This window comes from Roseburia zhanii (assembly GCF_014287635.1).
In the GTDB taxonomy this organism is placed as follows: domain Bacteria; phylum Bacillota; class Clostridia; order Lachnospirales; family Lachnospiraceae; genus Roseburia_B; species Roseburia_B zhanii.
Genome location: NZ_JACOPH010000009.1, coordinates 57,672 through 110,413, shown reverse-complemented (window position 1 = coordinate 110,413; position 52,742 = coordinate 57,672). Strand labels below are relative to the sequence as shown.

The following is a 52,742-nucleotide window of genomic DNA, read 5'->3' as shown; positions in this document are numbered from 1 at the left end:
CTTGTCAGTTGCTGTTACCAACAACATCCCAAGACTCGCTATTATCTGGCTGGCTAGACCTTGGATAAATCGGATTCCCACCGACTTGGTTACACACCCTTAGCTGGGCGCACAACTGGAATTTGTCAAAGAGGATTATTCCAATATTCCACAGTATTTCTATTTACATCATAAAAAGTAATATTACCCGCATTTATAGGCAAGACAATCGCAAAAGGTTTATTGCGGTCAATATCAACCACTTGAATTGTGTTGCCATCATCTATTTCAAGTTGTTGCACCTGCTGTTGATTCATAGAAATAAATGCTCGTTCATTATATCCCTCTACAGTAAACTCCACAATTCCTCTTTGAATCCCCGAAAGAGTTCCACCTCCACGGAAAAAATATCCGAAGGAAAGTCCTGGACGATTGACATAGACGGAAAAAGAATGGTCACTCAAATCCTGAGGGTAAGAAATATATGCAGCCATCGTGCTGGAAACGCTTCCATCGACCGTCCAATCATCCTTAATCTTCTGCGACGAACGAATATCTGCCTCCAGCTTAGATGAAGTCACGCCGATCTCATTGTTCGTATAAAGAAAACAAACAAATAAAATACAAGCAAGAACAACCCCTATCACAATTTTAAGAAATATTTTTTTCCTTTATTATTTTTCATTTTTTTAAACTATTTAATACTAATGTCTTTTATAATAGCTTTTCATATATTATATAATCAATCTTTATAAGTCCTTTTATAAATTTCTTTTCTACCATTTTCGATAAATTCCTGTTTAATATTTTTAATTCCATAAACAATAGTTTCAATAGGATAATATTCTTCAACTATATCTTGATATTCTTTTGCTTTCTCAATATCTATATTTCCATACATTCTTAATATATCTTCTCCAAAATTTGTTCCTATTTCTTCTTCACTATCTTCAAGTAAGTATATAAAATCACAATATTCATCTATAATTCCAGAATCTCCAAAATCAATTATTCCAGTTAATCTATTATTGCCATCTAACAATAGATGATTACAACTAAAATCATTATGGCATAAACACTTTTTACCCTCAAAAACTGTTGTTGCATTTAGTCTTTCCATAAAACTTTCTATATAATCTTTTTCTATATCAGTTAAATCATTATAAATAGTTTCACGCAACAATATATACTCTTCTAATACATTTTGTTTATTATCAATAGTACATTCACTAATATCTGTATAATCTAAACCGTGCATTTGTCTTAAAAAACTGGCAATATCTCGTTTTAACAAATTTTGTTCTTCTTCTGACATAGTAGAATAAATTTCTGGTGTTAAAAAAGTTCCTTTAATTTCTTTATAACCTAGTATAGATAATTCATCACTAATATACGAATATTCAATATTAGGAATTTTTACATTAGTTTCTAAATTTGTATTTAAAAAATTATATATTGCTTTTTCTTTTGCATAACCTTTTTTCTTATTAGTACTAAATTTTGTTTTAAAAATGTATTCATTATTAACTAAATATGCCACACTATCATAACCACTACCGATTATTTCAATACTATCTACTTTGAAATTATCAAAGTAATGCTCAATTAAATATTTCATTGCCTTAACATTTGTGGCATTATCATCATATCTATATTCCATTAAATAACAATCTTCTTTTTTGCCCTCGTGTAATTCATGTTCTGGCAAATCTTCAATAATTCTAAAACCAGATTTTTGGTATGCCCTTATTGCTCTTGGATTATTTTTATGAGGGTCTAAAATAACTGCATTAGCATTTCTTTCTTTTTTCAAAAATTCAAAAATCAATTTAATATATCTTGTACCAATTCCTTTACTCCAATAATTTGGCTCTCCTATAAATTGATCCATACCATAGACTATCTCATCAGTTTTTGGATAATGATAATCAGTATATAACTCATCATACATTTTATATATTTGTCCATATCCAATAGGAACATTGTTATATTCAATAATTACTCTAAAAACTTCATCTTCCCAAGGCTCTGTATAATGTTTTTTTAATGATTCTAATGTATATTTTTTATCTCTACCACCATAAAATTCTAATACTCTTTCATCAGTTAACCATTTTAACATCAAAGGAAAATCATCATCTATTAAAGTTCTTATACATATTTCATTTTCAACTATATTCATTTATTTATCACCTTTTTCATAATCATATACATATACTATTTCATCTTTATAATCATTTTTACCACCTAATTTTTCATATACATGGCAAGCTCTAGGATTACCTTTATCAGTTATTAAAAACATTTCAGAACAACCAATCTCTTTAGAATATTCCTTAATAAAAGATAATAATTTTGAACCATAACCTTTGTCTTGATAGTTAGGTAACATTCCTATTGAGTGTAAATAAAACATTGTTTTTCCATCAGGTCTTAAAAGTGTATAGCAATATGCAAATCCTATAATTTTATTATTTTCTTTAGCTATAAACCCAAATGAACTGGTATCATTAAGAAATCCTTTTAAATTATCAATATCAAAAACCATATTATCATCAATTAAAACTTCTTCCATAAACTTTTTTTCACGCTATCAAAACTCCTTGTCAACTTTCGATTTGTCATAATCATTCTACCATACCGTTATGAATAAATCATCTCTTGCAAAATAATTTCTTCTGCCCGGTTGTGAATGTTATTGCAACGCTGCACCCATTCCATTTGATGGGTACGCTTCAATTCCTCGGTCACACCATCGGCAGCCTTCATCTGCTCCATGATGGTGTCTAACCGTTCCTGTGCCTGTTCGTTCAGGTCTGCAAGATATGTCCATAACTCCCCGGTCAGTGTCAATGTGTTCAATCTGGCTGGGTGGGCTTCTCTTAAATATTCCCGGTGCATCCGTCCGTACTTTCCGATAGGGCGGTGTTCCTCCGGCAGCTTCAAATCTGGGATATAGTAATCTCCGACAAGGATATAATCAATTCCGTTTTCCGTTATTCTTGGTTTCAATTCGCTCATGTTCCTTACCTCCTGTGGAAGCAGGCTCGTCTGGTACTAACTCAATCACATCGGTAATCTCACAATTCAGCGTTTCGCAGATACGGGCCAATGTATCCATGCTGATGTGCTTTCCCTCTTTGCTCATGTTGGCAATCATATTCGTTGTCATACCGGCGGCAAGCCTTAAATCTTCTTTTCTCATATCACGCTCTAACAGTGTATGCCAGAGTGGTTTATAGCTGATGTGCATATTGTTTTCCTGCCTTTTTATCCATACCACCGGGGCGGCTGCCCCGGCAGGAACTTTTCTCTTATTATAACACCAATCTTGTGTAATCACAATTTATTCTTGTATCCTGCCGCTGATACCGTCTGGATTGTGCTTTTCCTTTCTTTTTGTTCCCTTTAATTAGCCATAAACTGCTTGATGCCCTGTGATTTTGCACCCGGATTATCGTTACCATACCCTTCCAGAAGGTTGATAACGCCCCATACGCCGACACCTGCGCCGATAGCGGTTACTACTGTTTTAAGTCCTGTTACTGATGTTGTAAAAAAGCTCATGATTCGTCTCCTTTTTCAAAAAAATAAAAGGAAGCCTTGTGTATATATTTTTTTCTACATCAAAGCTCCCTGTGTACTGGTTCCATATTCAGTTGTTCCACTTCTGGACGTTGTGACCAGAAGTTACTCGGCAATTTCTCCGACATCGCATACCTCATCCACCACATCATTCCTCTTAAAGCGGAGTCTGTTGCGGTTCTTGACGTATTTTTCAATGTCAAATTCATTCTTTTTGTCATAATCGGATAACAGCGGGTACTGCTTATGCTTCGTTATATCAAACTTATCTGAGAAAAAAGGTCTCACGCCCCTAAGCTGCATGATACACTTGCTGCCATCCATGACTGCAATCTCGTCCTGGCTCATCAGTTCCTTTCCGGTCTTTTGGTAATTCAGACCGTAAGACTGGCTCGTCCCCCTTGTATCCGAGGTATTGTAAAGGTCAATCGTTTCTTTCCCAAGAATTTCTGCCAGATCTTTCAGAGTATCTTTCTCTTTTCCTCCCAAAAACAGGGTTGTGTCGCAGTTTCCTTCGATGGTCGATGCGTTGTCCTTATACAGAGCCTTTAGCTGTGACTTTGATTGTAAAATAATAGAAGCTGATATTTCCCTCGACCTTATGGTCGCTATCAGCTTCTCAAACTGTGGAATCTGTCCGATGTTCGCAAACTCGTCCAGTAAGCACCGGACGTGGATCGGCAGTCTCCCGTTATATACATCATCTGCCTTGTCACAGAGCAGATTGAATAACTGCGAATACATGATACTCACGATGAAATTGAATGTCGCATCGGTATCGGAGATAATGACAAACAATGCTGTCTTTTTCTCCCCCAGTGTATCTAGCTCCAGTTCATCATAAGAAGTCAGGTCACGCAGTTCCTTGATGTCAAATGGTGCCAACCTCGCACCACAGCTAATCAGAATAGATTTTGCTGTCTTTCCTGCGGCAAGTTTATACTTTTTATACTGTCTTACCGCAAAGTGGTTCGGGTTCTTCTGCTCCAGCTCCTCAAACAGCAGGTCAACCGCATTTTTGAAGTCCTCATCATCTTCCCTTGCTTCACTGGCATCCACCAGATCAATCAGCATGGAAAAATTCTGTTCTTCCTCCGGTGCTTCGTACCAGATATATGCGATCAGTGCCGTGTAATAGAGCTTTTCGGCTTTCACCCAGAAATCCTCAGAGGCTTGCTGTCCTTCCCCTTTGGTATTTACAATGATTGTGTTTACGAGTTTCAGAATATCCTTTTCGCTCCGGATGTAAGCAAAAGGGTTGTAATGCATTGATTTTGCAAAGTTAATGGTATTAAGCACCTTAATCCGGTAATCATTCTTAGACAGCATCCTGCCGCATTCGACCAGCACAGTACCCTTCGGATCAGTGACCACATAAGAGGAATGCATCTGCATCAGGTTCGGCTTCACAAAGAAACGGGTTTTACCGGAACCGGAGCCACCGATCACAAGAATGTTTTTATTCCTTGCATACTTCGGCTGCTTCGGTCTGCCGGACATCATAAGACGCTCCGTTGCCGTTAAAAGCACGTTGTTTTCAAATACCGGATCGACATAAGGCTCTATGTCTTTGGCAGTTCCCCACCTTGCCGAACCGTATTCTACTCCCTGCCGGAATTTCTTTGCATTTTTCGCTTTATAATATACTACCATACGAAATCCTATCCCGCATCCTACGCCAACGAGTAAATCCCTCGGCATAAAACTGGGAAACGGGTTTACAAACGCACCTCCCATCCCATTGATCGTGTCCAACACCTTCTGTAACGTGTTATCTCCTGCCTGCTGTCCATACAGCCATGAAACCTTATTCAAGACATATCCAAATATCACATAGGGAGCGCATTTGAGGGCAAGCTGTTTCCCATTTACCCCTCTGCACTTTTCTTTGACAGTTTTCGGGATTGACTGCAAATCCTTTACAATCCCGTCAATGACTTTGCTTATAGGCTCTGTCCCCTGTCCTTGTTTTTCTCTCTGCTCCGCTCCCGGTTCTTGTTCTGTGCGATCATCTTCTGAAGTCCTTTCAGTTTCTGCCGTAATGACGGACGCTGTTGCTTTTTCTCATTAACTTTTACAAATTCCTTGAACGCCTGTGCAATCACATCGGCATCCTTACCCTTAAAAAATACAAGGTATTTTTGCGGTTCCGTGGTCTTATCCCGCTTTACAGCGAAATCTACATTGTACTTTCTTGCAACACGCTCAAAAGCCTTAATGTTATCATCCGTGACCTCTATGGACTTCGCACCCGCTCCCTGACCGACCAGCTTTTTCACCGGTATTTTCCCGTGGGAAGGCTCTTTATGCTTCTGATGCTCCAGATACATCTTCATCGCCTTCTGGAGAACACTTGCGGTCAGTTTGGATGTCTTGATTGCAAGGGCAATCGTTTTTTGTGTTGTTTCCTCCTGCACAGTGTACCTCCTTCCTGATCTGTCCCTCTCCTGTCAGGGTGGAACCAACAGCCTGTGGAGCTGTATTTTCATTCCCATATCTACAATTTCTCTCCTTCCTCATGTTCCCTTTCCCACCAGTTCAGTTCTTCCTCATAAAAATCATCCAAAGCAGACCTGAGTTCTTCTTCCTGCTTTTTTGCCTTTATGCCATCCCTCACTGCCTTTACGACAACTGCCCCTACTGCAATCGCAATCAATAACTTCTTTCCATTTTTTCTACTCATTTTTGTTCCTTTCCACTTCTGGACGTTATGACCAGAAGTTGTTGCAATAAAAAAAGGCAGATACAAAATCTTTCGATCTCATACCTGCCTTAACGCTGTTATTTAATTTTATAATCATGTTACTATTTTTATCCGTTAAACAATATGTGCTGTCCAAATATGCACCCTTGTTTTTTGATTATTTCTATTCAAAATAATTTGTGCGTGTTTTAATTCCGCATATCCAGTAGGCACATCTTCTAAGTCTGTAACTCTATTATATGGATAACCATATCCTTGAAAATAATCCAAAATCTTTTGATATCCAGAATCAAAATTTTTTACAGTTGTATAAATAAGTAAAAAAGCATATGGGCATCCATTAGGATCATATTTCGTAAGAACTTTATTGATATGAGTATCTAAAGCATCCTTTTCTAATGAAGCAATCTTTACACCTTCTATCATAACAACGGGTAATCCATCAGCGCATATTTGTATATCAACTTCTCCAGCACCTTCACCAGCCTCAGATTCTCCCTGTCTTGTCTGATCTTTTACAATATAACTTTCATCTAAAAGATCTCGAATATAATCATTCATTGTATCTTCACTACTTTCTATATTGTAGTTATGATTTCGTTGAAGCTTTGACATTGACCGGAGCACCTTATCGCAAATCTCTTTTTCCGGAATTCTACTATCATCTTCTATTTGTGTTTCACTACAATTATCGCTATATTCTTCTAAGTGATCTCTTAATACATTCAGTTTTGATTCCAGTTTCTCAAACCTACCCTCATCACCCAAACCACTAAAATTAGTCAATAACTTCATTATTTCATCAATGTAATTATCTCCCTCTATCTTATTTAGTTCAAAGCATAATTGATCTTTCCATTTCAAAAATTCTGGTTGTTTATATATTGTTTGAAACTCAAAACTAGATTTTTTACGTTGTCCTGTAGCACGATCACATGGGGCAAACATCTGAAAATTTTGGGGTCTAAATAATGCTTTTATTTCAGGAATCTGGTCAATTAGTTTTTTCACACGATCTATGTTAATCATATCATTTTCACCTCGTAAATTTTATTTTCTCAAATTCTAAAAACATACTTGATTAGCAAAACCAATTATACCAAAAACTCTTTTGACATTCTACACTTAAACATGATTCACATAAATTACCATCTACACCATTATTTCAATATGAATATAGTATAAAGATTTGCAGAGACTTGTTTATGACTTAATATAACATCATCCAGCAACAGACAATGCGCCAATACCTCTACATCCTCCATGCCCATAAGCCGATTAACCACCTCATCCCCTTTGTCCGGTACTTTGGCTGAACATACAGCAAAATCCCGCCTAGCTTCCCTGCAATACTTATATAACCCCAAAATATACTTGTTTGACATAATAAATCCAAACGCTTCATTCTTCTGATATGTCATCTTGTGTGTATCCCATTCTTCCTCCGGCAAAGAAAAGTAACACCTTGCCGTCTCAACATAGCAATCCCCCTGATAAGTCGGCTGTAACTTTTTCTCCTGCCGCAGCATCTGATGATAGATTTTCTCCCTGTCAAAAACACTTCTTGCCCTTGTAAAATCCGGTGTTTTTCCTCTCATGAACGTATAGACATTATTGATTATGGTCTTGCTCGCCAATGCCTTATATTCCCCCACTCTATGGAGATACTGCAATACCTCTGTCAATTTCTCTTTTGATGCGATCTCCTGATAGCAACATGCATCCAGTTCGATCCTTTCAAATTGAAGCGGTGTACTGCCCTTCTTAATTTCCCGCTCCATAATCCGTTTCGTATCACGCATTGATTCCATTTTATTTCCTTTCCACTTCTGGACGTTGCGACTAGAAGTTATAAAGAGGGCAGATACAAAATCTACAATCTCATATCTGCCCTGCATTTCAGCAAATGAACTATCTCCTTGCATATTCCAGTATAATATTTATTATTTCTTTGATGATCGCAGCTATTTTTATGGCAAGGACAACCACACCTATGACTCCGCCTATAATGGCATCCAGTGCAAGCACACCTATGCTTCCGGCAGTCCCAAAGTTGCGTGGTATCAACAGCATAAGCATCTTCCGTATCCCAAATGGGAACCCACTCATAATCCAAAATTGAAACCAGTTTACCCCATTTCCATCTACACAAATCCAATAGCACATATTCATCCACACTGCAATTACAAGCAATGGCAGTATCACCTTAAACAATACCCTTTTCATGCCAGCCTCCCCCGTACATATCATGCTGCACTTCCTGTTGATAAAAATGATTTATCGTAGTGGGTGCATTATAAAGTGACGTAATCATATATGCCTTGATATTTGTGATTTTAGTGGTGGTATTCTGCATACAGCCAATCACATATTCCAAATGGCTGCTTTCCAGTTTCAAAAACCTTGATTTCACAAGCTCATACGGATATTCTTCTCCTGCTACCCTGATTGTTGGACGCTTCACGCAGACTACCTCACAGATTACCTGGAACAGTTCATCGTAAAGCTCTCTCTTTCCATAACCATCATACTGCATATGGTGATCGTAACTGATATTTTCTTTGATTAGCTCTATGTATGTCTGGACATCATCCATCACATCCATCGTATCCTTTTTCCCTGAATCAGATTGAATGATAGGATTGATATAACTCTCCTCAGTATAGTTTAAATCAGTCTGATTATAGTTAGTATAATTAGGGTTCGATTCTCCGACTTCTTGAGGTTCGATTTCCGGACTTCCAGAGGTCTGATTTTCCGACTTCCTGAAGTCCAATTTTCCGACTTCTTGAAGTTCGATTTCCGGACTTCTTGAAGTTCGATTTTCCGACTTCTTGAAGCCTGATTTTCCGACTTCTGTGATTTTATCAGTGTTTCCAGACTTTTTTTCATCTACATTTTCTGCCAGTGAAGCAAAGTTCTTCACATATATGATGTCCGGTTTGCCCAATCCTCTACGCACTTTCTCTACCAGACCAATTCCCTTAACAGAATCCAGCTCTGCAAGAACCTTAACCGCCTTTTCCTTTCCACACCCCAAATCTTCCATAATACTGTCTATGGTGTATATGATATATGCCCGATTGTCCTCATCAAACCACTCATTTTTTATAGATAAGGACATACGATCAAGCATCAGACCGTATAAAAGTTTTGCATCACTGGATAATTTCTTAAATCTTTCATCCTTGATCAGCAGGCGAGGAACACGATAGAATGAGAACTGTTCTGCTTCTATTCCATAATAATAATCCAGTTGTAATATTTCACTCATTCCCGGCTCCTCCTTTCTACTGCGTGCTCTTCCAATTCTCCAATAACTGATAAATAATATTCTCTATTTCTTCCCTGCTGTATGTCGCAGGAAAATAATTGTTAATGCGCTCTGTTTTTATGACAACCTTTCGCTCCACGGTTTTCTCTTTTTCCAACATCATGCGAACCATCGGAAAGGTAAGTTCCCCTTTTTTGTCACTTTCCTTGAGCATGGCACTCTGCTGAGTTGTGATAACAACATTTGTTTCCTGTATTGCAACCAAAACCCACTGCTGTGCATCCTCTGATAAAAACGATAAGTCAACTGCCTGCATGATACCGATTTTCTTTGCATCCACCATATCGAGCAGCGAATCCGACAGGCGTGAAATCCATATATATCTCTGAACCGTCTTTGCACTCTCTCCGGCAGTTTCCCCAACCTCATCCAAAGTATTCTTACCTGATTTCTTTCCCTGATGCTTCATGGCTTCGTATTTCATCTTATAGGCTTTTGCCTTTTCACTCGGTAAAATATCCTCTCTTTGGATATTAGAATCTACCATGATAATCGTAGCTTCATCATCAGAATAGTTTCGGACAATAACCGGCATTTCCAATTTTCCGGCTCTCTGTGAACCACGTTTTCTGCGATGTCCGGCAATCAGCTCATATCCTCCACCAGTTCTCGGTCTTGCAATTCCCGGTACAAGTACGCCATACTGACGGATACTTTCTGTGGTTTCCTCCATCTTTTCATCATCAACCACACGGAAGGGATGATTTTTGAAATCATGCAGTTCAGCTAACGGAGCATTGATAATCTGTTCAGCCCCTGCCGTCTGCATTTCACTACTGCCAAATAAATCATCAAAGCTGTTCAGCTTTACCTTTGCGGCACTCCCCTTCTTATTCATCTGCAAGCACCTCCTCCGTCAATGACTGGTAGGCACTTGCCACTTTTCCATTCGGATCGTGCTGATAAATGCTCACACCTTCCGCAGAAATCTCCGCAGCTCTTACCGACATTGGAATACTCTCTTTGAATATCTTCACACGGCTTCCATAGTTCTCAATCAGCAGGGTACTGATGTCCTTTGCATAATTGGTTCGGTTATCAACCATTGTTAGCAGAATACCCTCTATCTCCAGTTTCGGGTTGATCTGACGCTTTACCTTTCCAATCGTCTTAATAAGCTGTTCCAGACCTTTTACTGGCAGATATGCCGCCTGTACCGGAATCAAGATGCTGTCCGCACAGGCAAAGGCATTTATCGTAATCATGCCTAGGGATGGCATACAGTCAATCAGGATGTAATCGTAGCGGTCTTTCTGCTGTTCTATGTAGGTACGCAGCACCGTTTCCCTGCTCATAACATTTACAAGTGAGGTTTCCAAGCCGGAAAGTTCAATATTTCCCGGCATAAACTCCACCCCTTCCTCATGTCTTAAAATGCCGTACCCCGGTTTTATTTCCTCATCATTGATAATGTTTGCCATAATAGTTGCAAGTGTAATTTCCAGTCCGTCCGGCTCCTGAATGCCAAGACTTGCCGTAAGACTGCCCTGCGCGTCTGCATCTATCAGTAAAACTTTCTTTCCTTGTTTTGCTAGTCCAATTCCTAAATTGCTTGTTGTGGTGGTTTTGCCAACTCCACCCTTCTGATTTGCGATTGCAATAACTTTACACATGATAAATTCTCCTATTCTCTACTATTTTGCTTTTATTTGTTGCCCTTTACATTGCTTTTCTTCACTTCCGCATAAGCCCTGTAATATTTGTTTGTCCCCTTATTGGTATAGAGTTCCGAAAACTCCATAACCTCTATTTTCGGATGACGCTGTAAGATTTTCTGAAACCAAACAATATCATTCTTTGTTCCCATCACTCTGACTTTTAACACTAATCTGTTCCTCCAAATAAGGCATACAGTTCCTTGTTGTAGGTTGCGTATTCCGGATAACGGATCTGTATCGCCTGCCAAAAATATGGTGCATACGCACAGCAGAACAAATCCTCTACTGTATACTGCCTGCACTCGTTTAACTGTTTTTCTGTTTTCGTGTAATCATCTACACTCGGTGTGCCGTTGCAATACAGGTTAAATGCCATTCGCACCACTTTCATACTGCCACTGGTCTGCCAGCCTTCATGCAGACACTCTGTTTTTACACATCCCGTCTTAAAATCATAGATGCTATCAACATTTCTTCTGGTATCGTTGTTAATACCAAGGCAATAGCAAAGTGCTTTGTGGTACTCATCCTGATACCGCACCTCTTTTAATTTTTCATAGTAGAATTTTTCATGTGCTTCGCTGATAAAATTGATTGTCTGTTCCTTTTTGTTTTCTGCTCCTAACGCTGTGTTGTTCATAATGGACCTCCATTTCATTATTTCATGTGTTTGTTGCACCTAAAAACCATTCACAAATGCGCAAAAAAAGGACATTCCTAAGTAATTAGAAATGTCCTTTGGTTTCGATGTTACTGTCACGAGTAACAAATTGTTGCACTTACGGGTGAAAATGTAATATCAGGTATTATCACCTATTATTCCACAAAAAACTGTTGCACTTTTGTTGCACCTGTGCGGTTTTGTTGTACTCATTTTTCTATAACACGTTACAATATTTTATTGAAAATCCAACTATTCTTCTGAGAATAACTGCTGTTTGCGCTGTATCATTTCATCAATCCTTGCGATATACTGCGCTACATCCTTGACATTCTCGCATCTTTCGATCCGATGTGTGCCGTCCGGATTTGGTTCTGTCCAGACACGCTTCGTCGAAGCTCCGGCTCCGCACGCCACGATGGTCTGTTTCTCCTCCATTATCAGGATATTATAAACTCCCGCTTTTCCTTCTTTGGCATAACCAACATTCTCAAAATTTCCCGCCATATTCTTCTGACGGTACAGATAATATGGCTCTAAGCCCATGCGTTTTGCATAATCTGCCGCCAGTTCAACCGTTTCCCATGTATTTTCAAATGTCAGATCTTTATACTCATCCCGAAACATATTTAACCGTGCTGCACGCTTTAATGCTAATGAGTGGACGGTAAGGTTGTCCGGTGCTAATTCCATGACCTTTTGCAGCGTTTCTTCTACATCATGGATAGTTTCATTCGGAAGTCCTAAGATCAGATCCATATTGATATTGTCAAATCCTAATTCTCTTGCCATATGAAAACTTTGTACTGCCTGTTCTACCGTATGATGTCTGCCAATGATCTTTAAAGTTTCATCCTGCATCGTCTGTGGATTGATCGAAATTCTTGAAATTCCTTCTTTTTGCAGCACTTCTAATTTTTCTCTCGTAATACTGTCCGGTCTGCCGGCTTCTACCGTAAATTCTATGCAGTCCGAAAGATCAAAAGAGGATTTGATTTTTTGGATCAGTCTTTTTAACTGGTATGGCTCTAATGTTGTCGGTGTTCCGCCTCCGATATAAACTGCATTTAACTTCTTGTCTGAAAACTCCTCTGCCGTAAAATCGATTTCTTTTTCAAGTGCATCTAAATATGCATCCACCTTATCTTTCCATATCCCTAACGGATAAGAGGTAAAAGAGCAGTACAGACAGGTGCTCGGACAAAATGGAATCCCGATATACAGACTATAGCCGTTTTCATAATCAATCTTTTTTAGCAGCTCTAATTCCCGCTTTGCGATCTCAATGCTTAGATTAATCTTTTCCTCAGAAGCAAAATATGTCTGCTTCATATAATCCCTGATAAATGCATCACTTCGTCCTTCCTCTAAAAACGCCATTGGGATTTTTGTCGGACGGATACCTGTCAGATCTCCCCATGGAAGTGTCGTTCCCGTAAATTCACAAAGCATCTGGTAAAATGTCTGTTTTAGCTGGTTTTTGGTCTGTTTTCTATCTGTAAAATCAACTGCGATCTCTCTTTTTAGTACCGGATTTTTCGTTGTATCTTCAGATTCATAAAATGCTATCTGTATGGCTTTCTCTAAATATGTCGTAACCATATGAAATGATATTGGCTCTTTAGCTTCTTTTTGCTCTGCACTTACCTGTACATTTTCTGCAGGATAAAATGCTTTTACCAAAGAGTGAATATCGTATTCAAAGTCAGCCCTGTTTAATTGAACTGTTATCATGGTCTACCTCATAAAAACGGATTGTACTGTCTTTCCCAGCCAATCGTTGTTGTATCATTATGTCCCGGATATACTTTGATCTGCCCCGGTAACGGCATCAGTTTTTCCTCAACAGAGCGGAGTAATTCTGATGCACTTCCTGATGGGAAATCTGTCCTTCCGACGGACTCCCGGAACAGGGTATCTCCGGTAAAAACGGTCTGCTCTTTTTCGATATAATAACAGCAGCCGCCCTTGGTATGTCCGGGTGTTGAAAATACTTTTAATGAAAATCCTGCTAATTCTAATGTTTCTCCATCTTTGACATAAATATCTGCATGATAGACTTCCTGTTTTCCGATCATGCCAGACAGGTTCAACGTTGGATTTTCAAGCGTTGCCTGTTCATGTTCTTCTGCATATATCCTAATATCAAATGCGTCTGCAAGCATTTTTGCTGCTCCTGCATGGTCAAAATGTCCATGTGTCAAAAGAACTGCCTTTGGTATCAGATGTTTTTCTTTGATCTTATCGATCAGCATCGCTCCCTCATCTCCGGGATCGATCACTAACATTTCACTTGTATCTTCGTTGATCGCAAAGTAGCAGTTCGTCATCACCGGACCAACTACATACTGTTCTACCTTCATTCCTGCCATATTTCCTCTTTTCTGCTCTGCTGCATCAACCTGTTGTCCTCTCAATATCAATGACACTTTCTACCTGTCTGATCTTATCGATCAGGCTGGTCAGTTCTTCCCGTCCTTTGATACTAAATGACACTTCGATCGTTGCTATGCCCTGCTTGCTCGTCTTTGAATGAATACCATTGATGTCGATCTCCCGTTCCGTAAAGATCTTTGTGATATCCACTAAAAGTCCTGTCCGGTTATTTCCGAATATCTTGATCTCTGCTAAATACAGACCATTATTGCCTTCATCTGCGCCCTGCTGCCATTCTGCATCGATCAGACGCACTTTTTCCATCTCGGAAAGATTGATAATATTGATACAGTCTGTACGGTGGATCGACACACCACGCCCTCTTGTGACAAATCCGACGATCTCATCTCCGGGTACAGGGCTGCAGCATTTCGAAAAATGAACTGCAACATCATATAATCCCTTGACGATGATCCCGCTTTTTGATTTTGCAGGAAGGGCTTTCTCTTTATTATTTTCTGCAACAGAATCAAGTACATCCTGATCTGTCAGCTGTGTGACATGGTCTTTTTTGTATTCTTCATACATACGGTTGACGATCTGGCTCTCTTTTAATCCGCCATGTCCTACCGTTGCCAATGCCGAATTCCAGTCATGGAATCCGTATTTATTTAAAATCTTATGCTGATACTCCGGTTTATTGATATCGGAAAGGTTGATTCCTTTGGATTTACAGCACTGGGCGATCAGTTCCTTGCCTCTTAGGATATTTTCTTCCTTTAACTCGCTGCGGAACCACTGGTTGATCTTATTTTTTGCCTGTGTGCTCTTTACGATATTTAACCAGTCACGGCTTGGTCCTCTGGAATTTTGTGATGTGATGATCTCGATTCTGTCACCATTCTGGATCACATAATCGATCGGCACTAACTTACCGTTGACTTTCGCACCGATCATTTTATTTCCGACTGCGGAATGAATACTGTAAGCAAAATCGATCGGTGTGGAACCATTCGGCAGGTTCTTTACATCACCTGATGGTGTAAAACAGAATACTGCATCGGAAAACAGATCGAGATCGCTTTTCAACAGGCTCATAAATTCTTTATTATCAGACATATCCCTCTGCCATTCGAGGATCTGTCTAAGCCAGCTTAATTTTTCTTCTTCCTGATTGGCAACACTCATACCGGTATTGCCTTCTTTATATTTCCAGTGTGCCGCAATACCATATTCCGCTGTACGATGCATCTCAAATGTACGGATCTGGATCTCAAACGGCTGTCCGGTCGGCCCGATCAGTGTCGTATGTAACGACTGGTACATATTCGGTTTTGGCATAGCAATATAATCTTTGAAACGTCCGGGGATCGGCTTATACATCTCATGGATAACCCCGAGTGCTGCATAGCAGTCCTTGACGGAATCTACAATGATACGGATTGCAAACAGATCGTAGATCTGATCTAAGGTTTTATCCTGATTGACCATCTTCTTATAAATGCTAAAGAAATGCTTTGCACGTCCGTCGATCTCCGCCTTGATACCGGCTTTGTCGATGTGCTGTTTGACTTCCTCGACCAGATGATGTACATATTCATCCCGTACACTTTTCCTCAGAGCGATCTTTTCTACCAGATCATAATAGGCTTCCGGCTCTAAATATTTTAGGGAAAGATCGTCTAATTCGATCTTCACTTTTGAAATACCAAGCCTCTGGGCGATTGGCGCATAGATATCCATGGTTTCCCTCGCCTTTTCCTTCTGCTTCTCCGGCTTCATATATTTTAATGTACGCATATTGTGCAGACGATCCGCTAACTTGATCAGAATGACACGGATATCTTTTGCCATCGCAAGAAACATCTTACGGAGATTCTCTGCCTGTACTTCCACTTTATCTGCATCGTAGGATAACTGTCCTAACTTTGTCACACCATCGACTAATAATGCAACTTCACTGCCAAATTCCTTTGTGATCTCCTCATCTGTCATAACCGTATCTTCGACTACGTCATGCAATAGTCCGGCAACAATGGTTTCTTTATCCAGTTCCAACTCCGCTAAGATAATGGCAACACATAACGGATGTATGATATACGGTTCTCCTGATTTGCGGACCTGTCCTCTATGTGCTTCATCTGCGATGCGATATGCCTTCTCGATTAAAGAAAGGTCTGCTGAAGGATGATACTTGTGGACACTTTCTAACAATTCCTTATACAGCTTCTCCGGCTTCTCAAAATCCTGTGTAGCACGGATATTTTCTTCTGATTCCTGAAGTTCTTTTTCCATTTGTTCTAATTGTTTTGTTGATATATCTGCCATACCATCACCACCAACTCTAATCATCTTTTGAAATACGTTACTGTTCACTCCGTGACCAGTAACTTGTGATTTTTGCATGAAAGTTCGCCTTGCGAAGCAAAAATCACCACCTGAATCACTTTCTTACGCACCTAAACAGCAAAGTGTTTAGGTGCTGCCTGAACAGTAACTGAAATACGTTACTGTTCACTCCGTGACCAGTAACTTGTGATTTTTGCATGAAAGTTCGCCTTGCGAAGCAAAAATCACCACCTGAATCACTTTCTTACGCACCTAAACAGTAACTGAAATACTTCACCTAGTTTAGTATGTATTATAAAGAATTATGTGCCAAAATGCAACGGTTAATCCAATCTGTGTGCACTTCCATTCCCATTTATTTGCTTATCAATAAATAAGAATACACCTCCATCTCTTTTCCATCCCTCCAGACATATCCTTCTGATACAAACTGCAAATGTTTTAACAATGCTTTTGAAGCTTCGTTTTCCGGCTGGACAAAGCAGTATAATCTGTCATATCCGGTATCTGCTCCTTTTGCGTACTCAATAATGGCTTTACAGACTTCTGTGGCATATCCCATACGCTGTCTGTCTGCAGCTATGATATAGCCCATTTCTAAGATCCATTTTCCCTCAAATTCTAAATTATTGAGTCCTGCCCGACCAATCAGTTCATGCGTATCCCGGTCTTTTACTAACCACATTCCATAACCGTAATACCGGTACATATTCTTAATATAGGCTTTGGTATATGCAAGTTCTTCTTCCCACTCATACAAAGGTTCCACATATTTTGTGATTCCTTCCCCTTCATAGAGTTTATAAAGATCCGGCAGGTCTTCTTCCGTCATTTCCCTTAAATAACAACGTTTTGTATCGATCATGTGCCATGGTATCTGATGTTTTCTCTGATAGATCCGCTCTAAAAAATAATAATCGACCTCTGCGAATCCTTCTACTAAAATATCTGCCTGATACAACCCTTCGTTTATAAGATCAGGATTATCAAAACCGATCGATGCCACCGGCTGTCCACAGATCTCCTCTAATGTCTGATCAGTTGCTGCGATCAGCAGAGTATCTTCCGGCGCTATCTGATGTTTTGTAAAAAATTCAGATACACTTCCTGTTTCTATCGGAATACTGTTGATCCCATATCTTCTGATCCTGACTAGTAACTGACATATCTCGTCTGCCATTCTGCCGTTGACCTCTAATTCTGTTTGCTTATAGATCACATATTGAAATTTCATATTTTTCTTTTCTACCTGCTTAGTAAACTCTAATAACTGTACCCATTATACGCAGTTTCCTGCAAAAATGCAATTTGCAGCCCTTATATGCATGTGCTATAATATAGTAGATTTTATCATTTCCGAAAGGAGTTTTATCTTATGAAGAAAACCGGATATTTTTTCTTATGTTTTTTACCGATGATCATTTCGGTCAGCCTGCAGGTCATACTTTCCTTCCCTATGATGGGATTGAGCATGATGCAGACTTGTATATCGAATCTCATTGCAGGAAAAAAACCTGCTTTAAATGAACTGATCACCCAGTTATATGCACGCTGGAGCAGCGAAAACTTTACGATGACGCTTTCTATCGTATTTTCGATCTGCTGTATCCTGTTGTTTGGTTTCTGGTATACCTATCAGTTTGAAGGCAGGTTAAAACAGTCACCGAAGAATTTCTTAAATGTTCCGGTCGTCTTATCTCTGATACTCATTGTGCCGGGGCTGCAATTGTTTTCTTCTATATTGACCGGACTTTCAGCTTCTGTTTTCCCAAACTGGATGAAATTCTATGAAAAACTGATGGAAACTGCCGGATTTTCCCAGAATCCTTCCATTCTGCTTTTCCTCTATGCTGTCCTGTTAGGGCCGGTCGGGGAAGAACTGATCTTCCGCGGAGTAACGCTTTCTTCGGCAAAGCGTGTATTTCCTTTCTGGGCAGCAAACATTTTTCAGGCTCTCCTGTTTGGTATTTTCCACTTAAATGTGATCCAGAGCATATATGCATTTATGATCGGTCTTGTCTTAGGATATGTCTGTGAAAGGGGCGGTTCTATCTGCCTTTCCATGTTTTTGCATATGCTGTTCAATGCATGGGGAACCTTTGTATCCACGGACAATTTCATTTACAGCAATCCGCTCTATTTAAGCATCTTTTTTGTCCTTGCGATTTTCTTTGCACTGTTTGGACTTTATCTGTTCCATAAAAATGCTGTGTCCGCAAGGGTTAATGATCCTTCACCATCTTCCGATATATAGTGTGAATGCATTCAAGTATCTTAACAGACCACGGACGGTAGATTTAAGAAAATGGATTTTCTTAGATTTACCGTTTTTTGTTTTTTTATATTAGAATACAGGAGGAGTAAACGTGATTATACAATCAGGCTCAGTTACCATGTCATCACGCCGGAGTTATGACCGTACAACCGCTTCCTCATCTTCCATTTCGCTATGGGGAAACGGCTTTTCAAGTAATAACCAGATACAGATGATCGACCATTATCACGAAGGATCGGGTGAGTTTTATGATACGAAAGATCAGGCAGCCGATTCTAATGACCAGCTTTTGAACGAATTTAAGCAGGCACAGAGTATCTCGTCCCCATTTATGACCAGCCGGACGAAGCCGGATATCCAGAAGCTGAAAGAAGCCTCTTTAAATTATCTTTTGATGCTTCTGTTTGGGAAAAGCAGTGTTTCCTTAAAAGATTATTTAGCTGATACCGCACAGGAAACAGGACTGATCTCACAGGTATCTACCCAGCAGCCCGGAGGGATGACAACGGATTCTTACTACTATTCAGAAAAGGAAATGACTTCCTTTTCAACAACCGGAACAGTAAAAACAGCAGATGGCAGGGAAATGTCTTTCAACCTTTCCTTAACGATGAGCCGTGCATTTGAAGAAGCCTATACAAAAACGACTTCTTTTGGTGCTCCACAGCTCTGCGATCCACTTGTGATCAACTTAAATACTTCTTCTGCCAATGTCACAGACCAGACATTTTTCTTTGATCTCGATGCAGACGGTCACGCAGAAAAAATATCACAGTTAGCTTCTGGCAGTGGTTTTCTGGCATATGATACAAATGGAGATGGCATCATCAATGATGGAAATGAACTGTTTGGCACAAAAAGCGGTGACGGCTTTGCTGACCTTGCTTCCTATGATGAAGACGGCAATGGCTGGATCGATGAAAATGATCCTATTTTTGACAAACTTCGGATCTGGACAAAAGATGTATCCGGCAAAGATGTCCTTTGTGCATTAGGAAAAGCCGGCGTTGGTGCAATATACCTCGGAAATTCCGAAACAGAATTTTCCTTAAATTCCAAGAAAGATAACACGACAAATGCATTGATACGAAAAACAGGTATTTTCCTCTATGAAAAAGGAGGATGCGGAACGATCCAGCATGTAGACATGGCAAAGAAATAAAAAAGAAACAGCACCTAGTAACAAAATGCTAAGTGCTGTTTTTTTTATCTTTTACATCTTGATAAATCCAAACTGTGCTAAGGAATATACCACTAAAATAATGATCAGCAATACCGGTGATGCATATTTGATCATAAATTCATATAGTTTCTTTCTGCCGAATTTCTCACCATTTCTGGTTACTTCATCGGTAACGGTCTTTGTGCCAACTACCCAGCCGATCATAATACTGGTACCTAATGCAACAAGTGGCATCAGTACACTGTTGCTTAAATAATCAAAGAAAGATAAGAAATCCATTCCAAGGATCTTGATATTTGCCCATGCACCATTTCCCATAGAAGACGGCACTCCTAAAATGATGCTGACAATGATCGTGATCGCACAGGCTTTTCCTCTGGATAACTTAAAGCGGTCCATCAGGGAAGATACGATTGCCTCCATAACGGATACAGAACTTGTAACTGCTGTAAATAATACTAACATAAAGAATGCAAATCCCATGATCCTGCCGCCTGCCATCTGTGCAAAGATCTTTGGCAGGGAAACAAACATCAGTCCCGGTCCATTTGCTGTCAGTCCTGCTTCACCGGAAAACGCATACACGATCGGTATTACTAAAAATCCTGCTAATAAAGCTACAACGGTATCAAAGATCTCAATCTGGTTGACGCTCTTTGTCAGACTGACATCATCTTTGATATAGGAACCATAGGTAACCATGATTCCCATGGCAAGACTCAGTGAAAAGAACATCTGTCCCATTGCGGCACAAACCGTCTTAAATGAGAACTTATCAAATGCCGGTACTAAATAATAACGGATTCCTTCTAAAGTTCCCGGAATAAACATGATATAAACAGAAATTCCTATGATGATCACAAGCAGGATCGGCATTAGGATCTTGCTGGCTTTTTCAATTCCTTTTTCCACACCTGCGATAACAACTAAAGTAGTCAGAATTAAAAAGATCAAGAAATAGAATAACGGTGAAAATGTATCACCGATAAAGCCTCCAAAAAAGCTGTCTGTTGCGGCTTCTGTTGTCAATCCCTGTACATATACAAAAATATAACGCAGCACCCAGCCACCAATAACACAATAATACGGCAAAATGATTGTTGGCACTAATGCCGCTAAATAGCCTACGAAAGTAAATTTCTCTGAAATCTTCCTATATGCCACGATCGGGCTTTTCTTTGTCTTGCGTCCGATTGCGATCTCCGTTGTCATCAGTGCAAATCCAAATGTCAATGCCAGTATGATATACACTAAAATAAAGATCCCTCCACCATACTGTGCTGCTAAATACGGAAATCTCCACAGATTTCCAAGACCGATCGCAGAACTTGCTGCCGCTAATACGAACCCAAGTCCGCCGGAGAATGTACCTCTCTTCTTTTCCATTTTCTTATTCGCCTTTCTACTGAATTGTTGCCGTCCACAGACTTTTAGCTGTAGGCGGCAACATATTTATTCGTTACATGGCACAGATCATCCTGTGCATTTTACTTTTTTTATTCTTCTGCTGCAACTTCTTTTAAGATGATCTCTAACTGCTCTGTCAACAGTTTATCTTTTTTGATCAGATCTTCATGCTCTCTTGTCAGATTTTCTCTCTCGTGCATTAACTCCTGTAATCTTTCTAACATTTCTGCTTTCTTCATATGATTTTCTCCTCTCTTGTATGATTTTATTTTTTAGTCTTCTTTCTCTGGCTCTACGGTTAATTTCTCTAAATGCCAGATATCACGTACATATTCTTCGATTGTACGGTCAGATGAGAATTTACCGGAATGTGCTGTATTTAACATTGCCATCTTCGCCCAGCCTTTTTCATCTTTATAGGCTTCTGTGATCGCTTTCTGTGCCTCTGCATATGACCGGAAATCTGCTAGGATAAAATAAGTATCTGCATACTGTGTACACTGTGTATTTAACAATGAATTATACAGATCACGGAACAATTCACTATCCTGTGGGGAATAGAAACCGTTGATCAGCTGCATCAGCACTTTTCTGATATCCTGATCGTTATTAAAGATCTGCATTGGATCATAATCCCTGTTCTTCTCATGTGCAATAACTTCATCAGAACTCATACCAAAGATAAACATATTTTCTTTGCCGACTTCTTCTGCCATCTCGACATTTGCGCCGTCCATTGTACCGATCGTTACAGCACCATTTAACATGAATTTCATATTACCTGTACCGGATGCTTCTTTACTTGCTGTAGAGATCTGCTCGCTGACATCTGCTGCTGCAAATATCCACTCTGCATTTGATACACGGTAATCTTCGATAAATACGACTTTGATCTTATCCTGAATACTCTTATCGTTATTGATCACTTCTGCCACACTGTTGATCAACTTGATCGTCAATTTCGCATTCTTATATCCTGCTGCAGCCTTAGCACCAAAGATAAAGGTTCTTGGATAAAATTCCATATCCGGATGCTCTTTTAACTCATTATACAGATACATAATATGAAGAACATTCAACAACTGGCGTTTGTACTCATGCAGACGTTTTACCTGTACATCAAAGATAGAACGCGGATCAACGTCAATGCCGTTATGCTCCTTGATATATTTTGCAAGGCGGAGTTTATTCTGGTATTTGATATTCATAAACTCATGCTGTGCTTTTTCATCATCTACATATAAGGTTAATTTTTCAATCTTGCTAAGATCTGTGATCCATTCTTCACCTACATGGTCTGTTACCCATTTTGCAAGTAACTGGTTGCCATGTAATAAAAATCTACGCTGTGTGATACCATTTGTCTTATTGTTGAATTTATCAGGAAACAGTTCATAGAAATCTTTTAATTCCTGATTCTTAAGGATCTCTGTATGCAGTCTTGCCACACCATTTACGGAATGCCCTGCTGCGATTGCAAGGTGGGCCATCTTAACCTGACCATTGTAAATGATCGCCATACGTTCTATCTTGCCATTATCACCCGGATAATGTTCCTGGATCTGTAAAATAAATCTGCGGTTGATTTCCTCTACGATCTGGTAAATTCTAGGAAGCAGTCTTGAGAAGATCTCGATTGGCCATTTCTCTAATGCTTCTGCCATGATCGTATGGTTGGTATATGCACACACCTGTGTTGTAATATTCCATGCATCATCCCACTGTAATTCTTCTTCATCTAACAGATAACGCATCAGTTCTGCTACTGCTACTGTCGGGTGCGTATCGTTTAACTGGAATGCCACTTTCTTTGGCAGATCGTGAATGTCACTATGCATCTTTTTAAATCTGGCGATTGCACGCTGCACGCTTGCAGATACGAAAAAATACTGCTGTTTTAAACGTAATTCTTTTCCTGCGATATGATTGTCGTTCGGATATAATACATCTACAAGGTTTCTTGCAAGGTTTTCCTGTTCAACTGCCTTGCGATAATCTCCCTTATCAAAAGAATCTAATTCAAAACATTCTGCCGGTTCTGCATCCCAGATCATCAATGTATTGACCATATGGTTATTATAACCGATGATCGGCATATCGTATGGTACGGCTTTGACTGACTGATAGCCTTCCTGAACAAATTTCACTCTGCCATCCGGTGTATTGACAGCACGTACATAGCCGCCAAATTTGACTTCATAAGTATATTCCGGTCTTCTAAGTTCAAATGGATAGCCGTCTTTTAACCAGTTATCCGGCACTTCTACCTGAAAACCATCTTTGATCTTCTGTTTGAACATACCATAGCGGTAACGGATTCCACAGCCGTATGCAGGATATCCAAGAGTAGATAACGATTCCATAAAGCAGGCTGCAAGTCTTCCTAAACCACCATTTCCAAGTGCCGGATCCGGCTCCTGATCTTCAATGACATTTAGATCAAGTCCCATTTCCTCTAACGCTTCTGCAACTGCCTGATATGCAGTTAAGTTGATCAGGTTATTTCCTAGTGCACGTCCCATCAGAAATTCCATGGACATATAGTATACGACCTTAGAATCTTCACGTTTCATGCTGCTTTGTGTTTCCATCCACTGATCGATGATCACTTCTTTGACCGCATAGGAAACTGCCTGAAAGATCTCCTGTTCTGACGCTTCTTCTAAATCTTTACGATACAGCATACGGACATTGTCTTTTACTTCTTTTTTGAAAGCTTCTTTGTCGAAAATTTCTCTTTTCACGTTACTCCTCCTTCTGCAACAGCCTGCTTATCACTTTATAAGTGAAAGGGAGTAATGCCTCTATGGTACTACTCCCTATAATAAACTTATGCCTGTTTTTTTACTTCCATCACAACGTGCTCACCATTGATATTCCATTCCTTCTCATATCCACCAAGCTTCTCTGTGGTCAGTTCCTCTGCAAGAACTTCCGATAAGATCGTATCTTTGTTCTTCTCAAAGATCTTAGCTGCCTTCTCATCTGCCTGATAAGAAACAGCGATCTTATCCATCACTTCAAAGCCAGCTTCTTTTCTCATGGTCTGGATCTTGCTGATCAGTTCACGTACAAATCCTTCTTCTAATAATTCGTCTGTCAGGTTCGTATCTAAGACAACCGTAACCTCATTATCACCATCGGTTACATAGCCTTCCATCTGTGTCATTGTGATCAGTAAATCCTCTTCTAATAATACAACTTCATCACTGACACTGTCAAGTTTCAGTACACCTTTGCTCTTTAATTCCGCCATAGCTGCGTTACCGTCAAGATCTGCTAATGCCTGCTTGATCTGACCTAAATATTTACCGTATTTTGGTCCTACGGTACGAAGCTGTGGTTTAAAGCTGTAGCTTGTATATGCACTGACATCATCTGAGAATACTACTTTCTTGACATTTAATTCATCTGCAATGATATCTGTATAGAAATCCGGCAATTCATATGGTGCTTTGACATACATCGTACCGATCGGCTGACGGTTCTTGATATTTGCAGTATTACGGCAGGCACGTCCCATAACAACGATCTTTAAGACTGCCTCCATATTCTTTTCTAATTCTTTGTCGATCACAGCTTCATCTGCAACAGGGAAATCACATAAATGTACACTTTCCGGTGCGGTTTTATCGATCGTGCAGACAAGATTACGGTAAATATCTTCTGTCATAAATGGGATCATCGGTGCAGCACATTTTGCTACGGTAACTAATGCTGTATACAATGTCATATAAGCATTGATCTTATCCTGCTCCATGCCTTTTGCCCAGAAACGTTCACGGCTTCTTCTGACATACCAGTTACTCATCTCATCTACAAAACCATCTAATGCTCTTGCTGCCTCCGGGATACGGTAATTTCCAAGGTTTGTATCCACATCTTTGATCAGACTGTTTAACTTTGACAACAGCCATTTATCCATAACAGATAATTTATCATATTCTAATGTATATTTACTTGCATCGAAATTATCAATATTTGCATACAGTACGAAGAATGCATAGGTATTCCATAAAGTTCCCATGAACTTACGCTGTCCTTCCTGTACAGCTTTTCCATGGAAACGGTTCGGTAACCATGGTGCAGAGTTGATGTAGAAATACCAGCGGATCGCATCTGCTCCGTAAGTTTCTAATGCATCAAACGGATCAACTGCATTTCCTTTGGATTTTGACATCTTCTGTCCGTTTTCATCCTGTACATGTCCTAATACGATAACATTTTCATATGGTGCTTTATTAAATAACAGTGTAGATTCTGCCATCAGGGAATAGAACCATCCACGCGTCTGGTCTACTGCTTCAGAGATAAACTGTGCAGGGAACTGCTGTTTAAATAAATCCTGATTTTCAAATGGATAATGATGCTGTGCAAATGGCATTGCTCCTGAGTCAAACCAGCAGTCGATAACTTCCGGTACACGGTGCATTTCTCCACCACAGTCCGGACACTTCATGGTCACTTCATCAATATATGGTCTGTGCAATTCAACTTTTGCCGCATCAGGATTACCGCTCCGCTCTGCTAATTCTGCACGGCTTCCGATACATTCCTGATGTCCACATTCACATTCCCATACAGGGAGCGGAGTTCCCCAGTAACGGTTACGGGAAATACCCCAGTCCTGAATGTTCTCAAGCCAGTCACCAAAACGTCCTTTTCCGATGGATTCCGGAATCCAGTTGACAGTATTATTATTGCGGATCAGATCCTCTTTTACCTCTGTCATTTTGATAAACCATGATTCTCTTGCATAGTAGATGAGTGGTGTATCACATCTCCAGCAGTGTGGATATTCATGTTCAAACTTCGGTGCATCAAATAAAAGACCTTTTTCATCGAGATCTTTTAATACCATAGGATCAGCTTTCTTTACAAAAACACCTGCATAGGCAGTTTCTTCTGTTAATTCACCTTTTCCATTGACAAGCTGTACAAATGGCAGATCGTATTTTCTACCTACAGCGGCATCATCTTCACCGAAAGCAGGTGCGATATGAACGATACCTGTACCATCTGTCATCGTAACATAGTTATCACAAACGATATAAAATGCTTTCTTATGCTGTTTTGCAATGATCTCATCGGCAAAGTTAAATAACGGTTCGTACTCTTTATGCTCTAAATCTGTTCCCTTATAGCTTTCTAAAACTTCATAAGCCGCAGCACCTTCTTCTTCTGCCAACTTGCCTAACACACGGTCAAGAAGTGCCTTAGCCATATAATAAGTATATCCGTCTGCCGCTTTTACTTTGCAATAAGTTTCATCCGGATTTACACAAAGTGCCACGTTACTCGGAAGTGTCCATGGAGTTGTTGTCCATGCAAGGAAATATGCATCTTCTCCTACTACTTTAAAACGTACAACTGCGGAACGTTCTTTCACTGTCTTATATCCCTGTGCAACTTCCTGTGAAGATAAAGGTGTTCCACATCTTGGACAGTATGGTACGATCTTAAAACCTTTGTACAACAGTTTCTTATCCCAGATCTGTTTTAATGCCCACCATTCTGATTCGATGAAATTGTCATCATAAGTAACATATGGGTTGTCCATATCTGCCCAGAAGCCTACAGTTCCTGAGAAATCTTCCCACATTCCTTTGTATTTCCATACAGATTCCTTACATTTTTTGATGAAAGGTTCCATACCATATTCTTCAATCTGTTCTTTTCCATTTAAACCTAACAGCTTTTCTACTTCAAGTTCTACCGGCAGCCCGTGTGTATCCCAGCCTGCTTTTCTCGGAACATATTTTCCTTTCATGGTCTGGTATCTTGGGATCATATCTTTGATTACACGGGTTAATACATGACCGATATGTGGCTTACCATTTGCAGTTGGCGGTCCGTCATAAAATGTATAGGTTTCGCCTTCTTTGCGGTTTTCCATACTTTTCTTAAAAATATCATTGTCTCTCCAGAACTTTTCTGTCTGTTTTTCACGTTCTACAAAATTAAGATTCGTTTCAACTTTGTTATACATGGTATCCTCCTGTTTCATTTACTAATTGATGATTTTTACCAAATAAAAAAGCCCTTCATACCTGTAATAGGACGAAGGGCAAAATCGTTGTACCACCTGTTACAGCATACTTGGAGATCTTTGTTACTGTTCATAACAGATCTTCCGTATATACGATTCCCGTAACGTGGGAATATGCGTCAGTATCTACTCTCCTGTCTGTTCTAAAGGATTTCGGACTGCGACTTAGAAGTGATGTTCAGATGACACTTACTCATACCGGCTTACACCATCTCCGGCTCGCTGTCATTTTGTTACTGTTCACTTCGTGATCAGTAACCCGTGATTTTTGCATGAAAATTCGCTTTGCGAAGCAAAAATCACCACCCGAATCACTTTCATACGCACCTAAACAGCAGAACGTTTAGGTGCTGTCTGAACAGTAACGTCATTTTCATTTGTCATCTTACTGTCTTCGGCATTGTCTTTGTATAATTTTCTAATATCTAAATAAGTATAAGACGGATATTGTGGATTTGTCAAGGGGATAATCACCCCCACTAATTAAATCCTACAACTTTCTGGGAAATCTTATAAGCTGCAATGGAGATCTTTCTGCCACTCTTTCCCGGAAGGTTCATCGTATTGCCCATGATGCCGGAACGCAGATGATGGAATAACCGAATATCCTGCTGCTTGATATATCTCCAAAGTTCCCGTTTCTTTTCTAAATTTTCTTCCGTACCGGAACGTATCAGCATCACTGTAGAAATAACGGTAATGATCTCTAAATAATTAAACATATATTTCCGCAGTTTGCGGTTTTGTACCTTCCAGAGATCATATGCATCTACCATGATCTTATTCACTTTGATCTGCTGGTCGATACGTGAGATCATCACTTTTTCATTGACTGACTGGTCATCCCTGCCGATAAAATAGCGATAAAAATCCACATCCATATAATACATATTTTTTACATATGGAAGTGGCTGATATACAAAGATATTATCCACATAAAAGGTATGTCTTGGCAGTTCTAATCCACAATCCCGTAAAAGCTGTGTACGGTAAATCACTGAATGCATCAATATATACTGTCCTTTTCTGAAATGCCTGGTATCATCCCAGTGGAATATCTCATTCTGTGGAAGGACAGATGTATAACGCATGACTTTTTTATGCTTTGCACCTTCTTTTTCGTATACAAAATTACTGATCATCATATCTATTGTCTGGCTGCCTCCGGCTAACTCTTTTAATTTTGCAAGTATCGCCTGATAGCTCTCTAAATCCACCCAGTCATCGCTGTCTACTACTTTAAAAAACAATCCGGTTGCATTTTTAATGCCTGCATTGACGGCTGCTCCATGTCCACCGTTTTCCTGATGGATCGCACGGATGATCGTCGGATATTTTTTCTCATAGGCATCGGCAATGTCCGGTGTCATATCCTTTGAGCCGTCATCGACGATCAGTATCTCTACATCTTCTCCTCCGGGAAGAAGGGACTTGATGCAGTTTTCCATATAATCTTCTGAATTATAGCATGGGATTGCTATTGACAATAATTTCATCTGTTATCTCCTTATCGTATCTGCTAACTGTAATGCTTTCTTTACGATCGCATCGATATTGTAATATTTGTACTCTGCTAATCTGCCTAACAGATATACGTTATCTAATGGTTGTACTCTTTTGGCGTATTTCTGGTATAATGCGTTATTTTCATCATTGATGACCGCATAATACGGGATCTCGCCCTCTGCGCCCGTATAGGCAAATGAATATTCCTTGACAATGGTTGTCCCATCTGTCTTCTCCTGTCTTGTCAGATATTTAAACTCTGTGATCCGTGTAAAATCTTCACTTACCGTATAATTGACTACACTTCTTCCCTGATAACTTTCTTTATCATAATGTTCAAACTTAAAATTGAGTGAACGATACGGAAGATGTCCGTATTCATAGGAAAACAGTTCATCGATTGCACCGGTATAGATGACCTCCCCGGTAAATTCTTCTCCTTCGAATAACACTTTATCCTCTGAAAATGTCAGATGATCCTTACAGTCTGTTCCCATTTTAACTGTAATATCCGGGTGGTCTAACATCTTCTCAAACATTGCCGTATAACCATCTTTTGGCATTCCCTGATACTTGTCCTGAAAATACCGGTTATCGTGGGAAATGAGTACCGGCACTCTTGCAGTCACTTCAGGACTGATCTCCTCCGGTGTCTGTCCCCACTGTTTCATCGTATAATGCAGAAAAATATTCTCATAGACATAATCAGCTATCGCTTTGATCTCCGGATTCGGATTCTCCCTTAACTGCATGATCGGGACACGGCTGCCTTCTCCATATTCACGGATCAGTATCTCCTCTAATTCATCTGCTTTTTCTTTCCCATAAACTTTGTGCAGTGTATTTAAGTTAAACGGAACCGGTATCAGTTCTCCATGTACATTCGCAACGACTTCATGTCCGAACAGATGCCAGTCTGTAAATCTCGATAAAAATGTATACACTTCTTCCTCATTCGTGTGAAAAATATGCGGACCATACTCATGGATCATAATGCCATGCCTATCTAACTTATCATAACAGTTCCCTCCTATATGGGAACGTTTTTCGATCACAAGAACTTTCCGTTTCCCCTCCTCTGCAAGCTTGCGTGCCACAGTACTTCCTGCTGCACCTGCACCTATTACAATGCTGTCATACATAAATCTAATCCTCCAAAATACCCTGTTATCTTTTTATTATACACGTTTTTTTATATGTGCGCAACGGTGCGCTTTGTTCATAAAATGTTTACAAATTTATCATAGTATCCTCATATTATGTAAATATCAATGTCACAAATCCTGCGTATACTTAATATCAAGTTAAGGATAACAACACAAATAAAAACGATAGTCCAAATGATATTTAATCATTTTTTCCCAATATTTTTCATACCTTGCACCAGGCAAGGTTCCTCCCAGTAATTAGTGAGTTGCTTCACTTTTAATAAATCTTTTTCATATGAAAAGCCGGTGATATTTCACCGGCTCCCTCTTTTTTATGTCTTATTTATTCCATCTTTTTCAAACGCTCTTTTAAAAGCTGGATATTTAGATATTCCGTATATGCTGCAAATGCAGACGGCATCGGATAATTTTCTTTAAAATCCTCTGTTTCGGCAAAGATCAGTTCCTCTTTCTTTTCGGCCGGTTCTTCTATCCTGACCAGATACCCTTTCATGCGCCATTCCACATGTGAAAAAATATGCTTCGCTTCTGTCAATTTTTCCACACGAAGCGGTGTAAGATCCATCTTTTTGACATAGGATATGATTTCTTTTTCAGTCAGATAGCCTAATTCATTCGGAAATTCATACATACCGGCTAACAGCCCTTTACTTCCCCTTTTACGGAGCAATACCTTCTCACCGTCCCGTATCAGGAAAACTGTCCGTTCTTCTATCCTGCGTTTTGCAGCTTTACTTTTCTTCGGAAGTTCTGTGATCTTTCCCTCCCGTTTTGCAAGACATAACTGCTCCCATGGACATTCGCTGCACTTTGCCTCTCCATTTGGCACACAGACTGTCGCACCTAATTCCATCAATGCCTGATTAAATGCACCTGCCCTGCCATCCGGAATGATCTTTTGCAACTGTTCTTCCATATTGGTGCGGACAGACTGCTTCATAATATCCCGCTCATCTGCTGCCGCCCTTGAAATCACACGCAGTACATTGCCATCAACTGCCGGAACTGCCTTGCCATAAGCTATGGATGCGACAGCGCCTGCGGTATAATGACCGATTCCTTTTAACTTCAATAACGCATCATAGGACGATGGCATCGTACCGCCATATTCTTCCATGATCTGCCTTGCTGCGACCTGCATATTTCTCACACGGTTATAATATCCAAGTCCTTCCCAGAGTTTTAAAAGCTGTTCCTCACCACATTCTGCCAATGCCTGTATATCCGGCAGGATTTCTACAAACCGTTCAAAATACGGTTTGACTGCTTCTACCCTTGTCTGCTGCAGCATGATCTCTGACACCCATACACGATACGGTGTGGCATCTTCCCGCCATGGAAGAACTCTCGCATGTTCTGAAAACCAGTCTAAAAGCGGTTCTATCAATGCCTCTAAATCATATTCTTCTATTCTCATAAAAGTACACTACTTCCTATTGCATAAATCCTTTTATTTTAAGACACTTTTGACAAAAACAGCAATCTTCTCTAAGCACGCTTTTATGATCTCCTGTGAATAGGCATAGGAACAGCGGATATATCCATCTCCACAGTCACCAAATGCATCTCCCGGTATCACAGCTACTTTCTGTTCTTCTAACAGCCGTTTGCAAAATTCCTGACTGTTCATGCCTGTCTTTTGAATGGAAGGAAAGACATAAAATGCACCTTCCGGTACGACAACATCAAGTCCCATATCGATAAATCCCTGCACCATGATCTTACGTCTTGTATCATACTCCTTACGCATCAGGTCGATCTCCTCATCCCTGACCGGTGCAGTCAATGCTTCTAACGCCGCATACTGGCTGGTCGTTCCTGCAGACATCGTCGTAAACTGGTGGATCTTATTCATATGAAAGATCACATCTTTTGGTCCTGCCGCAATCCCAAGCCTCCAGCCTGTCATTGCAAATGCTTTGGAAAATCCGTTTAATACCAGTGTCCGCTCATACATATCCGGTAAAGATGCGATCGATACGTGTTTCTTTCCATAAGTCAGTTCTGCATAAATCTCATCACTGATCACAAAAATATCGTGCTCTTTGACGATCTTAGCGACTGCCTCTAGATCTTTTTTCTCCATGATCGCACCGGTCGGATTGTTCGGAAAAGATATGAGCAGCACTTTCGTCTTATCTGTTATTTTAGCTAAAAGTTCCTCTGCTGTCAGCCGGAAATGATTGGCAGCCGTTGTTTCAAGCCGTACAACCACTCCGCCACACAAATCCACGCATGGTTCATAGGACACATAGCATGGCTCTACAACTAATACTTCATCTCCGGGATTTACCAGTGTACGAAGTGCAAGATCAATTCCTTCACTTGCTCCCATCGTGATCAATATCTCATCTGCTCTGTCATAATGCAGATTAAATTTTTCGAGATATTCTGCTGCCGCTTCTCTTAATTCTACTGTTCCACGGTTATCCGTATATTTGGTTTCTCCTTTTTCAATCGATGCGATCGCAGCATTTCTTACATGCTCCGGTGTGATAAAATCCGGTTCTCCGACTCCAAGGGATAATGCTCCATCTAATGTATTTGCAACATCAAAAAAATCCTTGATGCCGGAATCCGGCATTTCTTTTACGATCTTAGATATATAAGACTTACTCATCATGTTCTCCTATTGTAAACTGCTATTTTTCTATATTAACTTTTGCTGATACCGGCGCTGATTCTACAAGCACACCGCCGCTGTTCTTATGGACTGCCACAATCTGATAATAGCAGGTCGTACCTATGGTCTGTTTCGTATGGACATAAGATGTCTTTTTCGCAGATACTTCTGTCAGTTTCCGGTATTCCTCATCCGGTGATGTTTTATAATAGATCACATAGGACTGGATATTTTTTACGGCTTTCCAGCTTAACGTCACACTTCCTGCTGTTTTATTGACTGCTTTTAGACCTGTCACTTTTTTTTGTGCAATCATATACTCTGCCGGAAGGCTGTTTGCTCCGGTAAGTTTTAAAGTTTTATTGACTGCCTGCACATAATATTTGTAAGAAGCTCCGATACTTAAGCCCTTATCTGTAATCGATGCTGCCGTTGTTTCACCTACTAATAACATGGTACGTCCATTAGAACGGTAGACATAATAGCTTTCTGCTCCGGCAACACGTTTCCAGCTTATCTTCACTTTACTGCCGGACTTTACTGCTTTTACCTTCTCTGCCATTCCAAGCTGTGGTGTGATGTCGATCGTTTCACCTTTTTTCACGCTGTCACCGGAATAAGCACTGATACGGTATTTTACTGTAACTGCTGTCGGCAGGATCTGGTTGGTAACCGTATAAGAAGTATTACTGCTTTTCTTTACTTTTGCGATGCGGTCATATTTCTTTGTCTTTGTATTGTATACATCTACATAATAACCGCTTGCTCCGTATACACGTTTCCAGCTTAAAGTATCTTTTTCTACTAAAACATTGGCTGTCGTATCCATCTGATAAGCTGTTTTTTTGATCCGAAGCCCCTGCGGTGCTGAAAATCCCATTTTGTAAGTTACTTCTGCACTTGAAAAATAGGTCTTGTCCTGGTCTGTCGTGCGGTATGCTTTGATCATAAAAGAATAGGTTCCACCCTTTTTTAATTTGCGTGCAGCTGACAGACTTTCGGTCGTTTTCCATAGTACGTAAGAATCACCCTGTGTATTTGATTTAAAATAAATCTCATAGCCTTCTGCATTCGCTGCGGCTGTCCATGTCAATCTGACTGTGTCCGAAGATACTGCTTCTGCCACTGCATCGATCGCTCCGATCGTATTCTTCACTTTGATGGCTGTAGAAGATTTTCCGACTGTCTTTTTGTCTGATGCCACATCATAATAAAAAGCTTTTACTTTGTAATAATAGGTCTGCCCAAATTCAATCTCTGTATCTGTATATTCATCTCCGGTCACAGATGTGATCTTCTTGTAACCGCCTTTTTTTCCTTTACGGTAAATATCATAACCGGAAATATATTCCCGTTTTGCACTCATAGTCAGATGGATTGCTCCATCTTCCTCTAACTTCGCTTTTACCGTTGGTTTGGATATGGAAACATTTGCTTCTCCCTCGTCTGATAATGCAGTATATAATTCCTGTGAAATATAATCATCGCAGACGATCTTTCTACGGATCTTATAATGATAAGTACTGATACCTACTTTTTCATCTGTATAGGTATAGACACCGTCTTTGTCCGGTTTTACTGTTGCAAGCCATGTATATGCACTCTTTTTATTCTTCTCTGCACGATAGATCTCATAGACTGCCTGTCCCTGTGCCTCCCATTTGACAGTAACTGCCGGCTTGGAAAAACCGGTATAACTGCCAGATGCATCTTTTAAGGCAACACCTGTCACATGAACATCCGGTTCATCCGGTACTTCAAAATATCCGCTGGAAATATCGCAGTCTGTGATTTCTCCCTCTTGATTCCTGAAATTATAAGGAACGACAGATACGGTATAGGTTGCTCCCGGCTGTAAACTACAGTTGTATACATAACTTTTTTGTGTATACTTTTGTACTAATATTTCATCATTCAGATAAATGTCTACATACTGGGTAAATGTATCATCCCAGTTCATCGTAATCTGTTTTAATGTTTCATTATAATTGATATCGGACCTGTCTAACCTTGCAACATAATCATCTACTTCTAACAGATAACTTTTCTCTGTTCCTGCTTCATCATTCTTATTATAAGGAACGACTCTGTATGTATGTTTGCTCAATGCTTCTAAGTTCATTTCTGTCAGGTAACGCATATCCCTGACTTTCGAAGCGATCAGTACATTATCCTGATACACATCGGCAGATGCGATATTACTTCCTTCCCAGTCAATGACGAGAACATGTTTTTCAAGGTTATAATCTACATCAACATCTTCAACAGATGCCTTTTTATAAGGTGCAGTAACGTCCACATCTAAGGATTTTCCCGCAAGATCTTTTGTATCGTATGGTTCTACCGTAAATGTATATGCCTTTCCTTCTTCTACTTCATCAAAATCATATACGGTTCCTGTATACTTCGCTTCGACCACTTTTCCATTTGCATAGATACGGACATAGGCACAGTCTTTCTTGTCATAGGTTAATGTGATGATGCCTTTGCTTTCCTGATATTCTACTTTCAAATTCGATACGGACGCTGCACTTTCTTCTGTAGTGCCTGTTCCTCCGGTGCTTCCCGAGTTTTCGGTATCGCCTGTTCCTCCGGTGCTTCCTGAGTTTTCGGTATCGCCTGTTCCTCCGGTGCTTCCTGAGTTTTCGGTATCGCCTGTTCCTCCGGTGCTTCCTGAGTTTTCTGTACCGCCTGTTCCTCCGGTGCTTCCTGAGTTTTCTGTACCGCCTGTTCCTCCGGTGCTTCCTGAGTTTTCGGTACCGCCTGTTCCTCCTGCATTTCCTGAATCTTCGGTACCTTCGGTTATTTCGGTGTCTTCTGTCACTTCTGTACTAAGTTTCTCACCTTTCATAAGGTCTTCGGTTACGATGTCATTACCTTTTGCCCTGCTTTCTGCTGCTAATGGAATTTCTCCCGGCAGTGTCGTTACAACCATTGCAAACACTAAGGCTGCTGCTATCCTTTTTGTGTATCTCATCTGCAATTCCTCCCTTTAAGCTCTACCCCTTATTATACTCCGTTTATTCGGTGATTTCTACCATTCGGGATTATTTTTTTGTTTTCACTGTAACCTACGGTTACTGTTCAGACGCAAGCTTGACACTGCGCTGTCAGGTGTGAACCGTAACTACCCCACAAAAAATGCAGTAGAACACCTTAACTTCGTTCTACTGCATTCCACATTCTAAAATTTCTTAAACTTCACTTTTTTATCCACTCCACGCTTGATCAGCATTTTCTTATAAGCCTTGAATTTATTCTTTGGCACTTTCACTGTCATCTTCTTTGGTGTCTTAGAAAATGCCTTGCTTCCGATCTTCTTAGTCGTCAGTTTCTTTGATTTAATGATCAGCGTCTTGATATTTTTGCAGCCGTAGAATGCCTTAGCACCAATAGCTGTTACGTTTTTACCAATTGTCACCGTCTTTAGCTTCTTATTGTTTGCAAATGCATTCTTCTCAACCGCAGTTACCTGATAAGTTACTCCGCTGACCACCACCGTATCCGGAATGACGATCGTCGATGCTTTTTTATTCGTTGTGGCAGCATAGGTTACAGTTCCGTTTTTCAAAGAGGATCTGGTGATCTTATAGGTTGCTTTTCCATCATCGGAAGTCACTTTCGTACCAACTGCCGGTAATGTTTTCTCTTTCGAAGTTTCATCTTTTGTCGGTGCTTCGTCTTTCGCCTGTGTTTCGTCTTTCGCCGGTGTTTCGTCTTTTGCCTGTGTTTCGTCTTTTGCCGGTGTGCCTTCTTTCACCGGTATTTCTTCCGTCCTGACAGCCTTACATACGGAGCAGGTATAAGTCTTTTCACCCTTTTCTGATGTGGTCGGCTCTTTGGTTACAACACCATTATCCCAAATATGGGTGCATACCTGACGGGTAATGGAAATCTCAACACTCTCAGTTACATAGTTTCCTTTATCTGCACCATTGTAAATAGCAGTTGCTGTTACTGCCTTATCTACTTCTAATGCCTTTGTCTTATCTTCTGTTTTCCATATCCAGTCCTCCGGCAATGTTACCTTTTCTACCGTATCATTGGTATAAATGGTATTGATAGCACTTTCCGGCTTATTTGCTGGTGCAGCAGCTTTATTGACTGTAATGGTAAGGGTATGTTCACTTTCCTGATACACGCCATTCATGGCTGTGCTTACTCTGATAGCAAAGGTTCCTAATGTATGCATGGTAAGTGTCGTATCATTCAATGTGCCTGTTCCTGTGGAAGTGCCCAGCAATTCATAAGTGGGTGCTCCCGCATTGGCATCTATGGTAAAATACTTAGAAACGTCCAATGTATGACTTCCATCATAAGTGATTTCTACATCGGGACCACTAATCGATACCGGAGTATAATCCTTATTCTGAATAGTTACCGTTCCATCTATTACTACATTATTTTTATCATAATCTGCATATGCAGATTCTTTTAAAACCCATTGAAAAGTATTTGCTGCCCCTGGTGTTGAATCATAAGGATCTGCATTCGCAAGCAGCCACTCTACTTCCATATCCACTATTTCCGGCTTGGTTATGCCCTCTAGTGTAACCTTTGCCGGTACGGAAAGTTCTCTGGCTGACAGCACATTCTCTGCTGTATAATAATTGGCAAATTCTACCGGAACAGCCGGTGCCGTCACCTCAATCAGTTTTCGCTTTACTGACGTGTAATCTCCTAGAATAACGGTGATCGTTCCATCTACATTCGCTGTAATATCAGAAGAATCCACTGTCTTTCCATTCAAGATCACATCTGCCGCAACGCCAGATGCATCTATCAGGGCATATCCATCTGCCGCTGTCAAGGTCACACTTGCTGTATAAGTAGTATTCAGTTCTGCATTGCCGCTCACTGTTTTGCCGTCTTTTGACCATGTGATCATTGCTTTGGATAACAGATTTGTACCGGATATGCTCACTTCTGTAGCAGCAAATGGAAGTTCTGCTATTGGAGCTTCTATACTTGGCACTTCCACTTCTGTCCTGTCAACCGGTGTCTTAACTTCTACTTCAAAAGGCTCACTGGCATAGTCTGTGCTATTATCCATATTCATATGCTCTGCCAAAAGATACACATGATAATCTTCACCCATTGTTCCGGTAAGACCACTTGGAATTGAAAATGTTCCGGTTCCAGTGGCAGCTTGTGCTACAGTACTTGCTTCTCCCCTATCATTTCTAATATTTTCCAATGCTCCATAGTAAAGAATCTGTGCTTCCTGTGCATCTGCTTCTTTTGCCGCATCATAGGCTTTATCCGTAATCATGACTGAAATCTGGTTGACTTTCTCCTTATCGGCTGTCGCACCGTCGGTATAGGTATATGGTACGGTGATCGTTCCGTCACCTGCTTTTGTTACACTTCTTCCCTCTGTCAATGTGACTGCTTTACCCTCATCTTTTAATGTCAGTTTCCACACCACATCTTGAGTTGTACCAATCGCTGTGCTCTCACTATTTAGAGCAGAAGATTTTCCGGCAAAACCTGTTTCACTTATACTCGCAGACGAAAAGAGGACTGATGACAGCTTCACATTTAAAGCAGGACTCACGCTGGGGACATTACCGTCCACACCGAGCTCATAGATATCGCCGTCAAAATAAATGAAGCCGACAATAAAATCTTCCATAATGCTGGCAGAACGAAGCCACCAACAATTATCAGAACCGCCTGTCTTCTTCCGATTTTCTGCTGGTTCTTTTGCCATACTGTATCCATATGCTCCGTTGCTGACATCTTCTGCGTCAAGCAGGAAGATCTGTTCTCCGTCTAATGCAATGTAATTCACAAATGCTCCCTGTGTCCCACCAGACACATTTACTCCGGTCTTACTGTCCGTTGTTAAGGCATGACCTGCCTTTGTGCTTTGTGCGATGGCACTCTTTTCCACACTTGTAAATACATCTTCGTTATCTAAGAAATCCGTTCCATTAAGGCTTGTTTTCACATCACTGATCGACCAGTCATTGGCTTTTTTACCTGTTACATTTGCCTCTAAATCTTCGTCAAACTTCCAATCACACAGTATACTGTCACAATCAAGAAGCATTGTCTGTGTCTTTCCATCTGCACTATAATCTGTAGTAGAGGCATCTAACACACGATACTTCACCGGCTTGTCATCATAACTTCCATAATATACAAAACAGCCCTTCCATGCATCTTTGCTATTATTTGGTCTTGCCGGATCGATCATATTTCCTGTGCCAAAATCCATTGTTTTTACAGTTGGTGCTTCCCATGGGTAAATCTCTACCGGTTCACTGGCATACTCTGTTTCCTTTTCCTCATTTATATCCTCTGCCTGCACCTTTCCTGCTGGAACCGTAAGCCCCGATAAGGCAAGGGACAGACACAAAATACTGCTAAACAATCGTTTTCTGTTTCGCTGTCTGTTCATATGATTTTCCTCTCTTTCCCTGCAAACCATCTGACCTTCTTCGGTCTATATCTGCTGTTCTTCCCTTCCTGTTCTCAAAATTCAGAAAACGCAGTAGAACACCTTAACATTGTTCTACTGCATTCCACATTCTAAAATTTCTTAAACTTCACTTTTTTATTCACTCCACGCTTGATCAGCATTTTCTTATAAGCCTTGAATTTATTCTTTGGCACTTTCACTGTCATCTTCTTTGGTGTCTTAGAAAATGCCTTACTGCCGATCTTCTTAGTCGTCAGTTTCTTTGACTTAATGATAATCGTCTTGATATTCTTGCAGCCGTAGAATGCCTTAGCGCCGATGGCTGTTACGTTTTTACCAATCGTCACCGTCTTTAGCTTCTTATTGTTTACAAATGCATTCTTCTCAACCGCAGTTACCTTATAAGTTACTCCGCTAATCACCACAGTATCTGGAATGGTGATCGTCGATGCTTTTTTATTCGTTGTTGCAGCATAGGTCACAGTTTTGTTTTTCAAAGAGGATCTGGTGATCTTATAGGTTGCTTTTCCATCGTCGGAAGTCACTTTCGTACCAACTGCCGGCAATGTTTTCTCATCTGTAACATCTGTTGCAGACTTATCTGCATGATACAGTTCGGCTTCACCGGTCAGGATATTGTAGTTACTATCCGCAGGTGTAAAGCGCCACTTGTAGATCCTGTTAGCTTCCACCTTAGTGTCATTAGACAACACATTGCCTGCCTCATCTATCCACTCTAATGTACCAGCCGCCGGACTTAAAGTACTGCCTGTCAGTGTCAGGTTTGCATCTGCCAGCGTCTTGCCATCGGCAGTGATTTTTGTGTAATTAGGCTCACCAGTAGAAGCCGCCTTGTTGACTTTGATTTTCGTAGTTCCGGTGGTTACTGCGTAGTTTTTAGTATCTGCCGGTGTGAATTTCCATGAAGCCGTATATGTACCATCTCCGACCTCAGGCCTAATCGTACCGTCTGTCCATGCAAATGTACCGGAAACTACCTTGTCACCGTCCTTCATCGTACCGGAAATGGCAATCGTACCCAGTAAGCCGCCGTAAGTAATTTCGGCTGGGTCAAGCGTCAGTGTACCATCTAACTTTGGAACAATCTTATTTGTTGCACTGACATTGATCATCAGGGTCATATCATCAACATTTGTGGAGCATGCCTTTACGGCAACCGTACCGATAGAGCCCTCTTTCTCCGTATTCACGTTCTGAATCGGCAGAATCAGTTTGCCATCTTCAATCTTAGCTTCACCCTTTGTTGCATCATAATAGCTGCCAAGGTCAACCTTGTCGATCGTATAGGTTACATCACCGTATTCCATCGGACTATCCAATGCCGGCAGCAGTGCAGACAGATCAACCATACAGCTTTCTTCATGATCGTTCGTAACTGTAAGTGCTGCTTCCTCTACTGCAGGTGCATCTGCTTTTACGATACCGAATTGTGCATTGGAGTTAGTGGTTGTAAAGGTTCTTTCTGTTGTGCCATCATCGAATACATAATTTTTATTCTTCAGTTTTACCGTAACAACGAAATCCTTAATCTCCCCGCCTGCCTCCACAGACGTATAGCGTGCTTCGGTTACCTCATAATCCTCTCCCTCTTTTAAATTGATGAGGCTGCTATAACCCGACTGGCTCGTAAATTGATTGCTTACAGAACCTTCTGGCAAAGCGTCTGTGCCGTCATATTCTTTAAACCCTGACTCAAACTGTATGGAACCTAACTGATGCGGTTCGACCTTCCAATCAATCGTCTTTTCGCCGCTATAACGCCCGGTTACACCCAAGATTCTCATTGTATAATTGCCAATCTCCGTTGCACAATCGCCCCCTGCACTACCATAATCTATGTTCCGTTCCAGTTCAGTGCCGTCAAGGGTTACGGTATAAGGCAGCTTCAGCCATCCCACACTGTGATCATCAGGGTCAGGCCAGAATACGAATGTATTGTCACCTTTAAATGAAGGGACAGCATTGAACGTAATCTCTGCATTCTCCAGACTAGGCGGCAGCGTATTCATATGGTAGATATCGTCCCATGCTGTCTTCCACTGCTCACCGCTATCTGTCTTTCCGGTTACCACACAGATGAGATCATAGGTTTCATCCTGCACCACATCTTTCCAGCCCTCCTGGGCGTATGCCGAACCATCGGTGTTGACATCATAGGCAGCCTTGCCGTCTGTCACCGGTACATAATCACTGCCTGCAAGTATCGCTGTGGTACCATCATCCTTCACAAGATACCATGTAAACATCACTTCTTTGACATTGTCGTCACCAATCTCCATAATTGCTGCGACAGGCACCTGATACTTACCGACTGCAATATCACCGCCTAAATTGCTTCCATCGCCTCCAACTTCAATATCCGCTTTTCCAATCTGATAGGTGTCACCGACAACAAGCTTTTCTAACGGCTCTATGGGAGTACCATCCTTCTGCAGATAATATCCTTTTTCTAACAGCTTATACACAGAAGCATGGATTTCTCCGACTGTGAACTGACCGCCATGGAGATAAATCTCAGCTTTAGAATCCTTGAGTACGTGGAGTGCTTCCAATGCTCCACCATCGAGCGTCAGCGTACCATTGTCCGCAAGCAGTATGCCGAATAATCCGGTTTTCTCTGCGGTATCCCTGATCGTCAGGTCTGCACCTCTTAGACGCATGCATCCCCCTTTTTCAAAATTATGCCCATTCAGGTTAATGACAAGCGGAGATTTTGCCTTACTAAAATCAATACCATCACGATTATAATAATCTGTATACAGCCTCAACTGACCGCCTTTCTCCAGCCAATCCGTAACCGCACTGTCAATATCGGTGTATGTCGTGTCATCAAGCATCGCCCGCATACCTGTCATATTGCAGTATACACAGGTGTCATTTTCTATCTTTTCATGGACACATTTTACGACCTTGACATTGTTAAGAGAAGATTTTCCTAAGAGTTCCTGCGTGTACTCCACATATGTTCCATCTGCATTCTGGAATGCATAACCTTCTGCCAGCAGACTGCCAGCCTGAATCGATGTTCCAAAATCAGGAAGATAAATCTCTCCATAGCTGCCGCCGCTCAATTTTTTATTTGTTAATGTACCTAATTGATTATTTGTGAACCATAATGATTGAACCGTTCCCGCATCCGGTCCAATGGTGAGCCCTGCTTCCCTTTCTTCTGCGGGATAATTCGAGTCGTCTGAAACAGATACCTGCGTAATCGTGCCACTTTTCCACTCGCTCAAATCCAGACTGGCTTTTACAGAAACGTCTATGCCTTTAAGACTGCCGGCACCGATGACTTTTAATGTGCATGATGTTGGACTTCTGCTATCTCCAACGATAACCACAGGGACATTGCCCGTGATGCTGTATCCATTCAAATCCAGCGTAACAGTTTTTCCATTACCGGAAATAACCGGTCCGCTCCAACCCTGCAGCGCCACATCATCCAACAAAACAACTTTTGAGCCGTCCTCTGCTGCTTTTATTGCCGCCTTATAGTCTGTGTAAAACTTCCATGTGCCATCAGGATTGTTAGTCCTTACGAGCATCTGCTCCTTACAATCATTGCAGTAGTATTTTCTGTCAACACTGCTCTGATCCGCAATATAATGTGGGCATGGTCTGCCGCAGACAGGGCATGCACCACCCGGATAGCCGTCAGGGTGTATGCATATCAGACCGCAGGCACATTCCCAGATGGCACCAGTAGATGGCTCATATGTATGCTGCGGGTGCTCCACAATGGTAACATCTCCAAATGCCCACTCCGTATATCTGTCGACATTTACAAACTTGCTCGTATCATCATTCTGAACAAAGGTATAGCCCTCTGCCAGCAAACCATAGAATTTCTTGCTCTTGTAGACAGTACTATTCCCAACCGATAACCGATAACCGTAAGCTGCCCGGAACGTGCCTTTATTCAGTCCATGAGTCAGTTTTGCAGTCTTAGCAAGTGTCAAGGAGCCATTCAAATCCAAATTGCCATTAAACTCCAGTTCACCGCCCTCGGCGTAAACCGCAGGTTGACTTGTATGATTATTGGTGTCTATGCTGCCCTGAGCCGCTAAATCATCTTCAAAAATCAGTTTGCCTCCGGAAACCTTAACAGCCGAACCGGCAAGTTCGTGAAGTCCTGTGTTGTTAATTGTTGCATCTCCTGTGATTTTCAGCGTTCCACCCTCGACCAGTAAAGTTGTACCTCTATCAGATGTCAGAGTATGCCCATTCATCTGCAATTCAACTATTGCGTCCGGGTGGTTAAATTCAACCGGTTCTTGAATTACAGTGTTATCTTCCATCTCAGTTGCAAAGGCACTCTGGATCAGCTTTACAGACTTAGTCCCTGTACGTGCAGCCTCCTCTAAGGCATCTGTTACAGAGTCATAGAGATTGTCATTCTCGTCTACGGCTACAGGTGCAAATCCACATTTAGTACATTCGCCTGTTTTGTTATCATAACTGTGTTCTTCTAATTGTGCGTCACTGCCTACATAACCACACATCTGGCACATGTAAGTATGGTATTTGTTATCATCTGTTGGCAGCGTCATCATCGTATGTGCGGTCTGACTGCTTTTATCCTCATTGCCACAGATACATTTTGCATAATGCCCATCGGCATCGCCCTGAGCATAGCCACCTAAGCCATCAAAGTTGCAATCCTCCGACTCTCCAACATATCCGCACTCTGCACATTTGAGTTGATGCTGGTTCTTGCCCTCAACCTGAATATACGTTGCGTCATCATGTTCGCACTCCTCAGTGGAGCTTTCTGCCTCATCAGCAGATGCCTGTGACTGATCTGTTTCCGCAGTTGCCGATACATAAGATCCGGCTTCACCGTCTGCCGCCGCTAATGCCGTTGTGGGCAGTGATGTCATACAGAGCATCAAGGTCATAAACAGGCTCAATACTCGTTTCTTCATATAATATCCTCCTCCAAACTATGTACTTGTAATTTCTTGTTCTGCCTCATAAATACATCGGCATCCCATTGTCATACTCATACTGTAACATAACCATCGAGGATGTGTAAAGCAAACCAAAGTACTGGATTAGAACTGTTTTTTACCAAACTTTAATTTCTGCTGCCCAGTTTCACGGTCAAATTCAGTCAGAATATCCATCATAGAGTCTTTATCAATCCGATTCTGACATTCTGCAATAAGTACTTCCGGTATTCCATAAAATGCTTCTGCTATACTTCCTGTAATTGCTCCAAGTGTATCCGTATCACCACCAAGCGATACTGCATTCCTAACAGCGTCTTCAAAGTCTTCTGCTTCTAAAAATGCAATCATTGCCTCTGGAACCGTTCTCTGACAAGTTTCATACATATGATATTCCGGTCGGATTTCATCTAAACTTCTATTCAGATCATAATGGAACTCTTTCTCAATATATTCTTTAATTTCTGCTTTTGAGAAACTTTTTCTTGACATAAAAATTGCACTTGCTGCTGCCTCTGCTCCCTTTATTCCTTCTGGGTGATCATGTGTTACACTTGCAGTTATTTTTGCAACCTCTCTGGTTCTTTCGATCGATTCATAAAGCCACCCTGCTGCTGACACTCTCATGGCAGAACCATTTCCAAAACTTCCATATGGTTTGGGATTCTTTTCTTTAAGCCAGTGTCTAAACATTCCACCATATCCTGCATGTGGATACCGCTTTCCCCAGTCCTGCATATTAGAAATAACTGCCCTTTTAATATCATTTATTCCTGCATCAGTTCCAACAGTTAATAATGCCTCTCCTACCGCTATTGTCATAACGGTATCATCCGTAAAATGACAGCCTTTACTAAATAGTTTGAAATTTTTTGTTTTATTTCCTCTGTCAAACTCAAAAGGACTGCATACTCTAAAAGCAATTTTACATGGTCGCCAATCTGGCGACACTTTTTAGACAAAAAAACAGCGGTACACGATATACCGCTGTCGCATAAACTGATCAATATTTGTTTGTAAGCAGTTTCATAATTGCAATAAGCTGTATGAATTGATTTCAAAATTAGCTTTAGCTTCTGAAGAAGCTTGTAAATGTGAAGATATTAATTTTGAGTTTGCATTTCATGGTGCAATCAAAAAAGATATGAACGACACAATTAAGTTGCAGAAGTTATAAAGCTTTTGCGTACTATCAGTGACTTTGATCGTTTTGCTTCTATTCGTACTACTTGTAAAGTATTACAAGAATTAGGCATTATCGAAAATGATGTTGATGTTTTTGACAACACCGCTTTCCGTTCAGAATTAAAGAAAACTTTTAAAAGATAGACTGTCTTAATCGGCAGTCTTTTCTCTTGTTATGCCTATATAATCAAGTGTTGTCTTGATATCCGCATGTGAAAAATCTTTTAGCAGCTTAGGTGTAGTTTTTCTCTTACTTTTTAAACCTAAATATTCTTTTGTACTTTCTGTTGTGTGTTTCATCATGATTGTTGCCTCCTTAATTTTGGGTATAAAAATAGCACCTAACAGATTTTGATTTCCGTTAGATGCTATATAAATCGGATTATTTATGTTTTCGCTTCGCCCACATAAAGCAGTAATGTAGGCTATTTCCGTAATGTTTGCATTGGCACAAATTCAATTTTTAATTGCATTCCCAATCCAGAAGCAAGTTTCTTTAATAATTTTAAACTTGGGTTTCTAGTTCCATTTTCCAACTTGCTTATATCTGCTTGATCAATTCCTGTACGTGCAGCAAGTTCCTTTTGCGTTAAATTCTGCTCAATCCGTGCATCAATCATAGCACGGATGACATCCATTTCTGGCTGAATGTCATCCCATTCTTTTTTAAAATCAGGATCTTTTAACTGTTCCTGTAAATAATCATCGAATTTCATATTATTCACCATTCCTTTCTATAAAGTCTTTTCTGTACTTTTTCGCTTTTTCAATTTCGCTTGGTGGTGTCTTTTGTGCTTTCTTAACAAATCCATGCGTTAATATTATTCTCCCTTGATAATAGAAGAAATATAACACTCTTGAAATATCTGTTCCCACTTTTGCACGTAGTTCAAAAATTCCATCTCCTAGAGGTTTACTGTAAGGTTCTCTTAGTTGATTACCTTTTTCTTCCAGAAGTTTGATTTCCATTGAGAATTTTGCACGCATTTTGTCGTCAAGACTGTCCAAAAATTCTTTTACAGGAATTTCATCTCCATTTTCGTAAAATTCTGCTTTAAATTCACTCATAAATTTCCTCCGATGTACTTTCTATATGAGTATAATATGGCAATTTTTCCATATTGTCAAGCGCATTTTAATTTCCGTGAGCAGTATACAAGCTGTCCGTTTGTTCTCCATTCTTTGTGTTGGTTGTAACAAAATAGCACCCGGAAATTGGGTGCTTGGTGTGTGGTTATATTTGACGCATTGTTATTTCTTATTTGCTTTTACTTCTTCTAATTGCTTTTGCAATGCATCAATTTGTGATTGTATTTCTTTTTCTTTTTGTTCAGATTCATCTATCCATTCCATAATATCTCCTGGCTGTACTTTAAGAAATGCACAGACTTTATCTATAGTATCAGAGCTAATATTTTTATTTTGCGAAAATCTAGTAGGCATATTAGTAGAAATACCAGATTCGCACAAATCTTTCCATTGCATATTTCTTTCTTTTAAAACATTTGCTAATTTATAATAAACTATCATCATTTCACCTCCATTTTATGCACCTCCATTCTATCACAATATTTTGTGATTAGCAATAACATTTTGTTTTCCATATGTCAATGCATATGGTTTTGCCTTGAACCATTTACGCATATTGTCAGTAAGTCCCCATGAAGTTTGTGCAAAGTCATTTTGATTATTCATGACTTCTTTCATTGCTTCCTTTTTCGCTTTTGCGTGTTTAATTGCCATGCTCCTATCTTTTCCCATGATTTTATCCTCCTTAAATTTTGCATTCCGTTTCGCTTCTGCTCATCGGTTATGGACTCACACCGTAAGACGGAGGCAGATTGTTAGTCTGCCTTTACTAAATTATTACATTGGAAAACATGAGATTGTATCCCATGCATCCCATACTGTGGGCATATCTTCATCAGATAATTTTTTAAACTGCTTTACAAAAGCAGGAAAACAAATTAACGGAAGATTGTGGATGATCGGTCTATCTTCTGTAAAAACACTCCCATCTGCATTTTCCATATCAAGAGGGAGCCAAGTTTCTCCGTTTGCTGTAAATAATGCGACTTCAATTACATTATCGCACATATTAAATTCACCGCCACATACAATATCAAGTGTACAATTATCGCACTTGATTGTAAAATTGCCTCTTTCGCTTTTCATTGAGGCTTCTTTTAAAATAGCGATAGCCTCATTCATAGTACAATTATTTAAATTTTTCTTTTCCATGATTATACCTCCTGGAAGTCTTTTATTTGTGTAAAATGCACACTATAAAAAGGGCAAAGTATTTGCCTTGCCCTCTCTAACCATGCATTTTATGTTTGCATATTATTTATTGTTTTTCTTAGACTTCTTTGTATATTTGTCAGTCAATACACTTGGAATATCAGCAGGCTTAATAGTTCCTGCTTCTACCATCCATTCAAAGCCTACGCCATAAAGATTTTTAAGTGCATTAGTTACATCATACTTGAGAGCTTTTGTACCGTTAGATTTTACAACGGTTTTTGTATCAATCTTCTTACCGATTGACTCAAGAACTGCTGGCTCCATCTGAACAACTGCAATACATTCCATGCCAATGTACTGTGATATTATGTCCATAAACATCGTTCTCTTCACTATTTGTCTCAAACATTTCATTTACTGCCATATCATACATAAACTATATTTGCAAGTTCATCAACAATCCTCTCTACATCAAAATCGAAGATGGATTTTAATCCGGCATTACCATCAAAATTAAAATATGCCGTACTTTCAAATGCTTTTTTTCTTTCCATTTCAGTAATTTGCTTAACGTTTTCCGTTCCATACATATTACGTCTTTCTATACTGCTTTTCTTATAGTTTAGCACAATTCACCTGATACATCCATGATCATCACACTTTTTCAACCGAATAAACGTAAATTAGCTGCTTTTTTCAACCGAATAGTTGTGATGTAACTGCATTTTTCAACCAAATACAGATAGAACAATTCCAACAACACCATCTACCAAGCTGTACCTAAGTACCACCCAACCGCTTAGCTACCGGGAATCTCAAGTTTTTATTGTTAAATTATTGTCAAAGTGTCCCATTAGGTGTATAATTGCTGTGTTATGTATCAATAACGGATGGAGTCATAGTATATCCATCTACTATTTAAAATCAGGAGGTTTTTTCCATGAATAATTTAGTATTAGAAGTTGCTGACGAGATCGCAGTATTAAAGATCAGCAGACCAGCCGCATTAAATGCATTAAATTCCGAAACATTAGACGAATTAAACGAAGTTTTAACAGAGATCGAAGGCAGAGATGACATCAAAGTCCTGATCTTAACAGGTGGTGCTGATAAGAAAGGTAATGAATTCAAATCTTTCGTTGCCGGTGCCGATATCGCTGAAATGGTGAACTTCACAGCTGCAGAAGCAAGAGCTTTTGGTATGAAAGCTTCTGTTCCATTCTTCAAACTGATGAACATGCGTCAGGTAACGATCGCTGCAGTCAACGGTTTTGCACTTGGCGGTGGATGTGAGATCTCCATGGCTTGTGATATCCGTATTGCTTCTGACAATGCAATTTTCGGACAGCCTGAATGTGGACTTGGTATCATTCCGGGATTCGGTGGAACACAGAGACTTGCCCGTTTAGTTGGCATGGGACGTGCAAAAGAAATGATCTTCACATGTGATAATATCGACGCTGCTGAAGCTTACCGCATCGGCCTTGTAAATAAAGTTGTTGCGAAGGAAGAATTGATGGAAACAGCTACTAAGATGGCTAAGAAGATCATCTCTAAAGGAAGCTATGCTGTAGCTATCGCAAAAGCTGCTATCAACAACGGTTATGATATGGATATCAAAAATGCTGTAGAAATGGAAGCTAACTTATTCGGCGTTACATGTTCTACACATGATAAAAAAGAAGGAATGACAGCTTTCCTTGAGAAGAGAGCTGCTGATCTGACAGATTTCTAATCCGTAAACACAAGCTTACATACATCATTAAAGGAGAGAACGCTGCTATGAACAAAAAAATCGGTTTTATTGGCGGAGGCAACATGGGAAGTGCTATGATCAGCGGACTTTTAAGTTCTAACTTAAGTACTGCTGAATCTATTATCGCAAGTGCCCATACACAGGCTACTTTAGACCGGCTTGCCGCTTCGTACGGCATACAGACAACTTTAGATAATACAACGGTTGCAAAAACGGCGGATATTATCTTTTTAGCTGTAAAACCTTATCTGTATGAAGATGTCATTGAAGAAATCCGTGATATCATTGATGATGATAAATTGATCGTTGCCATTGCTGCCGGTGTCAGCCATTCAAAATTAGATGACTATTTTGGTAAACCTGTAAAAATCGTACGGGCGATGCCAAACACTCCGGCTATGGTATTAGAGGCAATGTCTGCATTAAGCCCGAATGAACACGTATCCACAGAAGAATTACAGTCTGTAGTTGCGATCTTTGAGAGTTTTGGCAAAGCAGAAGTTGTACCGGAATCTTTGATGGACGCTGTTGTCGGTGTCAGCGGTTCTTCTCCTGCCTATGTATATATGTTTATCGAAGCAATGGCAGATGCCGCTGTCGCAGATGGAATGCCTCGTACACAGGCATACAAATTCGCTGCACAGTCCGTCTATGGTGCTGCAAAGATGGTATTAGAAACAAATACCCATCCAGGCGTATTAAAAGATGCTGTATGCTCACCGGGTGGAACAACGATCGCTGCTGTTGCAAAATTAGAAGAAAAAGGACTGCGCGATGCTGTGATCTCTGCACAGAGATGCTGTGTTGCAAAATCCAAAGATATGGGAAAATAAATTTTCCATGCATATATAAAGGGTAACAGATACTATGTCTGTTACCCTTTTTTATATGACTGCTGCAACTGCTTAAATCACATTTTTACATAACTTACAAGTGTTTAAATACCGTGTTGTACCATCATCTGCTATATTCTAATGCTCCATCTTCCAGAAATAAGCACTATACGCCGGAAGATCACTGCCACCGCCAAAATCGTGTTTCTCTCCTGTGATCAGATCCACAGCCATTCCACAGCCTGCATCAAAATCTGCATGATAGTTTTCCCCATCTGCATTGATTGCTACATAGACACGCTCGTGCTCACTTTTTCTCTCAAAAATGCACTGCTTATTTGTCAATAATACGGAACGGAAATCTCCGTAATTTAATGCTTCGGAATGTTTCTTTGCTTCGGCAAGTTTGCCGATCCATTCTGTCAGTTCATTTTCAACCGGAGCATCAAAACATGCCCGGAGTGCAGGATCGCCTTCTTCTTTTCTTGCCTTTGCTCCCCACTCACTTCCATAATATATGCATGGAATCCCCGGCATACCAAAGGACAGTGCATAGATCAACGGCAGATGTTTTTCATTGGAAAGGATCGATGCTACTCTTGTCACATCATGGTTATCGACAAAGCTGAGCATATGTTTTCCGCGGTATAATGTCCAGTTTTCCGGTCCAAACTGTCTTAACAGGGAATGGTTGATCTCAAACATATTCATCGAATTAAAACTGGAGTACAATCCCTTATAACATTCATAATTTGTCACCGAATCGAGCATTTCAGGATTCATCCACTGGTTATAATCGCCATGAAGTGTTTCTCCCAGCAGATAGAAATCTTCTTTCAATCCCTTTGTATACTGGTGTAATGAACGTAAGAAATCCGGTGTCAGACAGTATGCAACATCTAATCGCAATCCATCAATATCAAATTCTTCCACCCAGCCTTTGATTGCAGCAAAAATGTGATCTACAACTGCCGGATTGTACAGATTTAATTTGACCAGATCATAATTACCTTCCCAGCCTTCATACCAGAGTCCGTCATTATAATTCGAATTACCGCCAAAATCAATATGGAACCAGTCTTTATATTCAGAATTTTCTCTCTTTTCCACCACATCACGGAAAGCGAAAAATCCCCGTCCGACATGGTTAAATACACCGTCTAATACAACTTTGATGCCTGCTTCATGTAATGCATCACAAACTTGTTTAAAGTCCTCATTCGTACCAAGACGACAATCGATCTTTGTATAATCTCTTGTATTATACCCATGTGTGTCGGATTCAAATACAGGTGAAAAATAAATGGCATTGATCCCTAACTTCTTCATATGTGGAATCCACTCTTTCACCTTTAAGATCCTATGTGTTAAAATGCCGTCATTTTCAAAAGGTGCTCCACAAAATCCCAACGGATAGATCTGATAAAATACACTTTCATATGCCCACATATCTGTCATCTCCTTTTTTATTTAAACTGATTTGCATCTGCATCATAGATGTAATCAATTTCTGCTAACTTCTTTGAAATCTCATCTGCTGATACCTGTAAGGATAAACAGAGATCCTCAAAGGAATCATAATGATCTCTTAACTGCATATTGATATAACTTAATAGCATGACTGCATCATTCGGTAACTGATTATACATTTTTCAACTTTCTTTCTACACCATATTTTGATTCCAGGTCTTTTAATGTTTCCATGTAAGCACTCTGTTTTTTCTGCTGTAACAGTTTTTCTTCTAACTGGTTTTTTACAGATTCAAAGTCCATGACCTGTGCTTCTTTTTTATCTTCTACTAAGATCAGATGATAGCCAAACTGTGTCTTGACCGGAGCAGATACTTCGCCGATCGCTGCTTCAAATGCGGCTTTTTCAAATTCCGGCACCATCTGTCCTTTTCCAAAATATCCTAAATCCCCGCCTTTTTCTTTTGATGGGCAGGTGGAATATTCTTTGGCTGCATCCTCAAAAGATTTTCCTGCTTTGATCTCATCTGCGATCTTATTGGCATCTTCTTCTTTTTCGACTAAGATATGCTTTGCTTTCACCTGTGCATCTGCTGTAAACTGTGCCGGATTGTTATCATAAAATGCTTTTGCTTCACCATCTTCAAGTGTCACCTTATCGATCACACTGGTAGCTGCCATATGGCTTGCTAATTCGTTTTCCATTTTTGCAAGTGTTTCTTTGTACTCTTTGCTCTCTTTGATCTTTTCTTCTTCTGCCATTTTTGCAAAGAGATAAAATCCAATGAGCTGCTCTAAGACTTCGTCCTTTGCCTGCGGGCTGGATAAATAGATCTGCTGCTCCGGCGGATAGTTTGCAATCAGGTCTTTTAATTCCTGTTCTGTAATTTCATGTCCTGCTGATACTGCTAAAATTTTTTCACTCATTCGTAATGCTCCTTTTTATTTTTTCAGGGCTACCCCTGATATTTACGTGTATACAGATAGGTGGCAAAATAC

General features: G+C 40.2%; 50 protein-coding genes (1 of these 50 only partly in view). 4 read left to right on the top strand and 46 right to left on the bottom strand.

The features are described 5' to 3' along the window. Positions 1-125 precede the first annotated feature (125 nt). The 21 genes from H8S17_RS11160 to H8S17_RS11060 form a co-directional block, all read right to left on the bottom strand. Positions 126-560: a hypothetical protein gene (locus H8S17_RS11160; RefSeq protein WP_233509629.1), complete on the bottom strand. Its 435-nt coding sequence runs from the start codon at positions 558-560 to the stop codon at positions 126-128. Between the two features lie 161 nt (positions 561-721). Then, positions 722-2,161, bottom strand: a complete 1,440-nt coding sequence (locus H8S17_RS11155) for a bifunctional aminoglycoside N-acetyltransferase AAC(6')-Ie/aminoglycoside O-phosphotransferase APH(2'')-Ia (RefSeq protein ID WP_001028144.1) — start codon at positions 2,159-2,161, stop codon at positions 722-724. Next, entirely contained in the window at positions 2,162-2,554 is a 393-nt protein-coding gene (locus H8S17_RS11150) for a GNAT family N-acetyltransferase (protein ID WP_000393259.1), read from the bottom strand. Positions 2,555-2,622: 68 nt separating this feature from the next. After that, positions 2,623-3,000, bottom strand: coding sequence for a TnpV protein (locus H8S17_RS11145; RefSeq protein ID WP_003533403.1), 378 nt, complete (start codon positions 2,998-3,000; stop codon positions 2,623-2,625). After that, positions 2,960-3,232: a helix-turn-helix domain-containing protein gene (locus H8S17_RS11140; RefSeq protein WP_002593556.1), complete on the bottom strand. Its 273-nt coding sequence runs from the start codon at positions 3,230-3,232 to the stop codon at positions 2,960-2,962. The genes H8S17_RS11145 and H8S17_RS11140 overlap by 41 nt, the downstream gene beginning before the upstream one ends. A gap of 155 nt (positions 3,233-3,387) precedes the next feature. Continuing rightward, positions 3,388-3,546 (bottom strand): Maff2 family mobile element protein, encoded by a 159-nt coding sequence (locus H8S17_RS11135; RefSeq protein ID WP_106492176.1) that lies wholly within the window; start codon positions 3,544-3,546, stop codon positions 3,388-3,390. 123 nt (positions 3,547-3,669) lie between these two features. Beyond that, complete coding sequence (locus H8S17_RS11130) at positions 3,670-5,478, bottom strand: VirD4-like conjugal transfer protein, CD1115 family (RefSeq protein ID WP_207723405.1); 1,809 nt, start codon at positions 5,476-5,478, stop codon at positions 3,670-3,672. 29 nt (positions 5,479-5,507) lie between these two features. Then, positions 5,508-5,981 carry a PcfB family protein gene (locus H8S17_RS11125; protein ID WP_186867367.1) on the bottom strand — a complete coding sequence of 158 codons (474 nt, stop codon included), beginning with the start codon at positions 5,979-5,981 and terminating at the stop codon, positions 5,508-5,510. 80 nt (positions 5,982-6,061) lie between these two features. Further along, positions 6,062-6,247, bottom strand: coding sequence for a hypothetical protein (locus tag H8S17_RS11120; RefSeq protein ID WP_186867366.1), 186 nt, complete (start codon positions 6,245-6,247; stop codon positions 6,062-6,064). Between the two features lie 135 nt (positions 6,248-6,382). Next, the gene (locus tag H8S17_RS11115; protein WP_015559836.1) at positions 6,383-7,297 is read right to left on the bottom strand and encodes a hypothetical protein; all 915 of its coding nucleotides are present in this window, start codon (positions 7,295-7,297) and stop codon (positions 6,383-6,385) included. A gap of 131 nt (positions 7,298-7,428) precedes the next feature. Further along, positions 7,429-8,079, bottom strand: coding sequence for a hypothetical protein (locus H8S17_RS11110; RefSeq protein ID WP_243238065.1), 651 nt, complete (start codon positions 8,077-8,079; stop codon positions 7,429-7,431). 100 nt (positions 8,080-8,179) lie between these two features. Continuing rightward, positions 8,180-8,494 carry a DUF6050 family protein gene (locus H8S17_RS11105; protein ID WP_015559834.1) on the bottom strand — a complete coding sequence of 105 codons (315 nt, stop codon included), beginning with the start codon at positions 8,492-8,494 and terminating at the stop codon, positions 8,180-8,182. Next, a complete protein-coding gene (locus H8S17_RS11100; protein ID WP_015559833.1) occupies positions 8,475-9,542 on the bottom strand; it encodes a DUF6017 domain-containing protein in 1,068 nt (355 codons plus the stop codon). The genes H8S17_RS11105 and H8S17_RS11100 overlap by 20 nt, the downstream gene beginning before the upstream one ends. 16 nt (positions 9,543-9,558) lie before the next feature. Further along, positions 9,559-10,440 carry a ParB/RepB/Spo0J family partition protein gene (locus tag H8S17_RS11095; protein WP_015559832.1) on the bottom strand — a complete coding sequence of 294 codons (882 nt, stop codon included), beginning with the start codon at positions 10,438-10,440 and terminating at the stop codon, positions 9,559-9,561. Next, entirely contained in the window at positions 10,433-11,215 is a 783-nt protein-coding gene (locus H8S17_RS11090; RefSeq protein WP_015559831.1) for a ParA family protein, read from the bottom strand. Before H8S17_RS11090 ends, H8S17_RS11095 begins: the two co-directional genes overlap by 8 nt. Positions 11,216-11,247: 32 nt before the next feature. Beyond that, on the bottom strand, positions 11,248-11,427 hold the full coding sequence (locus tag H8S17_RS11085) for a hypothetical protein (protein WP_186867365.1): 180 nt from the start codon (positions 11,425-11,427) through the stop codon (positions 11,248-11,250). Continuing rightward, positions 11,427-11,900 (bottom strand): DUF6075 family protein, encoded by a 474-nt coding sequence (locus H8S17_RS11080; protein WP_015559830.1) that lies wholly within the window; start codon positions 11,898-11,900, stop codon positions 11,427-11,429. Before H8S17_RS11080 ends, H8S17_RS11085 begins: the two co-directional genes overlap by 1 nt. Positions 11,901-12,173: 273 nt before the next feature. Then, positions 12,174-13,655: a coproporphyrinogen dehydrogenase HemZ gene (gene hemZ, locus H8S17_RS11075; RefSeq protein WP_186867364.1), complete on the bottom strand. Its 1,482-nt coding sequence runs from the start codon at positions 13,653-13,655 to the stop codon at positions 12,174-12,176. Positions 13,656-13,663: 8 nt separating this feature from the next. Beyond that, positions 13,664-14,293 (bottom strand): MBL fold metallo-hydrolase, encoded by a 630-nt coding sequence (locus tag H8S17_RS11070; RefSeq protein WP_186867363.1) that lies wholly within the window; start codon positions 14,291-14,293, stop codon positions 13,664-13,666. Between the two features lie 25 nt (positions 14,294-14,318). Continuing rightward, positions 14,319-16,625, bottom strand: coding sequence for a RelA/SpoT family protein (locus H8S17_RS11065; RefSeq protein ID WP_186867362.1), 2,307 nt, complete (start codon positions 16,623-16,625; stop codon positions 14,319-14,321). A 376-nt stretch (positions 16,626-17,001) separates the two neighbouring features. Continuing rightward, on the bottom strand, positions 17,002-17,880 hold the full coding sequence (locus tag H8S17_RS11060) for a GNAT family N-acetyltransferase (RefSeq protein WP_186867361.1): 879 nt from the start codon (positions 17,878-17,880) through the stop codon (positions 17,002-17,004). Positions 17,881-18,021: 141 nt separating this feature from the next. On the opposite strand from H8S17_RS11060, the gene H8S17_RS11055 reads away from it, so the two are divergent. After that, positions 18,022-18,900 (top strand): CPBP family intramembrane glutamic endopeptidase, encoded by an 879-nt coding sequence (locus H8S17_RS11055; protein WP_186867360.1) that lies wholly within the window; start codon positions 18,022-18,024, stop codon positions 18,898-18,900. A gap of 112 nt (positions 18,901-19,012) precedes the next feature. Next, entirely contained in the window at positions 19,013-20,083 is a 1,071-nt protein-coding gene (locus H8S17_RS11050) for a hypothetical protein (protein ID WP_186867359.1), read from the top strand. A gap of 51 nt (positions 20,084-20,134) precedes the next feature. On the opposite strand, the gene H8S17_RS11045 is transcribed toward H8S17_RS11050, so the two are convergent. The 21 genes from H8S17_RS11045 to H8S17_RS10950 all read right to left on the bottom strand — a co-directional run bounded on the left by H8S17_RS11045 (position 20,135) and on the right by H8S17_RS10950 (position 48,274). Further along, positions 20,135-21,490 carry a sodium-dependent transporter gene (locus tag H8S17_RS11045; RefSeq protein WP_186867358.1) on the bottom strand — a complete coding sequence of 452 codons (1,356 nt, stop codon included), beginning with the start codon at positions 21,488-21,490 and terminating at the stop codon, positions 20,135-20,137. A 110-nt stretch (positions 21,491-21,600) separates the two neighbouring features. Next, the gene (locus H8S17_RS11040) at positions 21,601-21,750 is read right to left on the bottom strand and encodes a hypothetical protein (protein ID WP_178051167.1); all 150 of its coding nucleotides are present in this window, start codon (positions 21,748-21,750) and stop codon (positions 21,601-21,603) included. A gap of 33 nt (positions 21,751-21,783) precedes the next feature. Next, positions 21,784-24,255 (bottom strand): glycogen/starch/alpha-glucan phosphorylase, encoded by a 2,472-nt coding sequence (locus H8S17_RS11035; RefSeq protein ID WP_186867357.1) that lies wholly within the window; start codon positions 24,253-24,255, stop codon positions 21,784-21,786. 86 nt (positions 24,256-24,341) lie between these two features. Further along, a complete protein-coding gene (gene ileS / locus H8S17_RS11030) occupies positions 24,342-27,500 on the bottom strand; it encodes an isoleucine--tRNA ligase (RefSeq protein ID WP_186867356.1) in 3,159 nt (1,052 codons plus the stop codon). 387 nt (positions 27,501-27,887) lie between these two features. Further along, positions 27,888-28,022 carry a hypothetical protein gene (locus tag H8S17_RS16745; protein WP_279287810.1) on the bottom strand — a complete coding sequence of 45 codons (135 nt, stop codon included), beginning with the start codon at positions 28,020-28,022 and terminating at the stop codon, positions 27,888-27,890. 17 nt (positions 28,023-28,039) lie between these two features. Then, positions 28,040-29,056, bottom strand: coding sequence for a glycosyltransferase family 2 protein (locus H8S17_RS11025; protein ID WP_186867355.1), 1,017 nt, complete (start codon positions 29,054-29,056; stop codon positions 28,040-28,042). Between the two features lie 3 nt (positions 29,057-29,059). Beyond that, a complete protein-coding gene (glf, locus tag H8S17_RS11020; protein WP_186867354.1) occupies positions 29,060-30,208 on the bottom strand; it encodes a UDP-galactopyranose mutase in 1,149 nt (382 codons plus the stop codon). Positions 30,209-30,557: 349 nt separating this feature from the next. After that, positions 30,558-31,652 carry an A/G-specific adenine glycosylase gene (gene mutY / locus H8S17_RS11015; protein WP_186867353.1) on the bottom strand — a complete coding sequence of 365 codons (1,095 nt, stop codon included), beginning with the start codon at positions 31,650-31,652 and terminating at the stop codon, positions 30,558-30,560. Positions 31,653-31,685: 33 nt separating this feature from the next. Then, positions 31,686-32,855: a pyridoxal phosphate-dependent aminotransferase gene (locus H8S17_RS11010; protein WP_186867352.1), complete on the bottom strand. Its 1,170-nt coding sequence runs from the start codon at positions 32,853-32,855 to the stop codon at positions 31,686-31,688. Positions 32,856-32,877: 22 nt separating this feature from the next. After that, positions 32,878-35,835 carry a fibronectin type III domain-containing protein gene (locus H8S17_RS11005; protein ID WP_186867351.1) on the bottom strand — a complete coding sequence of 986 codons (2,958 nt, stop codon included), beginning with the start codon at positions 35,833-35,835 and terminating at the stop codon, positions 32,878-32,880. A gap of 207 nt (positions 35,836-36,042) precedes the next feature. Further along, positions 36,043-39,264 carry a leucine-rich repeat protein gene (locus tag H8S17_RS11000; RefSeq protein ID WP_186867350.1) on the bottom strand — a complete coding sequence of 1,074 codons (3,222 nt, stop codon included), beginning with the start codon at positions 39,262-39,264 and terminating at the stop codon, positions 36,043-36,045. 131 nt (positions 39,265-39,395) lie between these two features. After that, positions 39,396-44,231: a leucine-rich repeat protein gene (locus H8S17_RS10995; protein ID WP_186867349.1), complete on the bottom strand. Its 4,836-nt coding sequence runs from the start codon at positions 44,229-44,231 to the stop codon at positions 39,396-39,398. Positions 44,232-44,360: 129 nt separating this feature from the next. Continuing rightward, a complete protein-coding gene (locus H8S17_RS10990; protein WP_334298759.1) occupies positions 44,361-45,179 on the bottom strand; it encodes an ADP-ribosylglycohydrolase family protein in 819 nt (272 codons plus the stop codon). 411 nt (positions 45,180-45,590) lie between these two features. Beyond that, the gene (locus H8S17_RS10985) at positions 45,591-45,743 is read right to left on the bottom strand and encodes a hypothetical protein (RefSeq protein ID WP_186867347.1); all 153 of its coding nucleotides are present in this window, start codon (positions 45,741-45,743) and stop codon (positions 45,591-45,593) included. A gap of 122 nt (positions 45,744-45,865) precedes the next feature. After that, positions 45,866-46,168, bottom strand: a complete 303-nt coding sequence (locus tag H8S17_RS10980) for a helix-turn-helix domain-containing protein (RefSeq protein ID WP_186867346.1) — start codon at positions 46,166-46,168, stop codon at positions 45,866-45,868. Next, positions 46,158-46,508, bottom strand: a complete 351-nt coding sequence (locus H8S17_RS10975) for a type II toxin-antitoxin system RelE/ParE family toxin (protein ID WP_186867345.1) — start codon at positions 46,506-46,508, stop codon at positions 46,158-46,160. Before H8S17_RS10975 ends, H8S17_RS10980 begins: the two co-directional genes overlap by 11 nt. 183 nt (positions 46,509-46,691) lie before the next feature. After that, a complete protein-coding gene (locus tag H8S17_RS10970) occupies positions 46,692-46,973 on the bottom strand; it encodes a helix-turn-helix domain-containing protein (protein ID WP_186867344.1) in 282 nt (93 codons plus the stop codon). Positions 46,974-47,003: 30 nt separating this feature from the next. Then, positions 47,004-47,201: a hypothetical protein gene (locus H8S17_RS10965; protein WP_186867343.1), complete on the bottom strand. Its 198-nt coding sequence runs from the start codon at positions 47,199-47,201 to the stop codon at positions 47,004-47,006. Between the two features lie 105 nt (positions 47,202-47,306). Further along, a complete protein-coding gene (locus H8S17_RS10960; RefSeq protein ID WP_186867342.1) occupies positions 47,307-47,681 on the bottom strand; it encodes a hypothetical protein in 375 nt (124 codons plus the stop codon). Between the two features lie 102 nt (positions 47,682-47,783). Then, positions 47,784-48,059 carry a hypothetical protein gene (locus H8S17_RS10955; RefSeq protein WP_186867341.1) on the bottom strand — a complete coding sequence of 92 codons (276 nt, stop codon included), beginning with the start codon at positions 48,057-48,059 and terminating at the stop codon, positions 47,784-47,786. A 50-nt stretch (positions 48,060-48,109) separates the two neighbouring features. Then, the gene (locus tag H8S17_RS10950) at positions 48,110-48,274 is read right to left on the bottom strand and encodes a hypothetical protein (RefSeq protein ID WP_207723404.1); all 165 of its coding nucleotides are present in this window, start codon (positions 48,272-48,274) and stop codon (positions 48,110-48,112) included. A gap of 350 nt (positions 48,275-48,624) precedes the next feature. On the opposite strand from H8S17_RS10950, the gene H8S17_RS10945 reads away from it, so the two are divergent. Next, positions 48,625-49,419: an enoyl-CoA hydratase-related protein gene (locus H8S17_RS10945; RefSeq protein WP_178050253.1), complete on the top strand. Its 795-nt coding sequence runs from the start codon at positions 48,625-48,627 to the stop codon at positions 49,417-49,419. Positions 49,420-49,466: 47 nt separating this feature from the next. Continuing rightward, a complete protein-coding gene (gene proC / locus H8S17_RS10940) occupies positions 49,467-50,273 on the top strand; it encodes a pyrroline-5-carboxylate reductase (RefSeq protein ID WP_186867340.1) in 807 nt (268 codons plus the stop codon). A 138-nt stretch (positions 50,274-50,411) separates the two neighbouring features. Here proC and H8S17_RS10935 read toward each other — a convergent pair whose 3' ends face one another. The 4 genes in view from H8S17_RS10935 to H8S17_RS10920 are tightly spaced (at most 29 nt apart) and all read right to left on the bottom strand, a layout consistent with a single transcriptional unit that may run on beyond the window. Next, on the bottom strand, positions 50,412-51,722 hold the full coding sequence (locus H8S17_RS10935) for an alpha-amylase family glycosyl hydrolase (protein ID WP_186867339.1): 1,311 nt from the start codon (positions 51,720-51,722) through the stop codon (positions 50,412-50,414). Between the two features lie 17 nt (positions 51,723-51,739). Continuing rightward, positions 51,740-51,922 (bottom strand): DUF4250 domain-containing protein, encoded by a 183-nt coding sequence (locus tag H8S17_RS10930; protein ID WP_186867338.1) that lies wholly within the window; start codon positions 51,920-51,922, stop codon positions 51,740-51,742. Further along, a complete protein-coding gene (locus H8S17_RS10925) occupies positions 51,915-52,670 on the bottom strand; it encodes a peptidylprolyl isomerase (protein WP_186867337.1) in 756 nt (251 codons plus the stop codon). Before H8S17_RS10925 ends, H8S17_RS10930 begins: the two co-directional genes overlap by 8 nt. A gap of 29 nt (positions 52,671-52,699) precedes the next feature. After that, positions 52,700-52,742: the 3' end of a metal ABC transporter permease gene (locus H8S17_RS10920; RefSeq protein ID WP_186867336.1), read on the bottom strand. The gene runs 758 nt beyond the window's last position; only the last 43 of its 801 coding nucleotides appear in the window; its start codon lies beyond the right edge, outside the window — the gene reads right to left on this strand; it ends in the stop codon at positions 52,700-52,702.

Excerpts from the sequence above, each read along its gene's own strand:
- H8S17_RS11155 (WP_001028144.1), bottom strand. The coding sequence starts at position 2,161 with ATGAATATAGTTGAAAATGAAATATGTATAAGAACTTTAATAGATGAT.
- H8S17_RS11150 (WP_000393259.1), bottom strand. The coding sequence starts at position 2,554 with ATGGAAGAAGTTTTAATTGATGATAATATGGTTTTTGATATTGATAAT.
- H8S17_RS11145 (WP_003533403.1), bottom strand. The coding sequence starts at position 3,000 with ATGAGCGAATTGAAACCAAGAATAACGGAAAACGGAATTGATTATATC.
- H8S17_RS11140 (WP_002593556.1), bottom strand. The coding sequence starts at position 3,232 with ATGCACATCAGCTATAAACCACTCTGGCATACACTGTTAGAGCGTGAT.
- H8S17_RS11135 (WP_106492176.1), bottom strand. The coding sequence starts at position 3,546 with ATGAGCTTTTTTACAACATCAGTAACAGGACTTAAAACAGTAGTAACC.
- H8S17_RS11120 (WP_186867366.1), bottom strand. The coding sequence starts at position 6,247 with ATGAGTAGAAAAAATGGAAAGAAGTTATTGATTGCGATTGCAGTAGGG.
- H8S17_RS11115 (WP_015559836.1), bottom strand. The coding sequence starts at position 7,297 with ATGATTAACATAGATCGTGTGAAAAAACTAATTGACCAGATTCCTGAA.
- H8S17_RS11110 (WP_243238065.1), bottom strand. The coding sequence starts at position 8,079 with ATGGAATCAATGCGTGATACGAAACGGATTATGGAGCGGGAAATTAAG.
- H8S17_RS11105 (WP_015559834.1), bottom strand. The coding sequence starts at position 8,494 with ATGAAAAGGGTATTGTTTAAGGTGATACTGCCATTGCTTGTAATTGCA.
- H8S17_RS11100 (WP_015559833.1), bottom strand. The coding sequence starts at position 9,542 with ATGAGTGAAATATTACAACTGGATTATTATTATGGAATAGAAGCAGAA.
- H8S17_RS11095 (WP_015559832.1), bottom strand. The coding sequence starts at position 10,440 with ATGAATAAGAAGGGGAGTGCCGCAAAGGTAAAGCTGAACAGCTTTGAT.
- H8S17_RS11090 (WP_015559831.1), bottom strand. The coding sequence starts at position 11,215 with ATGTGTAAAGTTATTGCAATCGCAAATCAGAAGGGTGGAGTTGGCAAA.
- H8S17_RS11080 (WP_015559830.1), bottom strand. The coding sequence starts at position 11,900 with ATGAACAACACAGCGTTAGGAGCAGAAAACAAAAAGGAACAGACAATC.
- hemZ (WP_186867364.1), bottom strand. The coding sequence starts at position 13,655 with ATGATAACAGTTCAATTAAACAGGGCTGACTTTGAATACGATATTCAC.
- H8S17_RS11070 (WP_186867363.1), bottom strand. The coding sequence starts at position 14,293 with ATGGCAGGAATGAAGGTAGAACAGTATGTAGTTGGTCCGGTGATGACG.
- H8S17_RS11065 (WP_186867362.1), bottom strand. The coding sequence starts at position 16,625 with ATGGCAGATATATCAACAAAACAATTAGAACAAATGGAAAAAGAACTT.
- H8S17_RS11060 (WP_186867361.1), bottom strand. The coding sequence starts at position 17,880 with ATGAAATTTCAATATGTGATCTATAAGCAAACAGAATTAGAGGTCAAC.
- H8S17_RS11055 (WP_186867360.1), top strand. The coding sequence starts at position 18,022 with ATGAAGAAAACCGGATATTTTTTCTTATGTTTTTTACCGATGATCATT.
- H8S17_RS11045 (WP_186867358.1), bottom strand. The coding sequence starts at position 21,490 with ATGGAAAAGAAGAGAGGTACATTCTCCGGCGGACTTGGGTTCGTATTA.
- H8S17_RS11040 (WP_178051167.1), bottom strand. The coding sequence starts at position 21,750 with ATGAAGAAAGCAGAAATGTTAGAAAGATTACAGGAGTTAATGCACGAG.
- ileS (WP_186867356.1), bottom strand. The coding sequence starts at position 27,500 with ATGTATAACAAAGTTGAAACGAATCTTAATTTTGTAGAACGTGAAAAA.
- H8S17_RS11025 (WP_186867355.1), bottom strand. The coding sequence starts at position 29,056 with ATGAAATTATTGTCAATAGCAATCCCATGCTATAATTCAGAAGATTAT.
- glf (WP_186867354.1), bottom strand. The coding sequence starts at position 30,208 with ATGTATGACAGCATTGTAATAGGTGCAGGTGCAGCAGGAAGTACTGTG.
- mutY (WP_186867353.1), bottom strand. The coding sequence starts at position 31,652 with ATGAGAATAGAAGAATATGATTTAGAGGCATTGATAGAACCGCTTTTA.
- H8S17_RS11010 (WP_186867352.1), bottom strand. The coding sequence starts at position 32,855 with ATGAGTAAGTCTTATATATCTAAGATCGTAAAAGAAATGCCGGATTCC.
- H8S17_RS11005 (WP_186867351.1), bottom strand. The coding sequence starts at position 35,835 with ATGAGATACACAAAAAGGATAGCAGCAGCCTTAGTGTTTGCAATGGTT.
- H8S17_RS11000 (WP_186867350.1), bottom strand. The coding sequence starts at position 39,264 with ATGAACAGACAGCGAAACAGAAAACGATTGTTTAGCAGTATTTTGTGT.
- H8S17_RS10995 (WP_186867349.1), bottom strand. The coding sequence starts at position 44,231 with ATGAAGAAACGAGTATTGAGCCTGTTTATGACCTTGATGCTCTGTATG.
- H8S17_RS10985 (WP_186867347.1), bottom strand. The coding sequence starts at position 45,743 with ATGATGAAACACACAACAGAAAGTACAAAAGAATATTTAGGTTTAAAA.
- H8S17_RS10980 (WP_186867346.1), bottom strand. The coding sequence starts at position 46,168 with ATGGTGAATAATATGAAATTCGATGATTATTTACAGGAACAGTTAAAA.
- H8S17_RS10975 (WP_186867345.1), bottom strand. The coding sequence starts at position 46,508 with ATGAGTGAATTTAAAGCAGAATTTTACGAAAATGGAGATGAAATTCCT.
- H8S17_RS10970 (WP_186867344.1), bottom strand. The coding sequence starts at position 46,973 with ATGATGATAGTTTATTATAAATTAGCAAATGTTTTAAAAGAAAGAAAT.
- H8S17_RS10965 (WP_186867343.1), bottom strand. The coding sequence starts at position 47,201 with ATGGGAAAAGATAGGAGCATGGCAATTAAACACGCAAAAGCGAAAAAG.
- H8S17_RS10960 (WP_186867342.1), bottom strand. The coding sequence starts at position 47,681 with ATGGAAAAGAAAAATTTAAATAATTGTACTATGAATGAGGCTATCGCT.
- H8S17_RS10955 (WP_186867341.1), bottom strand. The coding sequence starts at position 48,059 with ATGGACATAATATCACAGTACATTGGCATGGAATGTATTGCAGTTGTT.
- H8S17_RS10950 (WP_207723404.1), bottom strand. The coding sequence starts at position 48,274 with ATGTATGGAACGGAAAACGTTAAGCAAATTACTGAAATGGAAAGAAAA.
- H8S17_RS10945 (WP_178050253.1), top strand. The coding sequence starts at position 48,625 with ATGAATAATTTAGTATTAGAAGTTGCTGACGAGATCGCAGTATTAAAG.
- proC (WP_186867340.1), top strand. The coding sequence starts at position 49,467 with ATGAACAAAAAAATCGGTTTTATTGGCGGAGGCAACATGGGAAGTGCT.
- H8S17_RS10935 (WP_186867339.1), bottom strand. The coding sequence starts at position 51,722 with ATGTGGGCATATGAAAGTGTATTTTATCAGATCTATCCGTTGGGATTT.
- H8S17_RS10930 (WP_186867338.1), bottom strand. The coding sequence starts at position 51,922 with ATGTATAATCAGTTACCGAATGATGCAGTCATGCTATTAAGTTATATC.
- H8S17_RS10925 (WP_186867337.1), bottom strand. The coding sequence starts at position 52,670 with ATGAGTGAAAAAATTTTAGCAGTATCAGCAGGACATGAAATTACAGAA.